This is a genomic window from Gordonia sp. NPDC003585 (assembly GCF_040610755.1).
In the GTDB taxonomy this organism is placed as follows: Bacteria; Actinomycetota; Actinomycetes; order Mycobacteriales; family Mycobacteriaceae; genus Gordonia.
In genome coordinates this window covers 1-54,583 of sequence record NZ_JBEXMX010000036.1, presented here as the reverse complement: position 1 = coordinate 54,583, position 54,583 = coordinate 1, and the positions used below count along the sequence as shown (strand labels likewise).

At 65.8% G+C, this 54,583-nt stretch carries 51 protein-coding genes, 2 pseudogenes and 1 riboswitch; of the genes and pseudogenes, 29 read left to right on the top strand and 24 right to left on the bottom strand.

The features are described 5' to 3' along the window. A partial coding sequence (locus ABZW74_RS12140) for a hypothetical protein (RefSeq protein WP_355276443.1) occupies positions 1-567 on the top strand: 567 nt, incomplete at its 5' end. 273 nt (positions 568-840) lie between these two features. Continuing rightward, positions 841-1,278, top strand: a complete 438-nt coding sequence (locus tag ABZW74_RS12135) for a TIGR03668 family PPOX class F420-dependent oxidoreductase (protein WP_355276441.1) — start codon at positions 841-843, stop codon at positions 1,276-1,278. A 23-nt stretch (positions 1,279-1,301) separates the two neighbouring features. Here ABZW74_RS12135 and ABZW74_RS12130 read toward each other — a convergent pair whose 3' ends face one another. The 3 genes from ABZW74_RS12130 to ABZW74_RS12120 form a co-directional block, all read right to left on the bottom strand. Next, positions 1,302-1,589: an antibiotic biosynthesis monooxygenase family protein gene (locus tag ABZW74_RS12130; protein WP_240860684.1), complete on the bottom strand. Its 288-nt coding sequence runs from the start codon at positions 1,587-1,589 to the stop codon at positions 1,302-1,304. A gap of 111 nt (positions 1,590-1,700) precedes the next feature. Continuing rightward, complete coding sequence (locus ABZW74_RS12125; protein ID WP_355276439.1) at positions 1,701-2,270, bottom strand: pyridoxamine 5'-phosphate oxidase family protein; 570 nt, start codon at positions 2,268-2,270, stop codon at positions 1,701-1,703. Between the two features lie 60 nt (positions 2,271-2,330). Next, the gene (locus tag ABZW74_RS12120; RefSeq protein WP_240860681.1) at positions 2,331-3,515 is read right to left on the bottom strand and encodes a DUF418 domain-containing protein; all 1,185 of its coding nucleotides are present in this window, start codon (positions 3,513-3,515) and stop codon (positions 2,331-2,333) included. Positions 3,516-3,594: 79 nt separating this feature from the next. Between ABZW74_RS12120 and ABZW74_RS12115 the strand changes: the two genes are divergently transcribed. After that, positions 3,595-4,200: a TetR family transcriptional regulator C-terminal domain-containing protein gene (locus tag ABZW74_RS12115; RefSeq protein ID WP_240860678.1), complete on the top strand. Its 606-nt coding sequence runs from the start codon at positions 3,595-3,597 to the stop codon at positions 4,198-4,200. Here ABZW74_RS12115 and ABZW74_RS12110 read toward each other — a convergent pair. Then, positions 4,183-4,425, bottom strand: a pseudogene (locus ABZW74_RS12110) (dihydrofolate reductase family protein); the annotation flags it as partial. The gene ABZW74_RS12115 and the pseudogene ABZW74_RS12110 overlap by 18 nt on opposite strands. A 26-nt stretch (positions 4,426-4,451) precedes the next feature. Between ABZW74_RS12110 and ABZW74_RS12105 the strand changes: the two are divergent. Next, positions 4,452-4,961: an SDR family NAD(P)-dependent oxidoreductase gene (locus ABZW74_RS12105; protein ID WP_355276436.1), complete on the top strand. Its 510-nt coding sequence runs from the start codon at positions 4,452-4,454 to the stop codon at positions 4,959-4,961. Between the two features lie 16 nt (positions 4,962-4,977). Here the strand turns inward: ABZW74_RS12105 and ABZW74_RS12100 are convergent, their stop codons facing one another. From ABZW74_RS12100 to ABZW74_RS12075, 6 genes and pseudogenes are all read right to left on the bottom strand, one after another. Then, positions 4,978-5,805: an alpha/beta hydrolase gene (locus ABZW74_RS12100; protein WP_355276434.1), complete on the bottom strand. Its 828-nt coding sequence runs from the start codon at positions 5,803-5,805 to the stop codon at positions 4,978-4,980. Between the two features lie 104 nt (positions 5,806-5,909). Then, positions 5,910-6,896, bottom strand: coding sequence for a DJ-1/PfpI family protein (locus ABZW74_RS12095; RefSeq protein WP_355276432.1), 987 nt, complete (start codon positions 6,894-6,896; stop codon positions 5,910-5,912). Positions 6,897-6,912: 16 nt separating this feature from the next. Next, a pseudogene (locus ABZW74_RS12090) lies at positions 6,913-8,400 on the bottom strand (NAD(P)/FAD-dependent oxidoreductase). A gap of 85 nt (positions 8,401-8,485) precedes the next feature. Next, positions 8,486-9,028, bottom strand: a complete 543-nt coding sequence (locus tag ABZW74_RS12085) for a flavodoxin domain-containing protein (RefSeq protein ID WP_355276430.1) — start codon at positions 9,026-9,028, stop codon at positions 8,486-8,488. Positions 9,029-9,183: 155 nt separating this feature from the next. Further along, positions 9,184-10,428, bottom strand: coding sequence for an arginine deiminase (locus ABZW74_RS12080; protein ID WP_355276428.1), 1,245 nt, complete (start codon positions 10,426-10,428; stop codon positions 9,184-9,186). 174 nt (positions 10,429-10,602) lie between these two features. Beyond that, positions 10,603-11,247: a TetR family transcriptional regulator gene (locus ABZW74_RS12075; protein ID WP_355276426.1), complete on the bottom strand. Its 645-nt coding sequence runs from the start codon at positions 11,245-11,247 to the stop codon at positions 10,603-10,605. Positions 11,248-11,373: 126 nt separating this feature from the next. Between ABZW74_RS12075 and ABZW74_RS12070 the strand changes: the two genes are divergently transcribed. The 12 genes from ABZW74_RS12070 (at position 11,374) to ABZW74_RS12015 (ending at position 23,830) form a co-directional block, all read left to right on the top strand. Further along, on the top strand, positions 11,374-12,891 hold the full coding sequence (locus ABZW74_RS12070) for an MFS transporter (RefSeq protein WP_240860667.1): 1,518 nt from the start codon (positions 11,374-11,376) through the stop codon (positions 12,889-12,891). An 85-nt stretch (positions 12,892-12,976) separates the two neighbouring features. Beyond that, on the top strand, positions 12,977-13,375 hold the full coding sequence (locus ABZW74_RS12065; RefSeq protein ID WP_240860665.1) for a DUF427 domain-containing protein: 399 nt from the start codon (positions 12,977-12,979) through the stop codon (positions 13,373-13,375). A gap of 13 nt (positions 13,376-13,388) precedes the next feature. Next, a complete protein-coding gene (locus tag ABZW74_RS12060; RefSeq protein WP_240860663.1) occupies positions 13,389-14,303 on the top strand; it encodes an LLM class flavin-dependent oxidoreductase in 915 nt (304 codons plus the stop codon). A 27-nt stretch (positions 14,304-14,330) separates the two neighbouring features. Continuing rightward, on the top strand, positions 14,331-15,215 hold the full coding sequence (locus ABZW74_RS12055; protein WP_355276423.1) for a DUF1295 domain-containing protein: 885 nt from the start codon (positions 14,331-14,333) through the stop codon (positions 15,213-15,215). Positions 15,216-15,219: 4 nt separating this feature from the next. Further along, positions 15,220-16,356: an FAD-dependent oxidoreductase gene (locus ABZW74_RS12050; protein WP_355276421.1), complete on the top strand. Its 1,137-nt coding sequence runs from the start codon at positions 15,220-15,222 to the stop codon at positions 16,354-16,356. Between the two features lie 231 nt (positions 16,357-16,587). After that, on the top strand, positions 16,588-17,841 hold the full coding sequence (locus ABZW74_RS12045; protein ID WP_240860659.1) for an ABC transporter substrate-binding protein: 1,254 nt from the start codon (positions 16,588-16,590) through the stop codon (positions 17,839-17,841). A 118-nt stretch (positions 17,842-17,959) separates the two neighbouring features. Continuing rightward, complete coding sequence (locus ABZW74_RS12040; protein ID WP_240860658.1) at positions 17,960-19,978, top strand: ABC transporter permease; 2,019 nt, start codon at positions 17,960-17,962, stop codon at positions 19,976-19,978. Beyond that, complete coding sequence (locus tag ABZW74_RS12035) at positions 19,971-20,816, top strand: ABC transporter ATP-binding protein (protein WP_355276419.1); 846 nt, start codon at positions 19,971-19,973, stop codon at positions 20,814-20,816. Before ABZW74_RS12040 ends, ABZW74_RS12035 begins: the two co-directional genes overlap by 8 nt. After that, entirely contained in the window at positions 20,816-21,520 is a 705-nt protein-coding gene (locus tag ABZW74_RS12030) for an ABC transporter ATP-binding protein (protein ID WP_240860656.1), read from the top strand. The genes ABZW74_RS12035 and ABZW74_RS12030 overlap by 1 nt, the downstream gene beginning before the upstream one ends. A gap of 191 nt (positions 21,521-21,711) precedes the next feature. Further along, positions 21,712-22,389 carry a TetR/AcrR family transcriptional regulator gene (locus ABZW74_RS12025; protein ID WP_240860655.1) on the top strand — a complete coding sequence of 226 codons (678 nt, stop codon included), beginning with the start codon at positions 21,712-21,714 and terminating at the stop codon, positions 22,387-22,389. Positions 22,390-22,485: 96 nt separating this feature from the next. Next, on the top strand, positions 22,486-23,118 hold the full coding sequence (locus tag ABZW74_RS12020; RefSeq protein WP_240860652.1) for a TetR/AcrR family transcriptional regulator: 633 nt from the start codon (positions 22,486-22,488) through the stop codon (positions 23,116-23,118). A gap of 115 nt (positions 23,119-23,233) precedes the next feature. Continuing rightward, the gene (locus tag ABZW74_RS12015; protein WP_355276416.1) at positions 23,234-23,830 is read left to right on the top strand and encodes a pyridine nucleotide-disulfide oxidoreductase; all 597 of its coding nucleotides are present in this window, start codon (positions 23,234-23,236) and stop codon (positions 23,828-23,830) included. Between the two features lie 123 nt (positions 23,831-23,953). Here ABZW74_RS12015 and ABZW74_RS12010 read toward each other — a convergent pair whose 3' ends face one another. Further along, positions 23,954-24,085, bottom strand: a complete 132-nt coding sequence (locus tag ABZW74_RS12010) for a hypothetical protein (protein ID WP_355276414.1) — start codon at positions 24,083-24,085, stop codon at positions 23,954-23,956. Between the two features lie 159 nt (positions 24,086-24,244). Beyond that, positions 24,245-25,840 (bottom strand): MFS transporter, encoded by a 1,596-nt coding sequence (locus tag ABZW74_RS12005; RefSeq protein WP_355276412.1) that lies wholly within the window; start codon positions 25,838-25,840, stop codon positions 24,245-24,247. A gap of 107 nt (positions 25,841-25,947) precedes the next feature. Between ABZW74_RS12005 and ABZW74_RS12000 the strand changes: the two genes are divergently transcribed. The 3 genes from ABZW74_RS12000 (at position 25,948) to ABZW74_RS11990 (ending at position 30,581) form a co-directional block, all read left to right on the top strand. Beyond that, a complete protein-coding gene (locus ABZW74_RS12000) occupies positions 25,948-26,937 on the top strand; it encodes a TIGR00341 family protein (RefSeq protein ID WP_355276410.1) in 990 nt (329 codons plus the stop codon). Between the two features lie 69 nt (positions 26,938-27,006). Further along, entirely contained in the window at positions 27,007-28,902 is a 1,896-nt protein-coding gene (locus ABZW74_RS11995) for an alkyl sulfatase dimerization domain-containing protein (protein WP_355276408.1), read from the top strand. 5 nt (positions 28,903-28,907) lie between these two features. Beyond that, on the top strand, positions 28,908-30,581 hold the full coding sequence (locus ABZW74_RS11990) for a SulP family inorganic anion transporter (protein WP_355276406.1): 1,674 nt from the start codon (positions 28,908-28,910) through the stop codon (positions 30,579-30,581). 7 nt (positions 30,582-30,588) lie between these two features. Here the strand turns inward: ABZW74_RS11990 and ABZW74_RS11985 are convergent, their stop codons facing one another. Continuing rightward, positions 30,589-30,774 carry a hypothetical protein gene (locus ABZW74_RS11985; protein WP_355276404.1) on the bottom strand — a complete coding sequence of 62 codons (186 nt, stop codon included), beginning with the start codon at positions 30,772-30,774 and terminating at the stop codon, positions 30,589-30,591. 76 nt (positions 30,775-30,850) lie between these two features. Here ABZW74_RS11985 and ABZW74_RS11980 point away from each other — a divergent pair, with 76 nt between their 5' ends. After that, positions 30,851-32,281 (top strand): amidohydrolase family protein, encoded by a 1,431-nt coding sequence (locus ABZW74_RS11980; protein ID WP_355276402.1) that lies wholly within the window; start codon positions 30,851-30,853, stop codon positions 32,279-32,281. Here the strand turns inward: ABZW74_RS11980 and ABZW74_RS11975 are convergent. Next, the gene (locus ABZW74_RS11975; protein ID WP_240860640.1) at positions 32,244-33,431 is read right to left on the bottom strand and encodes an ATP-grasp domain-containing protein; all 1,188 of its coding nucleotides are present in this window, start codon (positions 33,429-33,431) and stop codon (positions 32,244-32,246) included. The genes ABZW74_RS11980 and ABZW74_RS11975 overlap by 38 nt on opposite strands. A gap of 192 nt (positions 33,432-33,623) precedes the next feature. On the opposite strand from ABZW74_RS11975, the gene ABZW74_RS11970 reads away from it, so the two are divergent. From ABZW74_RS11970 to ABZW74_RS11955, 4 genes are read left to right on the top strand one after another with little or no spacing between them, the layout of a single operon-like run. Then, positions 33,624-34,685 carry an EamA/RhaT family transporter gene (locus ABZW74_RS11970; protein WP_355276399.1) on the top strand — a complete coding sequence of 354 codons (1,062 nt, stop codon included), beginning with the start codon at positions 33,624-33,626 and terminating at the stop codon, positions 34,683-34,685. Between the two features lie 37 nt (positions 34,686-34,722). Then, positions 34,723-35,598: a hypothetical protein gene (locus ABZW74_RS11965; RefSeq protein ID WP_355276445.1), complete on the top strand. Its 876-nt coding sequence runs from the start codon at positions 34,723-34,725 to the stop codon at positions 35,596-35,598. 40 nt (positions 35,599-35,638) lie between these two features. Continuing rightward, the gene (locus tag ABZW74_RS11960; protein WP_240860637.1) at positions 35,639-36,100 is read left to right on the top strand and encodes a nuclear transport factor 2 family protein; all 462 of its coding nucleotides are present in this window, start codon (positions 35,639-35,641) and stop codon (positions 36,098-36,100) included. Positions 36,101-36,113: 13 nt separating this feature from the next. Beyond that, the gene (locus ABZW74_RS11955; protein WP_355276397.1) at positions 36,114-36,794 is read left to right on the top strand and encodes a phosphoribosyltransferase family protein; all 681 of its coding nucleotides are present in this window, start codon (positions 36,114-36,116) and stop codon (positions 36,792-36,794) included. Here the strand turns inward: ABZW74_RS11955 and ABZW74_RS11950 are convergent. The 6 genes from ABZW74_RS11950 to thiO form a co-directional block, all read right to left on the bottom strand. After that, complete coding sequence (locus tag ABZW74_RS11950; protein WP_240860634.1) at positions 36,781-39,378, bottom strand: LuxR family transcriptional regulator; 2,598 nt, start codon at positions 39,376-39,378, stop codon at positions 36,781-36,783. The genes ABZW74_RS11955 and ABZW74_RS11950 overlap by 14 nt on opposite strands. Before the next feature lie 70 nt (positions 39,379-39,448). Next, entirely contained in the window at positions 39,449-40,186 is a 738-nt protein-coding gene (locus tag ABZW74_RS11945) for an ABC transporter permease (protein WP_355276395.1), read from the bottom strand. After that, a complete protein-coding gene (locus ABZW74_RS11940; RefSeq protein ID WP_355276393.1) occupies positions 40,183-41,112 on the bottom strand; it encodes an ABC transporter ATP-binding protein in 930 nt (309 codons plus the stop codon). Before ABZW74_RS11940 ends, ABZW74_RS11945 begins: the two co-directional genes overlap by 4 nt. Positions 41,113-41,135: 23 nt before the next feature. After that, positions 41,136-41,912, bottom strand: coding sequence for a thiazole synthase (locus tag ABZW74_RS11935; protein ID WP_308221072.1), 777 nt, complete (start codon positions 41,910-41,912; stop codon positions 41,136-41,138). Continuing rightward, the gene (gene thiS / locus ABZW74_RS11930; protein ID WP_240860630.1) at positions 41,905-42,102 is read right to left on the bottom strand and encodes a sulfur carrier protein ThiS; all 198 of its coding nucleotides are present in this window, start codon (positions 42,100-42,102) and stop codon (positions 41,905-41,907) included. Before thiS ends, ABZW74_RS11935 begins: the two co-directional genes overlap by 8 nt. Then, entirely contained in the window at positions 42,099-43,166 is a 1,068-nt protein-coding gene (gene thiO, locus ABZW74_RS11925; protein ID WP_240860629.1) for a glycine oxidase ThiO, read from the bottom strand. Before thiO ends, thiS begins: the two co-directional genes overlap by 4 nt. Next, positions 43,161-43,264: riboswitch (TPP riboswitch) on the bottom strand. (Overlaps the previous gene by 6 nt.) Before the next feature lie 100 nt (positions 43,265-43,364). Here thiO and thiE point away from each other — a divergent pair. Next, a complete protein-coding gene (thiE, locus tag ABZW74_RS11920) occupies positions 43,365-44,027 on the top strand; it encodes a thiamine phosphate synthase (RefSeq protein WP_355276390.1) in 663 nt (220 codons plus the stop codon). A gap of 403 nt (positions 44,028-44,430) precedes the next feature. Further along, a complete protein-coding gene (locus tag ABZW74_RS11915) occupies positions 44,431-44,805 on the top strand; it encodes a hypothetical protein (RefSeq protein ID WP_355276388.1) in 375 nt (124 codons plus the stop codon). Positions 44,806-45,021: 216 nt separating this feature from the next. Here the strand turns inward: ABZW74_RS11915 and ABZW74_RS11910 are convergent, their stop codons facing one another. Then, the gene (locus ABZW74_RS11910; RefSeq protein WP_240860625.1) at positions 45,022-45,504 is read right to left on the bottom strand and encodes an NUDIX hydrolase; all 483 of its coding nucleotides are present in this window, start codon (positions 45,502-45,504) and stop codon (positions 45,022-45,024) included. 188 nt (positions 45,505-45,692) lie between these two features. On the opposite strand from ABZW74_RS11910, the gene ABZW74_RS11905 reads away from it, so the two are divergent. The 3 genes from ABZW74_RS11905 to ABZW74_RS11895 are packed head-to-tail and all read left to right on the top strand — an operon-like array spanning position 45,693 to position 50,705. Continuing rightward, positions 45,693-47,141, top strand: a complete 1,449-nt coding sequence (locus ABZW74_RS11905) for a hypothetical protein (RefSeq protein WP_240860623.1) — start codon at positions 45,693-45,695, stop codon at positions 47,139-47,141. Further along, on the top strand, positions 47,138-48,139 hold the full coding sequence (locus ABZW74_RS11900) for a glutamate ABC transporter substrate-binding protein (protein ID WP_240860621.1): 1,002 nt from the start codon (positions 47,138-47,140) through the stop codon (positions 48,137-48,139). The genes ABZW74_RS11905 and ABZW74_RS11900 overlap by 4 nt, the downstream gene beginning before the upstream one ends. Positions 48,140-48,143: 4 nt before the next feature. After that, positions 48,144-50,705 (top strand): tetratricopeptide repeat protein, encoded by a 2,562-nt coding sequence (locus ABZW74_RS11895; protein ID WP_355276385.1) that lies wholly within the window; start codon positions 48,144-48,146, stop codon positions 50,703-50,705. 12 nt (positions 50,706-50,717) lie between these two features. Here the strand turns inward: ABZW74_RS11895 and ABZW74_RS11890 are convergent, their stop codons facing one another. From ABZW74_RS11890 to ABZW74_RS11880, 3 genes are all read right to left on the bottom strand, one after another. Continuing rightward, entirely contained in the window at positions 50,718-51,953 is a 1,236-nt protein-coding gene (locus tag ABZW74_RS11890; protein WP_355276383.1) for an acetate kinase, read from the bottom strand. Beyond that, a complete protein-coding gene (gene pta, locus ABZW74_RS11885) occupies positions 51,950-54,049 on the bottom strand; it encodes a phosphate acetyltransferase (RefSeq protein WP_240860615.1) in 2,100 nt (699 codons plus the stop codon). Before pta ends, ABZW74_RS11890 begins: the two co-directional genes overlap by 4 nt. Before the next feature lie 36 nt (positions 54,050-54,085). Beyond that, a partial coding sequence (locus ABZW74_RS11880) for an FAD-linked oxidase C-terminal domain-containing protein (RefSeq protein ID WP_355276381.1) occupies positions 54,086-54,583 on the bottom strand: 498 nt, incomplete at its 5' end.

The following is a 54,583-nucleotide window of genomic DNA, read 5'->3' as shown; positions in this document are numbered from 1 at the left end:
ACCACGCTGAGCAACTCCACTACGCTCACATGCGCACCCTCAATCCGGAGGAGGCACTCACAACCTGAGCTCTCCGGAAATGCCGGGATGGATCAGGGCCTTGCGGTAGCCGTGGCAGTGTTGGTCGCGCTCATCGTCGCCGTGAACGCAAGCTCAGGGGGCGACGCCCGAGAGACTTCGAAGACCACGACGACGACCACCTCCTACCAAGAAGTCCCGCTATCAGGCCTGCAGACATACGAAACCCCCGACCAGTTGTACGCCGATTTCAGCCGCCGCTACATCTGCACAGACTACTTTCGCGACCGTGGCGGTTGGAACTCCGCGAGTTCCGGCGAATGCAATTTCTTACTGGGGGACAACACCACGCGCCAGCTCATCTTCCTGCTGTTCAGTTCGGAGACAAACAAGCAAAGTCAGATAGCCCTGTATCGCTCCCTCGGACCGAGAACTGGAGGCTACGGCTTCGTCGAGGGTGGCAACTGGCTCGTCAACTGTGGTGATGAGTACGTCTGCGAATATGTGGCAGGCGTTCTCGGCGGCAGAACGGAAGCGCGATCGTACTAGATCCCAAGCGACCATTCGGGGCCGCGCAGGGGCCGCAGGTTGAAGCGAATCGGGGCCGTCCCGAGCCGTCCGCGAGCCGACTCAGGACGTACCCGAAGCGGACCAAACATGTGTTCTGAGCTGCGGTGATGTGTGGGAAGCCGAGGCGTCTGCCTGCGGCAACGTGAATGGGTGTTCGACAAGCGAAAGCGCTTCCCAAGCTGAATACGCGGGTTCGATTCCCGTCATCGGCTCCACCAACACCGCGGGTCGAGCGATGTACATTCTTCAGACATGGCAGGCTCGCTCGACCACGAGATGCGTCAGCGTTTCGTGGAGGCGCGAGTCGCCCGATTGACCTCGGTGACACCCGATGCGAGACCACACATCGTGCCGATCGTCTTTGCCGTGAACGACGACACCATCGTCACCTGTGTCGATCACAAACCCAAGCGCACCAGTCGACTTCGTCGGCTCGCCAACATCGGGGAGAATCCCTACGTGGCGGTACTCGTCGACCACTACGCCGAGAATTGGGACGAGCTGTGGTGGGTTCGGGTGGACGGGCGCGCCGAGGTGGTGGATGCGTCGGAACCTCGTGGTAGGCACGGAATCGATGTGCTCGCCGACAAATACCAACACTATCGCCGACGACGACCCGACGGCCCGGTCATCATCGTCGGTGATCTCCACTGGCACTCGTGGTCGGGACGGCCGTCGTCGGCCGACTGAGCACGATCACTTGTTGATCCGACTCAGCCGAGTTGCCGGACCTCGGTGACCTCGTACTCGGCCACCGACGCCGACACGATCATCGCGGCCTGCCCATCGTCTGTACCCGATCCTCGGAACGCCTCCACGGCCTGGACCGAGTCCCAACGCTCGTAGATGGTGATGCGTGCGGGATCGACGAGATCTGCCCCGATCGCGAAGTCGAGGCAACCCGGCGCCCGCCGTGCCGCGTCCACCACTGCGTCACAAGTCTGGAGATAGGTGTCACGGTCGGCAGGAGCGACGGTGATGTGTCCGGCGACGATCAACACTGGTGCTCTCCTCGGGTCAGGAAACGTTTGCCACGGATACAGACTCGACGACCCACACAGATTCATCGCCGGACACACGCCGGTGCGCTTACCTACCGTGCGAGCGAGAGGTCAGTCGAAGCTGAATCTGGTGCAGTCAGTGGGGAACGATGACCAGGCGAACGCGCGTTTCGGAGTGATCGCCCGAAGCCCGCCACCGTCGACCGTCGACTGCCATGACTCCGGGCCGGGGCTGTAGCCCTGCTCGGAGTATTTGCCAAAGGCCGCAGCAAGTTTCGCGCCCAGTCCGTCGGGGGACGCGCACACCGCCACCGACTCACCTTCGATGATGACCACATCCGTCCCACTCTCGAGGCTGAGTGTGCACGCCGGATTGGCCTCGACATTGCGGGTGTGCCGGGTGGTCGGAGCGCCGTCGTAGAAAAACCGGCCCTCGACCCACACGCCCCAGCGAGGCACCGTGTGCGGAGTGACGTCGGGACGGACCGAGGTCAGCCAATAGTGTTTCGACCCGACGAGTCGATCCTCGACCGACGCCCACGATCGCGTTCCATCGAGGTCTACACCGACGCCGTAGCCGTCCGGGAAATGCGGACGGTCGACGCGTGGTTCTGTGACTGGCGGCAGGGCGTCGGCACTGGCCAACGCAGGTTCCGGCGAGGTGTTTGGCGAATCCGTCATTGGCTCAATCTACGAGCCTGCGTCGCTGCGCTGCCCGACCGTTCTTGCTCAGATGCCACGTCAGCGTGTGAGGGTGGTGTCGCGATTGGCCGCGGTCCGTGGCCGTCCTTCCCCGGCCAGCCGCTGGTAGCTGCTGTGCCATAGCCACTCCAGCGGTCCGCGGTTGAACCTGCGCAGCCAGAGGGTGGCGAGCACGATCATCGTCGCGCTTATGGCCAGATAGAGAGCGATGGTCACCGGCACGACCGTCGTCGCATCAAGGTGTGCCGCAAGCCCGAGTCCCCAGCCGTAGCAGATGGCACCGGCGATGGCGTTCTGCAGAACGTAGCAACTCAACGCGGTGCGGCCGACGGGAGACATAAGTCGTCCCACTCGCCCAGCTGCGCGTCCGTCGGCGTAGAAGCCCGCGACCCACGCCAGAATTGCCAGCGACACCACCGGCGCCAGAACGTAGCGCCCCAGGATCAGCCCGGCCGTGCCGCCGAAGATGCCCGCCACAAAGTCGAGCGGCGCCGCCACACCCAGACCGGCAATCATCAAGCGCCGCCGAAGCATTGCGCCACGGGGTTCGAGCACCCCGGCGCGCAGCAACGCAGCACCGATCAGGAACAGCGCGATCGACATGGGCAAGATGAGCACGACCTCCGCCCGGAACACCGCGATGTTCTGGATGCGGAAGACAACGAGGTCGACGAATGATCCGTCGGCATAGGGATTGGGCGACAACGGTTCCGATCTGTCACCCGCACTTCCCGGCGCAGCGGCGAGCGCCCAGACGATGAGTCCGACGAGCATCAGATGGACGGTGGCGGCAACCCCGATCGCCACACGCTGGCGTCGAATGCCCATCGACAGCAGATACGCGACGATGAGTCCGGTGACCGCGTATCCCATCAGCACGTCGAACTCCGTGAACAGCAAGTAGTTCAGAGTCCCGTCGATGAAGAGAAGTATTGCGCGCCAGTAGTATCGACCCGGCCACGACCTGCCACGACGTGTTGCGGAGGCTTGCTGGATGGCGAGTCCGATGCCGAACATGATCGTGAGAAGTCCGAGGAACTTGCCCTGGGTGAGCTGTTCGAGCAGAACCTGGGCGACGCGCCACGCGCCGTCGGCCTGCGTGGGGTCGGAGAGATATCCGACAAAGCCGTCGACGTTGGTGAAGATCCAGATGTTAGTGCCCAGCGTGCCGAGGATGGCTATTCCACGCAGCACGTCGAGCGAGACGAAGCGTTGGTCGGCCATGACTCTCCTGAGATTTTGTTAGCACGATGGTGTTACCAAACTCTGAGCCAAGGTAGCACAGTTGGGCTAGTATCGGTCAATGCCCAAACTGATCGACCACGCGCAGCGACGAGCCGACATTGCCGTCGCACTCTGGCGAATCATCATGCGTGAGGGCATATCCGGTGTGTCGATCCGCGAGGTCGCGGCCGAGGCGGGAATCTCCACCGGGTCACTTCGTCACGTTTTCGCGACCAAAGAAGAGCTTCTGGAGTTCTCGATGAGACTCATCTACGAACAGGCTTCCGCCCGCATCGAGCGCCACCGGCGCATGCGGAGCCCACGTCGTCGCGCCGAGGCGATGATTGCCGAATTGCTGCCCCTCGATGCCGAGCGGGCGGCCGAGATGCGCGTGCACATGGCGATGAACGCCGAGTCGGTGGCACATCCCGTACTCGTCGACGCAGCACGCGAAGCGCATGAGGGACTACGAACGCTCTGTCACGTCGTGCTTGACGACCTACGATGCCACGGACTCATCGACTCTGCCGCCGACCTCGACGTCGAAGCAATGCGGCTGCACGCGGTGATCGATGGTCTCGCTATGCACCTGCTGGTGTCGGGCACCGACACCCCAGACCAGGTACGCGCGCTGGTGCGTGCGCACCTGGCATCGCTGGCAACGGTGTCAGTCGCCGACGGCTGAGCTCGCGGCGTACGACACCAACGCCACCCCATTGCTGAATGACCGTGCCGTCAGCAATCGCAGCGTAGGCGCCTCGAAGCCGTCGGGAAACAATCGCCGACCTCGCCCCTGAACCGTCGGGTACTGGAACAGGCGGTACTCGTCGACGAGTCCGGCTCCGATCAGCGCGTGGGTGAGCGTGATGCTGCCGGTGACGACGATGTCCTTGCCGTCACGCTGTTTGAGTTCGCGGCAACAACGCCGGGATCGCGATGCACGCCGACCTCGCCGACACCGACCGCGACCGCGTCCGCGATCAGGTGCCACTCAACGTCGCGGTGCTGACCGACCTCACGACCGTCTATCTCCAGAGAATGGCGGAGCGTGGGTCGGGCGCCATCATCAACGTCGCGAGTGTCGCTGCGTTTCAACCGGTTCCGCACCTGGCGGTGTATGCAGCGTCCAAGGCGTACGTGCTCTCACTCAGCGAGGCACTGTGGTGGGAGGCCAAACGACGCGGGGTGAAGGTTCTGGCCGTATGCCCGGGTGCCACGGAGACCGGTTTCTTCGAGGCGGCCGGCGCCGACGGAGATTCCGTCGGCCCGACCCGCTCCCCGAGCCAGGTCGTCGACACTGCCTTACGAGCACTCGAGAACGGCAAACCGAGCGTCGTCGACGGTGTACTGAATCTGGTCGCCACCACGGTGAGTAAACTCGTGCCACAACGGATTTCGATTGCCGTGGCCGAGTTCGCCGTCCGGCACAGCGGCCCTCAGTCCTGAGCCCACCCCGTCGGCGTCAGGGCGCGCGGAAGAATTCCAGCAGGTCGGCGTTGATGGTGGCGGCCTCTGTGGTCGGCATGCCGTGCGGGAATCCCGGGTAGGTCTTCAGGGTGCTGTTGGGCAGCAGCTCAGCCGACTTCACGCCGGTGTCTTCGTAGGGCACCACCTGATCATCCTCGCCGTGAAGCACCAGGAACGGGATCGTCACCTTCTTGAGGTCGTCGGTGAAATCCGTCTGCGAGAACGCGACCACCCCGTCGAAGTGCGCCTTTGCACCGCCCATCATGCCCTGGCGCCACCAGTTTGCGATGACGCCCTCCGACGGTTCTGCGCCCTCCCGGTTATAGCCGTAGAACGGTCCTTCGGCGAAGGTGCGGAAGAAGTCGGAACGACGCGTGGCCACCTGCGTCTGGATGTCGTCGAACACCTCTTTGGGGATTCCGTCGGGGTTGGTGTCGGTCTTGACCATGATCGGTGGCACCGCGGAGATCAACACCGCCTTGGCCGCACGATCCTGTCCGTGACGTGCGAGGTAGTGCACCACCTCGCCGCCGCCCGTCGAATGGCCGACGTGGATGGCATCGGTCAGGTCGAGGTGCTCGACAACGGCTTTCAGGTCGTCTGCGTAGTGGTCCATATCATGGCCGTCGGCTACCTGGGTCGACCGCCCATGACCACGCCGGTCGTGAGCGACCACCCGAAACCCGTTCTGTAAGAAGAACATCATCTGGGCGTCCCAGTCATCGGACGACAGCGGCCAGCCATGACTGAAGACGATTGGCTGACCCGAACCCCAGTCCTTGTAGAAGATGTCGACGCCGTCGGAGGTGGTGAGGGTGGGCATTGGATACTCCTATGTGTATTGGACCAGCCGATCCAGTGTGCATCCACCGTCAAGGTCACCGTCCCACTCACCCGGCCAGAAAAGCCCCCATTTGCGACACCACGTCAGCCGGCGAGAGCACCCGTCGACGAGAAGCGTTGCTGGTAGCGGCGAGGCGATATGCCGATCCGCGCAACGAATGCCCTGCGCATCACCTCCGCACTGCCGTATCCCGCCGCTTGGGCCGCTGCGCCCACGGTCAATCCGGCGTGCAGTTTGTCGCGGGCGATCTCGAAGCGGGTGTCGGCGACGTAGCCGGCCGGGGTTGCGCCCAGTTCGTCACGAAAGAGCCGAGTCAGCTGACGGACGCTCACGTTGACATGCGCGGCGATACTCGAAACAGTGTGCGAAACTTGAGGGTTCCCACGGATATGATCAGTTGCCTTGCGCACCAGAGACGTTCGCGGAGCGGGCCCGGTGAGCGACGACGAGAACTGTGACTGCCCACCGCCGCGCTGCATGTAGACCAGCAGCCCTTGCGCGGTGCGACGTGCCACCTCGGCGCCGTGATCCTCCTCGACGAGCGCCAGGCTCAAGTCGATCCCGGCAACCACCCCCGCCGAACTGTAGATGTTTCCGTCGCTGACGTAGATGGCATCCGAGTCGACCTGCACCTCGGGAAATCGGTGAGCAAGGTCGGCAGTGAACTTCCAGTGCGTCGTGGCCGACCGCCCGTCGAGAAGCCCGGCCTCGGCAAGGACGAATGACCCCGTGCACACCGACGACATCCGCCTGGTTCGTGTCGCCAGGTCGCGTGTCGCCTCGATGAGCTCCGGCGTGACGAACAGCGGCGGCGCGATCTCGCTGCCTGCAACGATCACCGTGTCGAAGCCGCCGGAGTCATGCACCGGCGTGGTGCTCACCCGCACGCCCACCGACGTCGCGACGTCACCGCCGGTCGGCGACATGACTACCACCTCGTAGTTGCCGCCGAACTGGTTGGCCTCGACAAAGACTTCAGCGGGGCCCGTGAAGTCGAGCATCTTGACACCGTCGAACACGACGATGCCAACTCGCCTACGTGCAGTTTCCGACGAGCGAACGATCTCCATGGTGAGAAGTATGCCGTCAGGCGGTGAACTCGTAGTCGTCGAGCGGGTAGACGCGACTGTGCACGGCGGCCTCGACGGTGGTGGTCGGACGGAGTGGGGCGTCGCCGTTATGGTCGAAGTAGTAGCTGTTGGCCTTGCTGCAGGACTCCTGCCAGAAGATCTGTCGATAGCGACGCTTCAGCACCGACGCGAAGTAGCGGTCGTTGGCCTCCTGCCGAACCTCCACCTTCTTCGCCTCTCGACCGATCGCCGCACGAATGCAGCGGATGATGTGCCGAGTCTGGTTCTCGATCAACGCGAAGTACGACGAACCGGTGTAGCCGTACGGCCCGAAGACGAAGAAGAAGTTCGGGAAACCCGGCACCGACACCCCCTCGTAGGCCTGCGATCGGTTCTCATTCCAGAAATCCGCCATCGTCCCCTTGGGCCCGGCCAGCCTGAAGGACGGCATGGCGTCGGGATCGGTCACCTTGAAACCGGTTGCCAGGATGAGGATGTCGATCTCGTGTTCGGTACCGTCCGAGCAGTGCACACCATGCGCGGTGACCTTCTCGATCGGCGTCGTCTGCAGAGTCACGTTGTCGCGGTTGTAGGTGGCCAGGTACTCGTTGTGAATCCCGGGCCGCTTACAACCCAGACCGTAAGCGGGCGTGAGCTTTGCGCGCGTCTCCGGGTCGTGGACCTGACTGTCGAGGTACTGCCGGCACGAGCGCTCGGCGAGCCGGCCGGCCGCAGGTATCCACTTGTAGAAGTGCGCGAAGATCGTGAACGACAGCTCGATGAAGGCCTGACTCGCCGCCCGCGGGATCAGTCGGAGCAGCGGTGTGCGGGAGAGCACGCGAACCGGTTGAGGCAGAACGAAATCCATCTTGGGCATGCACCAGATCGGGGTTCGCTGGAACACGGTCAACGTCTCGACGTCTGGCGCGATGGACGGAATCACCTGGACCGCAGTGGCTCCCGTACCGACGGTCCCCACCCGCTTTCCACGGAGATCGACCGAGTGGTCCCACCGCGCGGTGTGCATGGTGGTCCCGGCGAACTCGTCGATCCCCGGGATGTCGGGCAGGCTCGGCACATTCAGTGGACCCGCAGCACTGATCAGGAAGCGGGCGGTCAGTGTCTCGCCGCCCGGCAGGGTCAGCCGCCAGAGATTCGACGCACTGTCGAACTCGGCGTTCTGGACCTCGGTATTGAACCGAATGCGACCGGCCAGACAGTATTGCTCCACGAGTTCGTCTGCGTACTGCTTGAGTTCGGCACCGGGAGCGTAGCTGCGCGACCATTTCCCTGGCGCGAAGGAGAACTGATAGCTGAACGACGGGATGTCGACCGCCACGCCGGGATAGGTGTTCCAGAACCAGGTTCCACCCGCACCGCTACCGGCTTCGATGATCTGCCAGTCGCGAATTCAGGCTCGGTCCAACCGAATTCCGGTACCGATACCGGAGAAACCGGCTCCGACGACGGCAACGGTGAGATCCGGCTCGGCATCGTCGTCCATGGCCCCGACTCCCTTGTCCCGACGGCACTTGTGCGGCTTCACGGTACTCCGCGGACGTTGCGCTGGGAAGGAGTCGAACGACCGACTAGTGCTGCGACGGGGCGGCGGTGGTACCACTACTCGCGGCAAGGGCCGCGGCAACGTCGTCGGCCCAACGACGGATCGCGTCCCAGTCTCGGGCGTCGCGTAACTCCTCGGGAGTGCGCTTCACCATGGACTTCTCGATGAAACCGTGCGGATCTGTGGGCATCCGGCCGGCGAACACCGTGTGCCCGCGCAGCCCGATGGATTCGGCGAGGTCGAGCACCTTGTGGGGTTCCAGCCAATTCGAGTTCTCGGCGAGGTCCTCCTCGACGTTCTCGCCCACCGGCCCGGAACTGAAGATCCAGAACGGAATACGCACGAGATCGTCGCGATGGTGTTTCAGGAAGCGGTGCGCATCCTTGAGCCAGCGGCCGGCGTAGACGGCACTGCCGAGAATCACCGCGTCGTATCCGGTCACGGTGTCCGCGCTGACGTCGGTGCAATCGGCGTCGAGCCCCTGTATCCGCAACTCGGCGGCGATGGCCTCGGCTATCTCCGCGGTCGAATGATGCTTGCTCGCATATGCGACGAGTACCTTGCCCATACTTTGATGGTCCTCCTGCGCGGACATGTGATCCAGGGCACAACGTCCCGATTGCGAGGTCGTCTCACCAGGCCTTCGAGGCGCCTCGCTAGCGCTCGTCGCACCTCAGGCAGCGGATGGGGTGGCGTCGTGGAGGCGGGAGGACTCGGCAGCGGTTACTCGAGCGGGTCGCGGATGAGTGGGCAGGTCATGCAGTGTCCGCCACCGCGGCCGCGGCCGAGTTCGGCGCCGACAATCGTGATCACCTCGACACCCTGCTTGCGGAGCAGCGCATTCGTGTAGGTGTTGCGGTCGTAGGCGAACACCACACCGGGTTCGACGGCGACGAGGTTGTTGCCGCTGTCCCACTGCTGACGCTCCGACGCGTAGGCGGTGCCCCCGGCCTCCACGACGCGCAGGCCGTCGAGGTCGAGGGCGCGCTGCACGACCTTGAGGAAGTGGTCGGCCTCGGCGATCACCTCGACACCGGGGTCCTTGTCGGAGGGGACCAGCGTGAACGGCCGGACCGAGTCGATGATGCCCGGGTACACCGAGACGAGGTCGCGATCGGCAAAGGTGAAGACCGTGTCGAGATGCATGGCAGATCGCAGCTTGGGCATACCCGCGACAACAACCTTCTCGGCCGCGCCCTTCGCGAACAGTTCGCGGGCCACCTGCGTGATCGCCTGACGCGATGTTCGTTCACTCATCCCGATGAGAACCACACCATTCCCCGGCACGAGCACATCGCCGCCCTCGATCGAGGCTGCACCCCAATGCTTTTCGGGATCTCCCCACCACACTGTGGAGCCCACGAAGTCGGGGTGATACTCGTAGATCGCCTTCATCAGCAGGGTCTCGTGATGCCGGGCCGGCCAGAATAACGGGTTGAGAGTCACCCCGCCATACACCCAGCACGTGGTGTCCCGGGTGTAGAGCGTGTTGGGCAGCGGCGGCATGAGGTACTCGCCGAGCCCGGTGGCCTCGTCGACGATGGACATGTAGTTCGGCCGGAGTTCGGCGGGCAGATCCACCGTGGACAGGCCGCCGATCAGGAATGTGACCAGATCTCGGGAGTCGAGTTCGTCGAGGAACTCGCGCGTCGCAGCGACGAGACCCAAACCGGTTTCGTTGGCGACGATCTTGCGATCGAGCAACCACGACCGCGCTTCGGGGTTGTCCATCGTCTCGGTGAGCACGTTGTGCAGTTCCACCACGTCGACGCCCCGGTCGCGCATCTTGGTGACGAAGTCGAAGTGGTCCCGCTTGGCGTTCTGCACCCACAGCACGTCGTCGAAGAGCAGGTCGTCGGCGTTGGTGGGCGTCAGCCGTTCGTGCGCGAGACCTGGGGCGCACACCAGCACCTTGCGCAGTCTCCCGACTTCGGAGTGGACGCCGTAGCCAGCCGATGGTGTGGTCATGTCGCCGATTTCTCCAGGTCTGTTGCCGGTGCGTCGGGCGGGAGTCCGAGGTGAGGACGCTTCATGCCCACGTCATGCGATTGTCGCCTGTTCACATGCGATTTGTTGAGCGTCGGCCGAATTCGTGACCACTTGATGCGAGTCCGCCGAGCGCTTCGCACGACCGGCCGTCACCTAGTGACTGCCGGGCACCGTTTCCCGAAATGTCGCATACGTTGCCTTGATCGACTTGGCGCAGCCGAGCATCACCACACCGCTGTCGGCGTCACCGCTCATATCCCACTGGTCCATCGCGAGTTGCATCAGCGCGCCGTAGGTGGACATGACGACGCGGACACGCATGTCGTCGTCGGCGAGACCCATGCGCTGGGCCACCTTGCTGCGGATGGCCTGCGTCTTCCACTCCCCCATCTCCACGCTGCGCGCACGGACGGCGGGAGAGGCAGCGACAATTCGGTTCATCACCATGAACTGTTCGAACAGCGGAGACGGCGGGTCCTGGCTCGCCGCCTCTTCGAACACCTGCACATGGGCCGCGCACAGTGCGTCGAGCTCGTTGCCCGTCTTCGGCTGTGCGTCGAGGGCAGCAACGACGGCGGTCACGAGTTCCTCGATCGGTCCGAGAACCACGTCCTCCTTGGTGGCGAAGTAGCGGTTGAACGTCCGCGGCGAGATGTCGACGGAATCCGCGATCTGCTCGACGGTCGTCGCGTCGAATCCTTGCTGGTCACACAGCTCGAGCGCGGCGGAGATCAACGCCGAGCGGGTCTGCATCTTCTTGCGTTCCCGCAGGCCGGGTTGACCCTTCGCGCACATCATGGTCCGGATTGTAGCACCTGATGCCAATTGTCTTTCTCTGCGATTTGTCTCTTGACGACTTCTGTCTGACTCTGCCATTATTTGGAAGGTACGCAGCACGATCCCCTCACGACCTCAGGTGTCACCATGACGGAAACTCAAGTCCTGCAAGCATCCCCACCCGAACCACGGATCGATGACGACGTCGTCATCGACCACTCCAATCGCCGATGGTGGGCGCTGGGCGTCATCGCCCTCGCCCAGCTGATGGTGGTGCTCGACGCCACGATCGTCACCATCGCCCTCCCGTTCGCCCAGGTCGACCTCGAGATCTCCGACGCCAACCGTCAGTGGGCGATGACGGCATACACCCTGATCTTCGGCGGAATGCTGCTGCTCGGTGGCCGCCTCGCCGACTACCTGGGCCGACGACGCATGTTCCTCATCGGCCTGGTCGGCTTCGCGGCATCGTCCGCCTTGGCCGGACTGGCCTGGGACAGCGTGTCGTTCTTCGGCGGCCGCGCCCTGCAGGGGGCGTTCGCCGCGATCCTCGCTCCGGCAGCACTGTCACTGATCACCGTCACCTTCGTCGAACAGAAGGAACGTGCACGGGCATTCGCCGTGTATGCCGCGGTGTCCGGCGGCGGCGCGGCCATCGGCCTGATCGCCGGCGGCGCCCTCACGGAGTACCTCTCGTGGCGGTGGACGTTGCTGGTGAACGCTCCGATCGCGGTGATCGCGGCGGTCGGCGCGGTGGTCCTCGTTGCCCGCGACCTGCCCGCTACTCGCGGGCGCGGTTACGACCTCCCCGGCGCATTCACCGCCACCCTCGGCCTGATCAGCCTGGTGTACGGCTTCACCCGGGCGGCGGAAGCCGGCTGGTCGTCGGCGTCGACGATCACTTTGTTCGTGCTCTCCGCAACCCTGTTGTCGGCCTTTGTCTTCATCGAGAGCCGATCAGCCAATCCACTTCTGCCGCTGCGGATTCCGGGTGAGATCAATCGTGGAGGCGCCTATCTGCTGTCGCTGATCATCCCGATCCCGATGTTCGCGGTGTTCATGTTCTTGAGCTACTACATGCAGAACACGTTGGGCTACAAGCCACTCGACGCGGGGATCGCCTTTCTCCCGTTCCCGGCCGCGATCATCGTCGCCGCCGGTATCGCGAGTTCGCTTCTGCCACGGATCGGGCCGCGCATCCCGACCATCACCGGCACCGTGCTCGGCATCGTCGGACTGCTCTACCTCGCGCAACTCGACTCCGACAGCACATGGCTCGTGAATGTCCTGCCCGCCGAGGTGCTGATCGCCGGCGGCATGGGACTGATCTTTGTCTCGATGCAGTCGGTGGCCCTGCATCGCATCGAGGAGCGCGACGCCGGCGTGGCCAGTGCGCTGCTCAACACCGGCCAGCAGATCGGCGGCTCGGTGGGTCTCGCACTCCTGTCCACCATCGTCGCGCAGGTTCTGGCCCGCCACCCCGGAAGCCAGGCCCCGATCGGTTCGGCCGCCTTCAAGGAAGCGAGCATCTACAGCTACGACGTCGCATTCTATTGGGGCGCAGGCTTCTTCGTCCTGGCACTGATCGTCGCAGTGTTCATGATGCGCCTGAAGGCATCCGACATGGGTGACGAAACCCAGAACGCGGTCCACGTGGCTGCGTGATCCCTCTGTGTGAATCCCTCCGCAACAGCCACCCGCTCGGGCGTACGCTCGGGCGGGTGGCCGCTGTATGCCGAAGGGACCCGCCATGACCGACCGTCAAGTACTCATTCCGGATGCGCGCCATCCGATCACCATCTCGCCCGCACCGGGAACCGTCCGCGTGACGGCCGGGGACACTGTCGTCGCGGTCACCGACGCCGCCCTGGTGTTGCAGGAGTCGTCCTATCCCCCGGTGTACTACATCCCCCGGGACGCGGTCGGCGCGGATCTACTCACAGCAAGCGCGCACACCACCTACTGCCCGTACAAGGGTGTGGCGCACTACCACGGACTGCGCACCGACGCTGACACCTTGCGGGACAACAAGGTTTGGTATTACGACGAGCCACATGCAGCCGTGTCGGAGATCGCCGGGCACGTGGCGTTCTATCCGGATGTGGTCGACATCGAACTCGTGGCCGGCGCGCCGAATCGACAGCGCTGACCGACTCGCACACATGCAGATCGGGATGACAATGCCGGTGATGGAACCCGGCCTCGACGCGACACTCCTGCGCACGTGGGCCGAGACCATCGACGCGGGTCCGTTCTCGTCACTGTGCTGGGGAGAGCGCATAGCCTTCGACAATCCCGATGCGCTCACCCTCTTGGGGGCGTTGGCCGCCTGGACGCATCGCGTTCGGCTCGTCACCACGGTTGTGGTGCCACAACTCCACGACCCCGTGATGCTCGCCAAAGCACTGGCGACCGGCGACATGCTGTGCGACGGAAGACTGACGGTGGGTCTCGGCGTGGGCGGACGGCACGAGGACTACCGAGCCGTCGGCGCGGACGTTGCCACCCAGACCATGCGCGGAATGGCCGACGCCGTCGAGATCATGCGCCGGGTGTGGGCAGGCGAACACGTCACCGACTCGGTCCGCCCGGTCGGCCCACCGACGACGCGACCCGGCGGCCCCGAACTGCATGTCGGAACCACGGGACCCCGAACGATTCGCAGCGCATCGCACTGGGCGTCGGGGGTCGCCGGGGTCACCCTGGACCTCGATGTCGGCCAGCAGCGCCAACTCTTCGACGTCGCACTGCGATCCTGGTCCGAACTCGACAAGCCGCACCCGCACCTGGCCACCTCGTTCTGGTTCGCCCTCGGCGACGAGGATCGGGCCCGCGCCCAGATACCCCGCACACAGATACACCGACACCTGCGCCACTACATGAACTGGATTCCGGCCGACTTCGTCGACGCGATGGCACCGACCACCGGCTTCGCCGGAACGCCCGCGCAGCTTGCCCAGACCCTGCAGGCGTTCGCCGAGATCGGCACCGACGAGGTCGTTCTCATCCCGACCGACGCAGACCCGGGCCAGCTGCGCGACGTTGCTTCAGTTGCGCGCGAATTCGCCGACGCGTGACCACGGAGTGGCTATAGGGTTCCAGTGGTGTCGAGATCGTCAGCATTTCTAAGGATCAGCCTCGCCTATGTGGTCGCCGTTGCCGTCGGGCTCGCGTGGTTGCTGTGGGGACCAGAGACCGGACAACTCTGGCTGGACACGCTGATCGCCGACCTGTTGGCCACCATTCTGATCTTCGGATTCAGTCGAGTGCACCACAATTCGAGCTTCTACGACGCCTATTGGAGCGTCATCCCGCCGCTGCTGCTGGTGTTCTGGTGGGCACGCGGCGATGCCGGCCTCGACGCGGTGCATTGCTGGCTGGTCGCGATCATCGTCTTCGTCTGGGCGATACGCCTGACCGCCAATTGGGTGCGCACGTTCCCCGGCCTGCATCACGAGGACTGGCGCTATCCGATGCTGCGCGCCCGCGCCGGACGAGGCGAGTTCGTCGTGGATCTCGTTGCCATCCATGTGATTCCGACGCTGCAAGTGTTTCTCGGCATGCTGCCCGTCTATGTGGCCGTGACGCATTCCGCCGACGAGATCGGGTGGTTGACCTGGGTGGCGTTTGCCGTCGGCGGTGCGGCGATCACGCTCGAAACTGTCGCCGACCGGCAGTTGCAGAGCTTCACCCGCTCGGCGACCGAGGGAGCCGTGATGGACCGCGGACTCTGGAGCTGGTCTCGGCATCCGAATTACTTCGGCGAGTTCTCCTTCTGGGTTGCGTTGGCGTTGTTCGGAATCGCGGTTGCGCCGACCAGTTGGTGGTGGATGTTCGCGGGCGCGGCCGCCATGCTCGCCATGTTCCTGGGCGCGAGCATCCCGATGATGGAACAGCGCAGCCTCGACCGCCGGCCCGCCTACGCCGATGTCGTCGCCCGGGTGTCGGTGTTTCTGCCCCGACCGCCACGCAATCGGGTCGAGGCCTGAACACGTGACCGCACGCGTGGTGATCGTCGGGCTCGGCGACACCGGAACCCTGTGCGCCATACACCTTTCGCCGCATGTCGAGGTGGTCGGGATCTCCACCAAGGAGGGCCTCGTGAGTGGGCAGGAACTCGGGATGCGGTTGGCCCGGCCCCAGGAGTGGTCGCGTGAGTACGACGTCGACTACGGCCGCTACCGCCGGCTCGACAAGGCGACCATCATCCGCGCATCGGTCGTCGGAATCGATCTGGGCTCTCGCACAATCGAACTCGTCGGGCCCGACGACGAACACCGCGTCGAGCGATTCGACGTCGCGATCATTGCCACGGGCGCCCGAAACGGATTCTGGCGCAACCCGGATCTCCAGACGGCACAAGCCGTGAAAGACCAACTGAGCGAGAACCATCGGCGTATTCGAGACGCCGCGTCGGTTGCGGTGGTGGGCGGTGGGGCGTCGGCCGTGAGCGCGGCAGCCAACATCGCCCTCGGCTGGCCGGAGAAGACCGTCGACCTGTACTTCCCGCATGACACCGCACTCACCGGCCATCACCGGCGAACGTGGTCGCGGGTCCGCCGGCGTCTGGCCGCTGCTGGGGTTCGGATGCATCCGGGGCATCGCGCGGTGATCCCCACCGGCGGGCCACTCGATCACATCGACTCCGGAACCATCGAGTGGACCACCGGCCAGTCGCCAGCAACCGCGGAGGCGATCATCTGGGCGATCGGCCGGACACAACCCAACGCCGGATGGCTGCCCGCCGATCTTCTCGACGACGACGGCTTCGTCAGGGTCGACGCGGACCTTCGAGTTCCCGGTCATCCCAACGTGTTCGCGGTCGGTGACGTCGCCGCGACCGACCCGCTGCGGTCGTCCGCGCGCAATCGTGCCGACCGCCTTGTCGCCCACAATGTGCGCGCACATCTGGCCGGACGGCGGCTGCGCGAGTACCGGCCGCCTCGGCGCCGGTGGGGATCTGTCCTCGGACCGCAGCCCGACGGGCTGGAGGTGTTCGCACCCAACGGCCGCGCGTTTCGCTTCCCCGGTTGGTCGATCAAGACAGTGCTCTGGCCGTGGATTGTTCACCGTGGGATTTACGGCGGCATCCGGCCGGAAATCGATGAGCAACCGCGAGCGGACAATTGACCCAGAAAAAGCCCTGAAGGGGCCCGAAACCACCCGCCATCGAATTCGGACAAACAGCTTGACACGCGCGTAAGGGCGGGATATTTTTCGAGTGGCCCACATCACATCCGGTCTGGGCTCACCGACCGCCAGCGTCGTCTAGCTGGGCGGACGGCGAAATCCAACCCAATTTCTTGTAGCCCCGCCGGGCTGATTCGTCGTGCCCGGAATCAGAGTGGAAAGGCACCATTCATGCGTTGGAGAGCCCGTCGAGTTGCCGCGATGGCCGTGGCCGCGGCCTGCGTCTTGTCGTTCGCAGCCTGTAGTCAGGACGATGACAGCGGTGGTTCCGCAGCCGAGAACGGCACCAAGGCGTCCGGTGATGCCATCAAGATCGGCCTTTTCAATCCCAGTCTGGGAGCGGTTCCGCAGCCCGGTGTGACCGTGGGCAAGAACGCGGCCGTCGACTACATCAACAACCAGATCGGCGGCATCAACGGCCGACCGATCGAGATCGTCGACTGTGGCATCGACCAGGCCAGCCCCGAATCGACCAGCGCCTGCGCCACCCAGTTCCAGGAGCAGGGCGTGGTAGCCGCCATCGACGCGTACAACACGCAGTCGGCCGCGGCGCTGAAAACACTGACGGCCGCGGGTATCCCCCTCGTCGGGCAGATCCCGTTCAACCTGACCACCGGCGCCCAGACGGCGAACCGCGTGTACTTCGGACCGCCGCCGGCGGCATTCCTCGTCGGATTCATGCAGCAGCTGAAGGCGGCAGGCAAGACCTCGCTGAAGCTCGCGAATGCCGATCTGCCGGAAGCTCACGTGGTGTTCGACCAGCTACTCAAGCCGATGGGTGCGCTCCTCGGCATCAAGGTCGACGCCATCTACTACCCGGCAACCGGCCCCAACTTCACTCAGCTGGCATCGACGCTGGCCGACGGCAATCCGGCTGCGACCGGTCTGATGACCTCCCCGATGGACTCCACCTGCACCAAGCTGGCCGAATCGCTGCGTTCGATCAACTACAAGGGCACCATCTTCCTGGCCGCATGTACCGACTTCATCAGTGAACTCGGCGACCAAGCCGTTGGCGCACAGACGTATTCGCCGATCTGGCAGCCGCCGTCAGCTGATTCGGCGCCGGAGCCGGCCAAGACCAACCTGGCGACCGCGCAGAAGTTCATCGACAACCAGGAAGGCAATGCCGGCTTCTACGGATACGGCACCTTCTCGATCCTGGCCGACTTCGCGAACATCCTGAACGCCGCCAAGGTCACCGACATCACCGGGCCCGTCGTGCTCACCGCCCTGAAGGCCGTCAAGGACTACCAGAGTTTCCTGGGACCCAAGCTGGCCAACTGCGGTAAGGCCACCTCGCCGAACTGCACCACCGAGATGCTGCTGTTCGACGTGGTCGCCAACAACAAGACCCAACCGGTCACCGGCGGCTTCATCACCCCGTTGCCCGCCGCGCTGGCCAAGATCCCCGGCGCAGCGTAGTCAGATCGGTTCCGACCGATTTCTCATCGCGGCCGGGTGGGGCGACCCTCGCCCTGCCCGGCCGCGATCATCGTCAAGTCCCGCCACCCTCTGTGGCAAGAACGAATGAGTGACAAGCATGGGTCAGCTGCTGCAATTCGCCGTCCTCGGCTTCGCCTTGGGCGCCATTTACGCGGTACTCGCAACATCTTTGGTCGGCGTGTACGCCGCCACCGGGATCATCAACTTCGCCCAGGGCGCGATCGGACTGTACTCGGTGTACGTCGTTGCCGCACTCCGCACCGACGGTAGCCTCGTCCTACCCATCGGCACGCTGTACCTGGGCACCGCAAAGCACCCCACGCCAATGGGATTGGCGATCGCCATCGGCATTCTGAGCGCCATCATCTGGGCGCTGCTCGCGCACTTCCTGGTGTTCCGACCGCTGCGGCGCGCCCCCGTGCTGGCTCAGGTGGTCGCATCGGTCGGCCTGATGCTCTTCCTGCAAGCACTCGTTCAGCTGCGCTTCGACATCGAGGATCTCGAAGCCGACGACATCCTGCCCAAGAACACCATTCACCTGGGCGACACCGTGATCAATGTGTCGGACCTCATCTTGGCGGGCGTCGCCATCGTGATCGCGGCACTCTTCTGGGCCTACTTCCGGCTGACGACGTGGGGGGTCGCAACGCGGGCCGGTTCCGAGGACGAACTCGCCACCCGGCTCACCGGTTTCTCGCCAGACCGACTGGCCGGCATCGTCTGGGGAATCACCGGCGCCGCAACCGGTCTCATCGCCATTCTGTCCGCTCCGACCATCGGGCTGACCGTCACCACCTACACGTTCTTCGTCATCCCGGCACTGGCCGTCGCGCTGCTGGGCCGACTCACCTCGTTCGGTGTCGCCTGCGCCACCGGACTCGTACTCGGGTCGTTCCAATCGGTCATCGCCTGGCTGACCACCAAGGACTGGTGGCCGGACTGGGCGCAATCCGGGATCGGGGATGCCGTCCCGTTCGTCGTCATCATCGTCGCCCTGTTCGCGATGGGCGGTCGGATCCCGTCGCGCGGTTCGCTGGGCGAAGTACGGTTGCCCGCCGTGCGCATTCCGCGGATCCGTCCCATCCACACGATCGTGATTCTCGCGATCGCTGTCGTCGCGATCGTGATGACCGACGGGTCGTGGCGGATCGGTGTCACCACGTCGATCATCCTGTCGCTGATCGCGCTCTCGCTGGTGCTGCTCACCGGCTATCTCGGCCAGATCTCGCTGGCGAGTATGGCATTCGCCGGTGCCGCCGGATTCGCGCTCTCGAAGATCACCACCAACTGGAATGTGCCGTTCCCCTTCGACATGATTCTCGCCGCGCTCATCGCGACATTCCTGGGCATCCTCGTCGGCATCCCCGCGCTCCGAATCCGCGGTGCGCAACTCGCCGTCGTCACTCTTGCTGCCGCACTGGCGATCCAGAGTTTCATCTTCAACAACCCGGCTCTCACCGACTCGTTCAAGGGCAATCTCATCGAGGACCCAGCACTGTTCGGTCTCGATCTCGGCGCACGCGACGGCACCACGATTCTGACCCTGCGGTTCTCCTTCCTGGTGCTCATCATCGTCACGATCGCCACGCTCGTCGTGCTGCGGTTCATGGGTGGCTCGACGGGCCGCGCATTCCTCGCGGTGCGGTCCAACGAACGAGCGGCCGCCTCGGTCGGAATCAACGTCGCCGCAACCAAACTCCTCGGTTTCGCCTTGTCGGCATTCCTCGCCGGCATCGGCGGATGCCTCATCGGTTACCGGGAAGGGCAGATCTCCGGCGGATCGTTCACCGTCATCATCGGGCTCACCCTGCTGGCGATGACCTATGTCGGCGGCATCACCTCGTTTGCCGGCGCCGTGATCGCCGGCATCATCGGCCCCCTCGGCATCGGCTGGGTCTTCATGCACCAGACCCTCGAACTCGGTCAGTACTACGAGGTGTTCGCGGCCGGAAGCCTGCTGCTGATGGCCGTCCTGAATCCCGAAGGTGTGGCCGGCGCGGTCCACAAGGTCGTCGAACACTTCCGCCACCATCCCGAGCAACCACCGCAGCAAGCCCCACCGCCGCCGGATGCCTCGGGAACGCCCACCACTTCCGAGGCAGGTGCCCATGTCTGACGCAGCACTTCTCGACACCACCGCGCTCACCGTGAAATACGGTGGTGTGGTTGCCAACTCCGATGTGTCCATCACCGTCGGTGCAGGCGAGATCGTCGGGCTGATAGGACCCAACGGCGCAGGCAAAACGACCTTCGTCGACGCCGTCACCGGATTCACCAAGGCGTCCGGGACGGTCACCCTCGACGGAACCCAACTGGAGAAGGCCGGCCCCCACCGCCGTCGTCGAGCCGGCATGGCCCGCACCTGGCAGGCCGGCGAACTGTTCACCGACCTCACCGTCGAACAGAATCTGGCGGTAGCGATCCAGCCAGTCGGATTGCGTGCCATGCTTTCCGACGTCATCAACGGCTCCAGGCCGCCCGCCGACACCATCAGCAAAGCACTCGATCTCGTCGGCTTGCACGGCGTCGCCGGACGCAAACCCGGCGAGCTCACCCTCGGTCAGCAGAAACTGGTCGGCGTCGCCCGAGCGCTGGTCGGCGGATCGCGCCTGCTGCTCCTCGACGAACCGGCCGCCGGACTCGACACCCACGAAAGTGTGGAATTCGGAGCGGAATTGCGCCGTATCGCCGCCACCGGCATCGGCATCTTGCTGATCGACCACGACATGTCGCTGGTGCTCGACGTCTGCCACCGGCTCTACGTCCTCGACTTCGGACGCGTCATCGCCAGCGGCACACCGTCGGAGATCCAAGCCGATCAAGCGGTGGTCGCGGCGTATCTCGGCAGTCCGGAAGTCGATGCGAGCACCGGCACCGTCGTGCCCGGCGCCGGGAGCGAAGCGAGCGGGCCGAGTATCACCGGCGCCGAAAGCGAAGCAGAGGCAGGCAAATAATGAGTGAGGCAACAGGACTCGAGTTGTCCGACATCACCGTCGGATACGGTGGCGTCCCAGCGGTGCGCGGTCTCAGCGCCTCGGTCCGGCGCGGCGAGATTCTCGCTCTGCTGGGTCCCAATGGGTCGGGAAAGACCACCACGCTGCTGGCTGCGGTCGGGGCACTGCCGTTGATGGCCGGCGATGTGCGTGCGCTCGGCGAGCCCATCGATCGGCGGATCGAACGCAACGCTCGACGCGGCATCACTCTGGTCCCCGACACCCGCGGCGTCTTCCACCGCCTCTCGGTCTCCGACAACCTGCGACTCGCCAAGCGCAAGGGCGGCATGGAGATCGACGCCGTGTTCGACTATTTTCCCAAGCTGAAGACGATGCGGTCACGACGCTGCGGCAACCTGTCGGGCGGTGAGCAGCAGATGCTTGCACTCGCGAAGGCACTACTCACCGGACCGCAGGTCCTGCTCATCGACGAGATGAGTCTCGGCCTGTCGCCCATCGCGGTGCAGGATCTGTTGCCACGGCTGCGCGCCATCGCCGATGACCACAACATGGCCGTTGTCCTCGTCGAGCAACACATCGATCTCGCACTCGGCATTGCCGATTCCGCGGTGGTGTTACACCACGGGCGGGTCGCGTTGTCGGCGTCGGCGAGTGAGCTCAAGGCCAACCGCGACCGCGTCGAGGACGCCTACTTCGGCCGCTAGTGGTGTGTCTCGGAAAGTGGTGACCAGTATCCGGTGGAGCGGTCGGCGATCTGGCCAGGCGGAGGAGAGAGTGATAGCGGCGCTATCGTGACCGACGACAACGCAGCCAGGCGTCGATCGAACGCCGGAGACTAGTTACCAATTTCTGAGACACACCACCAGGACCGAGTCGACCAACCGCAGGAGGCAGCGTGGCCAGAGCGGAGAGCGGCCGGGGCGAGCGAAGCGACGGGGGAAGTCACCGAAGTACGCGGAACAGGCCTACTGATGACGAGTTGCTCACGGCTGCAGCAGAAGTCATCGGTGAGGTCGGTGCCGAACGCACCACGATGGACATGATCGCCGATCGGGGTGGCACCACCCGGGTGACCCTGTATGCCCACTTCGGTTCGCGAGATGCGTTGGTCGAGAAAGTGATCGAGCGGGAGTTCGTCGCCTTCGCGGGCTACATGTTCGGCGTGTACGACAACAGCGACGGCATGCAGCACGGCCCACGCGCGCGCTACACGGTGGAGGCACTGTTCGACTACGCCCGCAACAACCCCGTCGGCCTGCGCGTTCTTCTCGGCCACCGCGACGGTCGCGACGACACCCCGGGCCGTCGTATCTATGCGGCGTTGGAACCGAAGATCGCCTCGAGGCTTCGACAGAACTACGCGGAGGTCGGCGCCGACATCGGCGCCGGTGCCAATGCGCTCGCGTCGCTGCTGCTCGGGATGGTGCTCGACGTCGCCCACCGTGCGCTCTTCGTCACCGGCGCCGACATCGACGCGGCGAGCGAACTCGCGGTGACCGCCGTACTCGCCGTCCTGCGGGAGGTCCGTCCCGAACAGTTGCGGGCCCTCGACGAGTCGCTGTCGCGGAGTTGAGCGTGCGATACCGAAGTGGCAGGGTCCTGCGATCGCCTGCATCATGGGCAAATGGCACGCGTCAGCACACCTCGATCCACGGTCTGGAGGTGACCGGTGCCCCATCGCAGCACACGTAACCGCCCGACCGATGACGAACTGCTCGATGCCGCGTGTGGCGTCATCGCCGAAGTCGGGGCCGAACGATCGACGATGGACATGATCGCCGAACGCGGAGACACCACCCGGGTCACCCTGTACGCCCATTTCGGGTCGCGGGACGCGCTGGTCACCCGGGTTATCGAGCGAGAACTCGACAAGTTCACCACCTTCATGTTCGCCGTGTACGACGAGAGCGAAGAGATGCAGTACGGCGCCCGCGCGCGCTACACCGTGGAATCGCTGTTCGAATACGCCCGACGCAACCCCGATGGTCTGCGGCTCCTCATCGGCCACCGGGAGGATCAGGACGACCCGGCCGGGCGCCGCCTCTACGCGGCGCTTGAGCCGCGGATCGCGGCACGGCTGCGCAAGAATTATGCGGAACGCGGCGCGCACATCGCCGCCAGCGCCGATACCCTCGCGTCGTTGCTGCTGGTGATGAGCCTCGACGTCGCCCATCGCGCGCTGTTTGTCGACGGCGCCGACATCGACGCCGCCTGCGATCTCGCCGTCACCGCCACCCTCGCCGTACTCCGCGACGTCCGCGCCGAGCAACTGCAAGCCATCGACGCGTCGATGGGTGACTGAGTAGCGGCGGAAGGGCGTTCCGCGGAACGCTCACGCACGCGCACAAGCAGATCTCAAGTTGTCTCCAAGCGACGCCAGCGATCCTTTCGGCAACACCACACCGAAAGGACCCACCATGAACACCGACACCACATCCGAGGCGATCACCTACATCGACGACGCGCCGCGCTCGCCGCGGCCGATGTGGCGACTCGCCCGTAGCGGCGCCGTCACGCTGGCCTGCATGTCGTTCGCCCTTGTGGCCGCGTGCAGCTTCAGCATCGGCGACGATGACGCCGTCGAGAACTCCGACGACATCTCGATCGGCGAGTGTCTGCAGATCGGCGACAGCCTCGACGGCGGAAAGGTCAAGGCGACCAAGGTCGACTGCGACACCACCGACGGACTGTCGTTCTACGCGGCCGAGATCATCTCCGAGAACGCGCAGTGCGGAAGCAAGAACACGTCAACACTCACCTTTGCCGACGGCGACAAGAAGCTGTGCATGACACCCAATTTCGAGACCACGTCGTGCTACCAGATCCCACTCTCGGGTGGGAGTCTGGTGGACTACCGCAAGGTCGACTGCGGAACCACCGCCAAGGACTCGACGATCGTCGCCCAATCGGTCACCCGCGCAGACGAATCCGTGTCCTGCACGACGGAGCAGACCAAGTGGTCGTTCAAGCAGCCGTCGTCGATCGGCTATTGCCTGCGTCCGGTGACGGCCTAGGGTCGCGTGTCAGGTGTGCGCCGGCGAGTAACCGTCTACAACGGTCCGCCTGAGGTGCCGCCGAGGGCATATTTCCCTCGGCGGCACCTCACGGCGACCGTTGTGGTTGCCGCCCTCGGCGATTCAGTGCGGATCGGCGTCGACCAGGTCGTGAGTGACATCGTAGGCCGACCGCATCCGTGTCATCTCCGCGTCGCGGATGCGGTAGGCGCGCGCAGTCAGTCGCGCGCGACCACCGAAGGCAATGGTGCGCATCGGCTGTACAAGGGACAGAACCGGTCCGACCCGCGCCAGCACCTGGGCGAGCGGATCGTCGGGGACGCCCAGCGCGTCGGCGTCGTGAGTAGCGAGCCTGCGAGCGTATCGAAGGGCGCACCTCAGGGAGCGGAAGAGGTGCCCGAGGGAGGGGAAGGATCAGTCGGCGGCGACTTCTGACAAGCGCTCTGCCGCATACTTTTTCATCGCTTCGCGTTCTTGGTCGTGCTTGGGGTAGCCGAAGAACATCACCAGGGCGCCGGCGAACACGATGAGCACTGCCGCGCCGTAGGCCAGGGTGTCACCGTGCACAAACGCGTCGCGCGCCGCAGTGATGATCTGATCCTGATACTGCGGATATCGTTCCGCCAGTACCTCGGCGCTGGAGAACGACTTGGTCAGCGCGGCCTCGGTCTGGCTGGTCACCTGGTCGGCATTCGGCGAGTCGGAGATCTGTTCGGTCAGTGACTTCGCGTATCCCGCAGTGAGAATCGCACCCAGGATGGACTGCAGGATGGCGCCGCCGAGGTCGCGTTGCAGGTCGGACATGCTCGACGCCATACCCGCGCGCTGAACGGGCACCGAGCCGGTCAACGACCGCGACGCCGGGGTGCCGGCCAGGCCGACCCCGAGTCCGACGAAGAGGTACACCGTGGCGACATGCCAGAACTGGGCGTTCTCGTCCCACGTGAGCATCGCGAACAGCAGACCGATGATGCAGGAGGTATAGCCGCACAGCAGCGTGAATCGGGAACCCTTGGCCTCCACCAGCTTTGCCGACCGCGGCGCGGCGACGATCATCGCCGCGGCGCCGACGAGGATCGTGGCGCCCGACGCCAGCGTCGAATAGCCGAGCACGTTCTGCATGAATTGCTGGCCGATGAACATCGCACCCATCAGGGTGCCGAACACGATGAGGCCACCGACCGCGGCCACCCAGAACGTCCGACGGGACGCAATCCGCAAGTCGAACAGCGGAACCCGCACGTGAAGCTGGCGGAACACGAATGCCACCACGGCGATCAGGGCGACGCCGAACAGGATCAGCACGACGGTCCGCATGTCCGCGTCGGGAGCGAAGTTCAACGCGAGCACCAGCGCCCCGACCATGAGTACCGACATCACGCCACCGAGATTGTCCACGGGCGCGGCGTCGTCGCCACCGTCGGACGGGATCAGCCGCCAGGCCGCGACCAGCGCGACCAACGCCAAGGGCAGCGTCACCAGGAACACCGAACCCCAGTCGAAGACCTCGAGCAGTGCACCCGACAGCAGCGGACCCATCGCCGAGATCGCCCCACCGATCGCGGACCATGCGGCGATCGCCTTGGTACGCCGCGGGCCTGACCAGAGCGCGGTGATCACCGCGAGCGTCGTCGGGAAGGCGAGACCCGCGGCGATACCGCCGACGAACCGCGCCCCGAACAGCACCTCGAAATTGCCCGCAAGACCCGCGACCAGTGACGCCGGAATGGTGAGACTCATACCGATGAGGACCATCATCTTGCGGCCGTAGCGATCGCCGAGCGCACCGAAGTACAGGACCGACGAGGCCAAGCCCAACGAATAGCCGACGGCGATCAGGTTGAGCTGCGTCGAACTCGCGTCGAGCTCCTTGCCGATGTCCGGGAGCGCGACGTTGGCCACGGCGAGGTTGATGTTGGCGACGCCCGCGACGAGTATCAGCGCGGTCAGCACCAGCTTCGCCTTGGGGGGCGCGGTTCCTGCGTCGACGGTGTCGGTTGTCGAGGTCACGTGGAGAGCCTACGACGCGAAGGGCTGGTGAAACACCATACTTTCGGTATGGCGTTGCTAAGGTCGGTCGGGCCCGTGGGGCTCACTTGTGTGTCGAAAGGTCGGCCATGCTCGCACTCATCCCGCCAACACAGCGTCGAACTCTTGACGAGCTGACCGATCGGCTCGATTTCTCGGTCGGCGACAGTTCCTCGAAGCGGTCCGCGTTCTGGATCATGCTCACGTTGTCCGGGATCATCGCCGTGTCGGGTGTGGTCGCCGACAGCACCGCGACGGTCATCGGAGCGATGATCGTGGCTCCCCTGTCGACCCCGATCCTGGGCATCGGGCTGGGCATCGTGACCGCCCGCGGCAAACTCATCCTGCACAGCGTCGGCTATGTGCTGGCCGGTGTCGTCCTGGTGACCCTGCTGGGCGTCGTGATTGCCCAGTTGCTCCCGAATCCCACCAATGTCCTGTCGAACTCGCAGGTGCTCGGTCGGACCTCGCCGACGATCGTGGATCTGCTTGCCGCCATCGCGACCGGCTTCGCAGGAGCGATCGCCATCACCCGCCGCGACGTCGGCGACGTACTGCCGGGCGTGGCCATCGCCATCTCGCTCGTACCGCCGCTCGGTGTGGTGGGTGTCTGCCTCGGCTCCGGCGCACCGTCGTTGGCGCTCGGCGCTTTTGTCCTGTTCGCGTCGAATGTCGTGGCCATGGTCATCACCGGGGTGCTCGTCCTCACGGTCGCCAGTTACGGTCGCGAGGCGATCGCGGAGGCCGCTGAGGGACAACGACATCCGGCGCGGCGGGCCTACCTCGTGCTGGCGGCAGCGCTGGTGGTGGTTGCAGTTCCGATGGTGATCAACTCGCTGACGTCGTTGTGGGCCAGGCAGGTTGCGACGGCCACCACCTCGTGGCTCGAAGCCGGCGGCGCCACCAACGCCGAGGTCACCGGCGTGAGCTGGAGTGGGCAGACGGTGACCGTGAGTGTGCTTGCGCCAGGAGAACTACCACCGGTGAACACGCTGCAACAAACGGTCGACGATCTGGTGCCGTGGAGTCCGGAAGTGGTGGTCATCCACACCACCGGGCAACGAGAGTCGGCGAGCTGAGCACCTCGGTGCCCAGACTCGTGTAGTACGGATTGAAGAACAACCGCAATCCACATCGAGGTGATCAGCATGGGTAGCCCCGAGGCCGCCACCGCAGCAATTTCCGACGCCAACGCGCAAGCTCGAAGCGATTTGCCGTTCTCCGACACCGCCGATTTCGACGCGACGACCAAGGGATTCATCGCAGCCCTCGACACCGCGGTCATCACCGACGACAACGGAAAGCCGGTGTGGGACTGTGCCGAATTCGACTTCCTCGCCGAGGACTGCCCACCCACCGCGAATCCCAGCCTCTGGCGGCAGTCGGAACTCGTTGCGCGCCACGGGCTCTATGAGGTCACCGATCGCATCTGTCAAATCCGAGGCCTCGATCTCTCGAATATGACACTGATCGAGGGCGACACCGGTGTGATCGTCATCGATCCGCTCATCTCGGCGGAGACCGCTGCAGCCGGGCTGGCCCTCTACCGTGAACACCGTGGTGACAAGCCCGTCACGGCGGTCATCTACACCCATTCCCACATCGACCATTTCGGCGGCGTCAAAGGTGTGACGACCCAGGAGTCCGTCGATGCCGGCGACTGCGTGATCGTCGCCCCGTCGGGCATGGTCGAACATGCGGTTGCCGAGAACGTCTATGCGGGAACGGCTATGGGCCGACGCGCCGCGTACATGTACGGTGCTGCGCTGCCGCGTGGACCGCAGGGTGCGATCGGTGCGGGTCTCGGACAGTCCACCTCGACCGGTACGCCGACGCTCATCCTGCCGACCCTCGACATCACCACAACCGGACAGACCGAGACCATCGACGGCGTGGAGATCGAGTTCCAGCTGACGCCGGGCACCGAGGCGCCGGCGGAGATGAACTTCTACTTCCCACAGATGCGCGCGCTGTGCATGGCCGAGAACGCCACGCACACCCTGCACAACCTGCTGACGCTCCGCGGCGCTCTGGTGCGTGACCCACATGTGTGGTCGAAGTACCTGACCGAATCGATCACCACGTTCGCCGGGCGCAGCGACGTCCTGTTCGCCTCGCACCACTGGCCGACGTGGGGCACCGACGAACTCACCGGATTCCTCGCTCAGCAGCGGGATCTCTACGGCTATCTGCACGATCAGACCCTGCGGATGCTGAACCAGGGCCGCACCGGCATCGAGATCGCCGAGGACATCCAGCTCCCGCCCGCACTGGAGAACGTGTGGCACACCCACGGCTACTACGGGTCGGTCAACCACAACGTGAAGGCGATCTACCAGCGCTACATGGGCTGGTTCGACGGCAATCCCGCACGACTCTGGGAGCACCCGCCTGTCGAGTCGGCCAAGCGCCACGTCGAGTTCATGGGTGGCGCCGACGAGGTGATCCGCAAGGCCCGCGAATACTTCGACAACGGCGACTTCCGCTGGGTCGCACAGGTTCTCAACTATGTGATCTTCGCCGACCCGTCCAATGCCGGCGCCAAGGCACTACAGGCCGACACTCTCGAGCAGCTCGGCTACGGGTCGGAAAACGGCACCTGGCGCAACTTCTTCCTCATGGGCGCGTACGAGCTGCGCAACGGTCCGGTCGGCACTCCGACCACCACGGCGGCCCCCGATATCGTCGGCGCGCTGTCGGTGGAACAACTCTTCGACGCAGCTGCGCTCCGGGTCAACGGACCGGCGGCCTGGGATGCACACATCACGCTGGATTGGATCGTGTCCGACGCGGGTGTCACCCACCGCACCGAACTGCGCAACGGTGTCCTCGTGCACCACGAACTCCCGGACGGGGCCGAACCCGCAGCCACCGTATTCACCTTGCCCAGGACGGCACTCCTCGGCATCGTACTCGGTGCGGTGGGTCTTCAGGACGCGATCGACGGCGGTTCGGTGACGGTGTCCGGGCCGGTCGAGCCGTTCGTCGAACTCGTCGGCTACCTCGACAACCCGGATCCCGATTTCGCCATGGTGACGCCCTGATCGGAATGCGGATCAAGCTGTCCCGGCCCCGGCCCGCAGACGCGGTGTCGGGGCTGGTAACTGCGCTGTTCTCGATCCCGGAGGGCATGGCCTACGCCAGCATCGGCGGCTTCAACCCGGTCACCGGCTTGTACTCCGGCATGCTGCCGACGCTCGTGTCGTCGGTGTTCGCCCGCACCGTACTCATGGTCACCGCACTCACCAGCGCGATCGCCCTGTCGGCGAAGAGTGTTCTGGACTCGGCCGGTCTCGACCCGACCCGCGTGGAGAACATCGCGATGCTCACCATCGCGGTGGGCATCATTATGCTGCTGTTCGGTGTGTTGCGATTCGGTGCCGCAATGGATTTCGTGTCGGGCGCGGTGATGACCGGTTTCACGCTTGGCATCGCGGTGCAGATCGTCGCGGGAGTCATCAAGGATGTCACGGGATACAACCCCAGCGTTCACAACACCGTCGGGAAGTTCGTCAACGCCGTCGCCCACATCGGTGACTGGGAGATCGCCCCGCTCGTGGTGGCCGGCGCGACCGTGGCGGCGTGGGCCGCACTCCGACTCGTCAAACGGATCGAATCCTTCGCGACCCTCCTCTCGCTCGTTGTCGTGACCGTGGTGACCGCCATCCTGCACACCGACGTCGAGACCGTCGGCGACATCGCCGCTGTCCCCAGTCACTTGCCTCCGCTGACCATGCCGGACCTGTCGAAACTGCCCGAACTGCTGCCGGGCGCGCTGGCCATCTCGCTGGTCGCACTGGCGCAGGCCGCGGGCATCTCGGCGGCCGTTCCCAACCCGGACGGCTCACGCCCCAACGCTTCTGGCGATTTCTCCGCGCAGGGTGCGGGTAACCTCGTCGGCGGATTCTTCGGCTCGCTACCGGTCGGCGGTTCACTGTCGCGGACCGGCGTCGCGGTATCAGCGGGAGCGGCCACCCGCTGGGCAGGAATCTTCGCCGGCGCTTGGCTCATCGTGCTCGTGTTGCTGGTCGGCTCGGTCGCCGAGTTCATCCCGATGGCCGTGATCGGCGGATTGCTGATCGTCATCGGCGGCGAGCTGGTCGCCGGACGATGGCCCGACATCATGCTCGTGGTCCGGACGGCACCGCTGAGCGCCGTCGCGATGGTCCTGACCTTCGTCATCACCACACAATTCCCCCTGCAGGACGCAATCCTGATCGGCGCCGCCGTCTCACTGATCCTCTACTGCGTGCAGGCTGCCCGGTCGGCCCGCCTCATCTCACTGGTCCGCGACGACGACGGGTGGACGGTCGCCGACGTCCCCGACACCTTCCCGGCCGAGCGCATCACCGTCCTGCACCATTCCGGTGTCGCGCTGTTCGCGGAGGTGCCCCGCCTCGCCGAATCCTGGCCACGCGTCGGCGACGACAGTTCGAGAAGCGTACTCATCCTGAGCGTTCGCACACTGCCCGACGTGCCGTCCACTACGCTGCAGAAGCTGCTTCGGGCCCAAGCGAAACGGCTACGGGACAAGGGTGGACGATTCATCATCGCGGGCGTGACACCGCCACTCGCTCAACGACTTCAGCGATCTGGCTTCACCGAGGAGATAGGTGAGGAGGCCATCTTCATGGCCACCGGAACGATCTTCGAAGCGCTCGACGATGCCTATGCCGAAGCACAGCAATGGCTGGCCGCACCGCAGGGCTCCGACGACGGCTGATCGTCCGTCAGATGCAGATGGAGATGCTGATCGGTCCGATCGGCACGCCGAAGCAGATCGACAGCGAACCAACGGCCGGTGTCGGGGCAGGCGCCTGACCGGTCGGCGACGCCGAGGCGACGGCGGGAGCGGCGAGGGCCAGCCCGAACGCGGCGGCCACGGTGGCAACACTCAGCGAAATCCTGCGTTTCATGCCGGGGAGTCTACTCCCCTCACCGTGGTTGTCTCCCGTCGAGCCGAACGGCCCAACCTGTGCTTGTGTGGTTCGAGTGAGTACGACGCACCTCGGGCACATCTTCCACATCGCCGGGTCACCGACCGTCGAGCGGGCCGCTGATGCGCTCGTCGAATTGCCCGACGGCGCACTCGTGGTGTCCGACACCGGGACCATCGAGTACTGCGGTCCGCGCGCCGAGCGGCCGACGCTGCCCGGCGAGGTGGTGATCGACCACGGCTCCGCATTTCTGATGCCCGGATTCGTCGACACCCACATCCACTTCCCACAGGTCTACTCGACCGACGCGTATGGCGGCGGCCAGCTTCTGGAGTGGCTCAACAACTGCATCTTCCCGGCAGAGGCACGTCTGGCCGATCCGGAGTTCGCGCAACAGGCGGCACGCGACTTCACCGACCGCCGGATCGCTTCGGGCACCACGGCCGCGATGGTGTTCGGGTCGGCCTTCCCGGCCGCGCAAGATGCGTTGTTCGCCGAGACCCAGCGCGCGGGGTTGCGCATCGTCAGCGGCCGCGGCATCCAGACCGCCGGCCCCGAGACCGCCGCCTCCCTCATCACTTCCGAATCCGACGCGATCGCGTTGACCGCCGAGGAGATTGCCCGCTGGCACTGCGCGGACACCGGGAATCCGCGCACCGCGCATCTCCAAGTCGCGATCGTCCCCCGGTTCTCCCTCTCGGTCACCACGCACACGCTGAGGTCCCTCGGGGAGCTCTACGACGACGTACGGGACCGCGGCGTCTACGTGCACAGCCATCTCAACGAGAACAACCGGCCGGGAACCGGTGAAATCGACACGGTGAAAGCACTTTTCGGGGTCGAGTCGTACCTCGACACCTACGACGGCAAGTTCCTGCCGGGGTCGGCGGTCGGCGGACCCGGGCTGCTCGGGCGTCGGACCATCATGGCGCACGCGGTGCACTGCACCGACACCGAACTCGCGAGGATGGCGCAAACCGGCACGTCGATCGCGCATTGCCCTGTCTCCCAACTGTTCCTGGGTTCGGGAACGATGCCGTGGAAACGGACGATCGCCGCCGGGGTGACCGTGGCCGCAGGCACGGATGTTGGTGCGGGTGACGAGTGGCTGATCTCGCGGGTGCTGTCGGACGCGTTCAAGGTCCACATCACCGAACCGGGCGATGACAGCGTCTCGCTACACCCAGCCGAACTGCTGTTCACCGGCACTCTCGCCGGGGCACGTGCACTCGACATGGAGGACCGGTTCGGCAACTTCGACGTCGGCAAGGACGCCGACTTCTTGGTCATCGAACCCGACCGGTGGCCGCCCCTGGCCGCGACCATCGAGGGTGGTATCCGGTCCGACGATCCGGCCCACGCGCGTGACCAACTGTTGTTCGCGCTGCTCATGGGTCTGCGCGAACCCGCGATCACCGAAGTGCATGTCGCCGGACGCCGCGTCGAGCTCAGATCCGATGACCATCCCACTCGTGGTCGTGCATGAATCCTTCGGCCAGACCGACCTTGTAGCGGAAGCAACTGCGCAGGATGCCCGCATAGGCGATGGGCAACATGATGGCCGGCTTCTCGTCGCCGCGGCAGGTGATCACGTCGTCGGATGACCGGAAGTCTCGCCAGAACTGACGAATCGTGTTGTCCCCCCGTCCTGCTCGACGCCAGCCGTAGAGCAGCATGCCGAGGCCGATCATCCGGTTGACGTCGGCGTCGGGCTCGATGACGGGTGCGTCCGGGTCGTCGTCGAAGAAGGCGCGGTCGACGCGATTGTGTGGCGAGAACATCATGATGCCGCTCGTCGCGCGGGGATTGCACTCGATGCAGAACAGTCCATTCTCGTCTTCGATGAAGTCGAAGCCGATCTGCCCGGTGAAACCGATGTCGGCCACGAAATCGGTGACCCACGAGAAGATTCCCTCGTGCCGCGCCGACGTGAAGTTGAGGCACGAACTGCCGTCGATCGCATAGTCCACCGGATAGGTCGCGTGGGCGCGGACGCGGCCTTCGTGGCAGACCGAGTAGGTGCAGTACTTGTCCCCCGACGCCCATTCCTGTGCGATCCACGGGTTGTCGGCGTCGTGCTCGAGCCAGGTCAGCGGTTCACCGGGAATCACCTTGTGTACCTTCTGAGATCCGCGTGAGTACACCTTCTTCAGCGCGAATGGGGCCGTGAAGTCCAGTCCCGGAACATCTTCCGGGCCGATCACCTGGGCGTACTTGCGGGTCGGGATTCCACGCTCGGTGAGGAATCGCTGGAACTCGTACTTGTGGTGAAGACGGTTCTCGAGCTCGAAATCTGAAAGGAACAACTGACATTCAGGGCCGAAGATGTCGGTCATCATCGCGATGATGTCGGTTTCCTCGTGGATCGGGATCAGCAGGTCGATCTTCTCGGCCTCGACGATCCGGGCCAGCGCGTGACAGTACTCGCGAGGAGCGAACTTCGGTGGCGGCACTCGATGAAACGACGACACCGCATTGGAGAAGCGCCCGACGCCGATCGGAATGCTGTCCACGAGGGTGACGCGATGGCCACCGGCCGCCAGCAACCGCGCCAGCTCCAGGGTGAGGAATGACCGGCCGAAAGTGATCAGGACGCGTCGAGAATCCCGCTCGTGCGCGCGTTGGAAGGAGTGCACCGGGGCGAGTGTAGACCGAGGGCGTGTAGAGATTATGTAGGGCAGCGGAATATCCAGTACAGCGCTCGCCGTTGTGTTGCTAGGTTGCTCGTCGGTGTCCGATTTGTCGGGGGCACCCGGGAGAATAGGTGGGCGTGGGGACCCAGTAGCCGATGACCTGCGGGTATTCGGGTAACAGCGGAAGGTGGGGTCATGTTCCTGGTCGGTGTCATCTCGGCGTGTCTGGCTGCGGTGGCATATGGGATGTCGACGGTGCTGCGCGCGCTCGGAGCTCGGCGCGTGGCCACCGAGGCACGCGAGGAGGGCGAGGACCACACCAATTCCGCGGGCGGACCCACGCTGCAGTCGACGATGTCGACATTCGTCGACCCGGCGTTCATCCTCGGCACGATGATGGTCGTCATCGGCTTCGCCGGCGGCGCGATCGCGGCCCGATTCCTGCCGTTGTTCCTGTCGCAGACCATCGTGTCCGCCAATCTCGTGGTGACGGCGCTGCTCGGCACGATCATGCTCAACATCGCACTACAGACCCGCGACTGGATTGCTATCTGGTTGGTGGTCCTGTCGCTGTGTCTGCTGGGGGCGTCGTCGTCGCATCAGACCGGCGGCGGCGAGGAACGCGCCTTCCACTGGGGTCTGTTCTTCGACACGCTGGTGCTCTGCGCATTCGCGCTCTTCGGTGTGTATCGCCTCGGCCGACACGGCGCGATCGTCGGCGGCGCGGCCGCGGGGTTCCTGTTCGGCGTCATCGCGATCTGCGTCCGCGTCCTCGACGGCGTGCACCCGTTCGACGGTGTGGCACTCATCACAGATCCAGCTGCATGGACGATCGCGGTGGCCGGCGCCACCGGGTTCTTCGTGCAGACGGTGGCCCTCCAACTCGGAGCGGTGAACGGCGTCACCGCGGTCCTCGTCGTCGGTGAGACCGCCGGCCCCAGCCTGGTGGGAGTGCTGTTCCTGGGTGACACCGCACAACCCGGACTGGGCTGGCTGGCCATCGTCGGCTTTGTGGGCGCGGTCATCGGAGCGGTGCTGGTGGCCTGGTACGGCTCGGGCGATCCCGATCACTTCGGAGAGGCACCGCCGATGAAAGGCGGCTGGCGGCGCGGCCGCGAAGACGCACCCGAACCCGCCGTGTCGGCCCGCGAGGACGACATCGACAGCCTCCCCCTCGACCCGTTCGGAATGCCGATCCGGCTGACGCCGCGCACCGAACCGGGGTCCACCCGCGACGGGGACCACGAGCCGGACTGACCCGACGGTGTTGACACGGTGAGCGGTCTTGACGACTGTGGAAACCGTGTCAGATACCACCGCGTCGCGCAGCGCCTACGAAACCCTTGAACCGTTTCACGTCCTCGCCTACTTCAGCCCGCTGTTGCGGGATGCCCAGCGCGACACCGGACTCGACCCGCACGCCTTCTACGTCGGTGCACGTGGCGCCCCGCTCGGCGCATGTGTCCCGGCCGTCGTGACGTCGACGTTCTACAACTTCGCTCCCGAACTGATCGAGAAGAGCTGGACCGCCGCGCTCGACGTCGGACTCGATCGCGTTGCCGCCCGACGCGACGCCATGCTCGACGCGCAGCTTCGCGCCATCCTCGGCGGCGCCGCAGACGATCCGACCATCACCGAGCTGACCGCCGGTTATCGAGAACTCGCTGTCGGGCTGCCGATCGGTGGTCGGGCGCTGGCTGCCGGGTGGTCGACCGCAACGCCGCCCGAGTCCAGCGTTGTAGCGCTCTGGTATGCGGTCGCGGTGCTCCGAGAGTGGCGCGGGGACAATCACATTGCCGCGCTCGTCCTCAACGGATTGCACGGTATCGACGCCGTCGCCTTCCACGAGTCACAACTCCCCGATCCGACCGTCAAACGCCGCGTCCTGGGCCGCAAACTGGTTCAGCTCACGCGCGGTTGGAGCGACGATGAATGGGAGGCGAGCGTCGACCGGCTCGTGGCCGCCGGCCTCGCCGAACGCACCGACGACGGACATCGCCTCAGCGCCGACGGCGGGGCGCTCTACGACGACATCGAGGCCACCACCGACGCACTCGGGGAATCGCTCTGGTCATCGGACGGTGCCGCAGACCTCGTCGAGCGGACGAGACCGATCGTCAAGGCCGTCATCGACGCGGGCGTGCTCCCGGGGACGAAGAAGAAGGGCTGAATCCGCCACGGATCACGGCTGCGCGCAGTAGATGTTGACTATGACCGACCTCGCCGACGACATCGCCGCGATCAAGAACCTCAAGTACCGGTACCTGCGTGCCCTCGACACCAAGGACTGGGACGCCTTTGCCGACACCCTCACCAAGGATGTGACCGGAAACTACGGGGAGAGCCTGCAGTTCGGGGATCGTGACGAACTGGTCGAATACATGCGCACCAACGTGGGGCCCGCGGTGATCACCGAGCATCGCGTCGACCACCCGGAGATCGACATCGACGGCGACGAGGCGTCGGGCCGCTGGTATCTACAGGATCGGGTCATCGTTCCCGACTTCTCGTTCATGCTGATCGGGGCGGCCTTCTACGCCGACCGCTATCGCCGCACCCCGGACGGCTGGCGCATCAGCGCAACCGGGTACGACCGCACCTACGAGGCGACCGTCGCGCTCGGCGACCTACCGAGCTTCACCGTCCGGACCGGACCTGCCATCCACCTCTGAGGCTCCGAGCGTCATGTCGCAGCCGCCGCCGCTCAGCGCCGACCACGTATTCCGGAATCGGCGGGACGCGGGAGTGGATCTCGGACAACGGGTTAGGGCTGCCGTCGACTCCGACGACCGCGGCCCGATCATCGTGCTGGGTCTGGCCCGCGGCGGCCCGGTGGCGCGCGAGGTTGCCGACGCCGTGGACTGCGAACTCGACACTCTGGTGGTACGCAAGATCGGGGCACCCGGTCAACCCGAGTTCGCGATGGGCGCGATCACTCACGGCAACCACGTGGTGGTCAACGACGACATCCCCCGCAGACTCGGTGTGACCACAGCACAGTTCGACGCCGCGCTCGCTCGGGAGAGCCGCATCCTCGCCGACCGCGAGGCGCGCTATCGTGCAGGGCGCGAGCCGCTTTCGCTTGCGGACCGGGTGGTGATCCTGGTCGACGACGGGCTGGCCACCGGGACGTCGATGTCGGTGGCCATCGACGCGGTGCGTGCGGCCGGGGCGTCGCGGGTGATCGTTGCGGTGCCCACCGGACCCACGGACATCTTCGAACAGATGCGGGCGGCGGGCGCAGACCAGGTGATCGTCTCGGTGACTCCGACGCCGTTCCACGCGGTCGGACAGTCGTACGCCGATTTCACCCAGGTGGGTGACGACGAGGTGGTTACCGCGCTGGAGCGCCCTAACCGTCCTTGAGGAGCAGCGCCGCGATGTCGGCGCGATCGGTGACGTCGAGTTTGGTGCAGGCACGGTAGATGTGGCCTTCGACGGTGCGTACCGACACGGTGAGTCGCTGGGCGATCTCCTTGTTCGACAGTCCGGCCGCCACCAGGTTGGCGATCTCACGTTCGCGCGAGGTCAGCGGCAAGGGCCGGGCAGCCTCGACGAGCGCCGGGGTCCGCAGTCCTCCGCACTCCGACGCGAGGCGGTTGGCCACCGCCGCCGAAGCGACTGTCGCCGAACGATTCTCCTCCTTGTCGTGCATGACGCTGGCCTGGGCGGCGGCGTCTGCCGCGGAGAGCCGAATGCCGAGTTGCTCGAAATCGGCTGCGCACACATCCAGTTCGACGGCGTCGCCCTCAGCGAGCGCGATCGCGTGCCGCGCGTACACGGCGACGACCGGCCCGTCGACCTGCTGCGCCAGCTCACCGAGTCGCTCGCCAACCGACTGGTCGCCGAACCGGGCGGCCGTGTGCAACGCCTCGGCCTCGATGGCGAATTGCCCAGTGGTCCGAGCCTTGTCCGCTGCCTCGTGTGCGAGTTCGACTGCGCGGGTGAGCGTTCCGGCCGCGGCCGACTGCCATGCCTCGGCGATCGCCAGCATCGAACCGAAGATCGCCACGTTCTTCCCGTACTTCGCTCGCGCCTTCACGAGGACGGCCTCGGCCTTCTCGGTCTGCCCGAGAGCGCTGAGCGCCTGCGCGAGGTAGATGCGGGCGGGGTAGTTCCACGACAGTGAGAAGCCCTCGCCGTCGAGGATCGCCAGCGTTTGCTCCATGCGTCGGGTGACCGAGGTGCACGCCCCCTGCGGCATCTCGACGGCAGCCACCAGAATCCCCGACATCGCCCACCCCAGGTACTGCGCGGTGTTGGCGAAATCGACGTAGCGCGCGGCGGCCAGATTGCCGTCGTCGAGCCGACCGGTGAGCGTGAGCGCCAGCATCTCGCCGAAAGCGGTCGGGAAGCGCAGCATTCCGTCGACCTCGAGTCCACGACCGCGGCCGGCCACCTTCTCGACGGCACTGCCCTGACCTCGCAGCGCCCGCGACAGACTGCCCCCGAAGACCGCCCACTCCACCGCCCACGGCAGCGGGTGCTTCTCGGCGAACACCTCGTCGGACAGGCGAACCGCGTCGTCGATCCGGTTCTCGAACAGCGCGCACGCCGACGCGATACCGGTGACGATGGGACGCAGGCCCGGATCCTGGATGCGTTCGAACAGGATCTCCAAGAACTCTTCGGCGCGGTCGGCGTCGCCCATCGCCCAGAACATGTTGCCGACGCGCAGCCCGCCCCAGCGCAGGATCTGCGCCTCGTTGTCGAAGTCGTCGGGGTCGAAGCGGCTGAGGATCTGCTCGGCCTCGTCGGGATGGCCCTGCCACATCAGGGCCCGGGCCAGCATCTCCGCCTCGTCGAGCCCGCCGCCCTCCTCGAGCGCTGCGCGCGCGAACCGCTCGCCCATCGGGATCTGCGCCAGGTTCATCGCGTCCCGAGCAGCCGCACCGAGCAGTTCGAGGTCGATGTCGACGTCACTCTCGATGGCCAGGTCGGCCAGGCGGATGCGTTCGGCGGGCGTCGTCCGCGGTCGTTCACGCAAAGCCTTGACGAGCTTGCCGCGCAGCCGCCGCGACGACACCAGACCCAGACGACGACGGATGACCTCGCCGAACAGCGGGTGATGGAAGCCGACGTTGAGCCGTCGGCCGTCCCGGACGATGCGCACGAGCCCGGCGATCTCCGCCTCTTCCACCGCTTCTTCGCCGGCGAGTTCGGACAGGACGTCGATGTCGAGGGGCTCGCACAGGCTCAGGTACTTCAGTGCGGTGAGCACGGTGTCGTCGAGTTGCTCGATGCGGCCTTCGAGCAGCGACGCGAGTTCGGAGGTGATCGCGGCGCGGCCGCGCAACTGCCAGATCCCCTTGACCTGCCGCAACGTATTGGCCTGCCGTGCACCGTCGACCATGTGCCGGAGGAAGAGCGCGTTACCGCCCGACGCCTCCCACATCAGGTTGGCCGAATGCTCCTCGAGTTGCCCGCCGAGCACCGACTCGATGAGGTCGACGCTCTGCTCCTTGGTGAAGGGTGACAAGGTGATTCGAGTGAGGTGGTTGTCTTTCCACAGCGAGGTGACGGCGTCGGGCACCACCTCGCCGCTGCGCACCGTGGCGACGATGTGGACGGCGCGGTCGATGGCAAGCTGATGCAGCAGCGTCGCCGACAGTTCGTCGAGCAGATGGGCGTCGTCGACGCCGATGACCACGTCACCGTCGGCGAGTAGCGATTCGCGGGCCGCGGCGAGGTAGGTCACGGGATCACTGGACGTGGCCGGACCGACGAGATGCGCGAAGACGCCCAACGGAATCGACCGGGCCGACTCGGTGCCCGCGACCCACCGGACGCCCGACGACAAGCCGGCCGTGACATGACGCGCGAGCGTGGTCTTGCCGACGCCGGAATCGCCGGTGAGGACCACGCCGCACCCGGTGGTCTCCCCGCGCAGGGCAGCCTGAATGGTTCGGAACTCGCGTTCACGCTCCACCAAGGGCCAATTCCCGGACATGCCTGCAGATTTTAGACTCATCGGTAAGTCTCGGCACCAGTCGCGGTCAAGTCTGACCGAACTGTTCACATCAGGCGTCGCGTTTGTTGACCACGGCGATCGCTGCGCCGAGAATCACCAGCGCGACCAGGGCAAAGTAGACCAGTGAACCGTAGATGTTCCAGTGGAAATCGCCGGTGTCGCCGGTGAGGAACCGCCAGCCGTTGGTGAACGGGAGGAACGGCACCACCGGCTCCCCGACCTTCGGCAGCAGAGGTATCACGACCGTCTCCACGAGGAGCGTCCACACCAGCACGATCGTCACCGCACCCGCCGTCTGCCGGATCAGTGCACCCACCGCCACGCCGATCAGCATCGCCAACGCGATGAAGATGGGCGTCCCCCAGAGCTGACGGATGGCATCCGAACTGGTGAGGTCGAAGTCGTCACCGGCAAAGAGCTTGGCGATGACCAGACCCAGCAGGCAGATCACGAAGGTCACCACCAGGCCGACGATCGCGAACACCACCCCCTTGGCGACGAGCACCTGCCAACGGCGGGGCGTTGCCTCGAAGGACAACCGGATGGTTCCGAAGCGGTACTCCGTGGTGATCCCCAGGACCGCCATGATCAACAAGACGGCGAGACCGAACTGGTTCACGCCCAACAGGTAGACGTTCGCCGGGTTGTCGGTGAGCTCGTCGACCGGACCGCCCGACGAGATCAGCGCGGCCAGACCCAGACCCAGGACGGCCACGATCGCCACGCACCAGTAGGGCGAGCGCGTGCTCATGAGCTTGATCCGCTCCGAGTCGATCGTCGCGATCATGCCACGACCCCCGTTCCACCCTGGTATTCGACGTCACCGGCGGTGACCTGCATGAAGACCTCCTCGAGCGATGCGGTCTCCTCGGTCAGTTCGTGCAGGACCACCCCGGCCGCAGCGGCCAGGTCGCCCACCTGGTCGGTGGTCGTGTCGGGCACCACCATCACCGGTCGGCCCTTGGCGTCGGCGGGACCGGGCGCCGGCGCCAGGCCTGCCGCGGCCAGCGCGACGTGCAGATCCTCCAGCTGCGGACCGCGCACCCGAACCGAAGTCTGTGCACGCGAGGTGAATTCGCTGACCGAGCAGTCGGCGATGAGCCGCCCGCGGCCGATGACAATGAGATGGTCGGCGGTGAGCGCCATCTCGGCAAGGAGGTGGCTGGAGACGAAAACGGTGCGCCCCTCCGAAGCGAGCTGTCGCATGAATCCGCGAATCCAGACGATGCCCTCGGGGTCGAGGCCGTTGACCGGCTCGTCGAACATCAGCGTGTGCGGGTCACCGAGGAGTGCGCCGGCGATGCCGAGCCGCTGCGACATGCCGAGCGAGAAGCCACCCGCGCGCTTGGTGGCCACCGACGTCAGACCGACCATCTCGATGACCTCGTCGACCCGACTCGCCGGAATCCGGTTGGCCGCCGCCAGCCAGCGCAGATGCGACCGCGCACTCCGGTTGGGATGGACCCATTTGGCGTCGAGCAGCGCCCCCACCTGCCGGATCGGATCCTCGAGATCCTGGTAGCGCTGACCGTCGATGGCGACCGAACCCGAGGTGGGACGGTCGAGGTCGAGCATCATGCGCATCGTGGTCGACTTGCCGGCACCGTTGGGGCCGAGGAAGCCCGTCACGTGCCCGGGTGACACCTCGAAACTGAGGTTGTCGACGGCGCGCTTGTCGCCGAAGTCTTTGGTGAGCTTCTGGACTGTGAGCACACCCCGACCATAGCGTGACCCACTCAACTGCTGGTCGCGCGCTCGGGCGACGACGCCTCCGCCCAGAAGCGACGCGGGATCCGTCCCGCCTGCGCCGCGAGCCGGCCCGCGAGAACCGCGTGGCGCATGGCGGCGGCCATCCGTTCCGGGTCGTCGGCCCGGGTGACCGCCGACGCCAGCAACACTCCGTCGCAACCGAGTTCCATCGCGAGGGCCGCGTCGCTTGCGGTGCCGATCCCGGCGTCGAGGATCACCGGCACCTGCACCCGCGCGACGATCATCTCGATGTTGTGCGGGTTGAGGATGCCGAGGCCAGTGCCGATCGGGGAGCCGAGGGGCATCACAGCAGCGACGCCGATGTCTTCGAGCCGGGCAGCGAGGACGGGGTCGTCGTTGGAGTAGGCCAGCACGGTGAACCCGTCCCGGACCAGCGCCGACGCGGCGTCGACCAGTTCGATCGGATCGGGCATGAGGGTGCGTTCGTCGGCGACCACCTCGAGCTTGACCCAGTCGGTCTCCATGGCCTCGCGGGCCAGTTGCGCGGTCAGCACCGCCTCGGCCGTCGTGTGGCAGCCTGCCGTGTTGGGCAGGGGTGCGATGTCGAGGCGCCGGAGCAGGTCGAGCACTCCGGTGCCCGACGCGGCGTCGACCCGCCGGATCGCGACGGTGGTGAGTTCGGTGCCCGACGCGATCAGTGCGCGTTCGAGGACCGCCAGGCTCGTCGCGCCGCCGGTACCGGTGATGAGTCGTGATCCGAACTCGCGGTCCGCGATCCGCAACGGATCTGTGCAGTCAGCCACCCTGCACCGCCGTCACGACCTCGACCACCGAACCATCCGGAATGGATTGCGCCCACGAGCCTTTCGGGACGACCGCGCCGTCGACGGCGACCGCAACCCCGCGGTCGGGCAGGCCCAGATGCGTCAGCAGCGCGGCCACCGACGTTTCCGGGGCCACCGCTGTCGGTTCGCCGTTGACCGTGATCGTCATCTCTCGCCTCCCGAAGTCATTGCCGCCGGTGTGGGTGCCCGCCGCGGATCACCGAGCAGCCCCACCACCTCGTCGGCCGTGAGTGGTGCGAGCACAATTCCGTTGCGGCCGTGGCCGGTTGCGACCACGGTCCGCTCGTCGAGACGCCGAATGATCGGCAGTCCGTCCGCCGTGCATGGACGTAGGCCCGCGCCCGCCTCGACGAGTTCGTACGTACGCAGCCCCGGCATCACCTCGGTGGCGTCGGCGAGCAGGTCGAGCACTCCGCCTGCCTCGGGAAGGATATCGCCGGCATCGACAGGAGCTTCGTATTGCGTTGCGCCGACGACGATTCCATCGGCACGAGGCACCAGGTACACATTGCGGCCGCCGACCGCCGCGCGGATCACGTGGCGCGGCGGTGGCACCGAGGACCGCGTGCGCCGCAACCTGAGCACCTCACCCTTGGCGGCCTGGAGTTGCGCCTGCGGCCATAGTGCGTTGGTGCCCAATCCGGCGGCGAGGACCACCTGGTCGTCGTCGAGCGCGTCTCGCGAACCGATTCGCGTGTCGTCGAACACGACGCCCGACGCGCGGGCCGTGTCCCGCAGCGCTGTCAGGAGCCGCCGATTGTCCAGTGCCCATTCGCCTTCGGCGCGGTAGCCGCCCACGAGCCGGGTACTCAGCGCCGTCTCGAGTGCGCGGATGTCGCGGCCGGTGATCGAGGTGAGCACCGTGCGAGCGTCGGTCTGCTGAGACCACACGAACCGGGCGAGATGGTCGAGACGGTGCAGGTCGGCTGCGGTACCGGCGACGAACAGCGAATCGGTGGCGGTCACGACGTTCGGGTCGCCGAGCCGGTCGATGAGGGCGGGCCAGCGTCGAACCGATTCGACGGACATCGCGAGCAGCGTCTCTTCGCCCGGAATGCCCTCGCCCAACGATCCGAGCATGCCGCCGGCCACATGTGAGGCACGGTCGGCGACTCCCGCGTCGACGACCCGCACACGCCAACCGGCGTCGGACGCCGCAAGCGCAATGGACAGCCCGATGACGCCGCCGCCCACAACGGCAACACTCTGCACGTGCAATCACCTTCCTTCGCCGGCATTACCCGGATCAGGTCAGACGGTCTGCGGCTTCTCCGCACTCTCAGCCCGGCCGGGCTCCCGTGATGTACTCCGATCATGAGCCTACGCGGCCGGTCGGTCTTGGTTGAGTGCAGCCCGGTCCGCCAAAGCGGCGTCGACGAGCCCTGACCGCCGCGAGGTAGCGTCTACCCGATGACCACCTCGCCCCGACAGCGACTCGACACGGCGACGCTCTACCTGTGCACCGACGCACGGCGAGAGCGCGGCGATCTGCTCGATTTCGTCTCGAAGGCCATCGACGGTGGCGTCGACATCGTCCAGTTGCGCGACAAGGGATCGGTCGGCGAGGAGCGATTCGGGACGCTGGAGGCGCGTGAAGAACTCGCGATCCTCGCGGAGCTGCGTCGGGTGGTCCGTGCTCGCGGAGCGCTGCTGGCCGTCAACGATCGCGCCGACATCGCGGCCCTGGCTCAGGCCGACGTCCTGCATGTGGGCCAGGGTGATCTCGCGCCTGCTGCCGCCCGGCAGATCGTCGGGCCCGACGTGGTCATCGGGCTGTCGACGCATGATGTCGACCAGGCCGCAGGCGCCGCGGCCGACGACGACGTCGACTACTTCTGCGTCGGCCCGTGCTGGACGACGCCCACCAAGCCGGGACGGCCGGCGGCCGGGCTGGATCTGGTGACCTCGGTCGCCGCGACGAACTCGGTAAAGCCGTGGTTCGCGATCGGCGGCATCGACCTCGCCCGGCTCCCCGAAGTGCGGGCAGCCGGGGCGGAGCGGATCGTCGTCGTGCGTGCCATCACTGCGGCGGACGATCCGGAATCGGCGGCGCGAGCGCTGGTCCGAGGCTGACCAGCTGCCCTCCGGCCTGGAGGGAATCTGTACGTGGCGGCCCGACCAAGTGCACAGTGCATTTCGTCGCGCCGGCAGGTACAGATTCCCGACGCGGCGAATAGTCATTTGCCGCCCGGCGAACGGCGGGTCTAAGGTGGTCGCCATCATGCTGTACATCGCGAACGCGCTCGTAACCCGCCGCAGCGGGGTCTGAATCTGACCGACCCCCCGCTGCGGGGTCTATGCGTGCGCACGTCGGTCATCTTCACTTCGACCGAAATCGGTACACGCGATGCACAGCCTTCATCTTTCTCAACGATCCTGTTCGTGCGATGAGCACGCCGGTCGGCCCATGGGCGACCCGTTCGCCCGCCGGTACGGCTCACCACTGCCCCGGGGTATGCGCGAGGAGGCATCCGGCATGACCTTTCCAGAATTCATCGATCACTACTCCCCCGGCGGAAGCATCCGACTCGGGTCATGGTCCATGGAGCCCACCCACCACGACCTCGTCGAGTGCCGCGCGACCTTCGCGCTCGAGGACCGGATCATGTCGCTGTCCGCCGTTGCCAGCGGTCCGGTCGGCGCGATGACGTCGATGCTGCACGAGATCGGCGCACCCATCTCCATCGTCAAATCCCACCAGCGCGTCAGCGACGGCCAGATCACGGCATTCCTGCTGTGCGAAAGGGACGACCGGCAGGTGTGGGCGCTCGGTGACGGCACGACGTGCGACGAGGCCAACGTCAACGCGCTTGTCGCGGGTGCGAACCGGCTGCTCGCCGGGAGCGAGTGAGTCTGGGCGGGCCGCCTACCCGCCGAACGCGACGCCAGGCACGTGCGCCCACAAAAGTAGGGGAAGAAGTTTCTTCCCCGGCCCTTGGTGTCTTCCCCGAGAAATTTCTCGCGGACGACTACAAACCCCGGGGAAGAAACTCGTCCCCTAGATTTTGCGGGCACGACGCTGGCTCATTTCCGCAGGTCAACGGGATTGGTCGCCAAATTCTTCGAATCAGGCCTGCAGGTCGAGACGGGCGATGCGCTCGCGGAGGCCGGGCCAAGCCTGACCGAATCCCGGGTGTAGTGGCAGTGTGTCGACGTCATGTTCGCCCACCCAACGCAGTTCCGCCGATTCGCCGTTGGCGACCGTGCGGACCGGTTCGGACGTATCGGCGATGACGGTGGTGTAGGTCCACCCGCTCGGCGATTGGTGGGTGACCAGCGCCGCGACAACCGTGAGCTGGTCGGCGCGGACCCCTGCCTCTTCGTCGGCTTCGCGCACGGCGGTGTCGATGGCGCTCTCGTGGGAGTCCCGCGCACCTCCGGGGAGACCCCAGGTGCCGCCCTGATGAGACCAGACCGCTCGATGTTGCAGCAGTATTCCGGTCGCACCGCCGTCGAGTGGCGCCCGGAGCAGGAGTCCCGCCGCGCCGTGGACACCCCAATACCGTGAGCCGTCCGGATCGATCACCCAACCGTCGCCGTCCCCGCGCACTCCGCCTCCTCGCATACCGGTTGTCGTGATGCAACCGGGCATCTCCACCGTATGTGAGTCAGACAACCCTCGCCAGGGTCATTCGGTCCGACATATCGGACCTCGATCTCGGGCAGTGTCGAACCCGGTCGGGTACCCCCGACATGGCCTAGGCTGAAACACATACAGGACTGAGAAGGGATCTTGAGGTGACCGGCGACGCGTCCCCGATGCGGACCGTACTCACCCGCGCCGGAAGGACGGTGCGGCCCGGACAGTCGTCGCCCCCGATCCGGCAGGTACTCGCCGACCGCCGCGAACTCGTCGCCGCAGCTCGCGAGCGCGCCCAATCCCCCTTCGCCACCCTGCGCCACTATGCGGTGACGACACCCGGCAAGCTCGTCACCATCCTGATCGTGCTCGCCGCGGCGTCGGTCAGCACCGGGTTGTACGCATCGACCGTGCTGGAGAACCGCACCCAAACCCTGCAGCGCATGATCGACCGGGCCGAGCCCCTGGCCGAAGCGAGTCAAGTGTTGTACTCATCGCTGTCGGTCGCCGATGCGTCGGCCAACGCCGCGTTCATCTCCGGCGGGCTGGAGACCCCCGAACTCCGTACTCGCTACGCCAATGCGCTCGCCACGGCTTCGTCGTCGCTGATCCTCGCGACCGGCAGCTCAGGTGAGCCCGGCGCGGACGGCACACCCGATCGAGACGACAAAGCGGTCGCCGCCGATCTCAACACCCTCGCGGTCTCCATCCCGGTGTACAGCGGACTGGTCGAGACGGCGCGGACCAACAACCGGCAGGGCAACCCGGTCGGCTCCGATTACCTCGGCCAGGCGTCGTCGATGATGCAGGACCAGATCCTGCCGGCCGCGCAGCGCCTCTACGAACAGCGATCGCTGGCGATCGCCGACCCCCAGCGAAGCCTGAGTCGTCCGCCCTGGACCGTCTACGCGGCGCTGTTGGCCGTGCTCCTGGCCCTGATCCTCACCTCCCGCTACCTGGCCAGACGTACCCGGCGCCGCTTCAATCTCGGCGTGGTCGCGGCGATCTTGGCGATCACCACCGGCACGGTGTGGCTCTTGGCGTCGGGGCTCATGTCGGTGGCCGCGACCAGCGACGCCCGCACCGGCGGGGCCGACCCCCTCCGCGAACTCACCGCCGCGCGCATCCTGACCCAGCAGGCGCGGTCGGCGGAAACCCTGGCACTGGTGCGGCGCGGTGATCAGGGTGGGCTCGAACGCTCCTTCGCCCAGTCGACCGAAGGCATCTCCGCCACCGTCGCACGCCTGCGCGACAACGAGGACGTGCGACGTTCGGTGAGTACCGAGCAACTCGACGCTGTCGCGTCCGCGGTGGAGCGCTGGAAGGCCACCGACGCCGTAGTGCGCGGGTACATCGAATCCGGCGCCTTCGGACGCGCACGCACGATGACCGTCGGCGACGACGAGAACAGTTCGGCGACCAGCTACAGCGCGGTCGACAAGGCCTTGGTCGACGCCATCACATCGGCGCGAACCTCCTTCCGTGACGACATCAACACCGCCCAGCGGGTCCTCGGTTTCACCGGCACCGGCATCTTGATGCTCACCATCTTCGCGGCCGCCGCAGTCATTCTCGGCCTGATACCGCGCATCAGGGAGTACCGATGAACACGAATACGATTCGGCGCCGCAGCACGGTCTTCGGCATCCTCACCGCCGCCGCGCTGATCCTCACCGGGTGCGTCACCTTCCCCGCACCCGACGCCCCACCCCCGACCGCCACCGCGATCACCCCCATGCCCGCGGGAGTGCAGACCAACGTCCCCCTCGAACCGCCGCCGAATGCCGAATCCTGCAACGCCACCGAGAGTCTGCGGCCACCGGCCCGGATGCCGGCGCCCGGCCGGATGCCGCCGAGATCGTCGATGGGCGAGATCGTCGCGCATGGACGGCTCATCGTCGGGCTCGACATCGGGTCCAACCTGTTCAGCTTCCGAGATCCGATGTCGGGTGACATCAAGGGATTCGACGTCGACCTCGCCCGCGAGATCACGCGCGCGATCTTCAACGATCCGGGGCGCGTGGAGTTCCGGGTGCTCAGTTCGGCCGAACGCATCGAGGCCCTCAAGACCGGGGCGGTCGACGTCGTGGTCAAGACGATGAGCATCACCTGCGAGCGCCTTCGTGAGGTCAGCTTCTCCTCGCCGTACTATGTTGCCTCGCAACGCATTCTGGCACTGAAAGAATCCGGCATCACCGGTCCGGAGAAACTGGCGGGCAAGCGGGTGTGTTCGGCACGCGGTGCGACGTCGATCGGACGAATCCAGTCGATCCAGCCGCGCGCACATCTGATCAGCACCACGACCTGGGCGGATTGCCTGGTGTTGCTGCAGCAGGGCCAGGTGGACGCGGTGACCACCGACGATGCGATCCTGGCCGGCCTTGCCGCGCAGGACCCGTGGGTTCAGGTCGTCGGCCCCAGTCTCGGCGAGGAATACTACGGAGTCGGAATCCCGCACGGCAAGGACGATCTGGTGCGCTTCGTCAACGGTGTCCTCGAGCGCATTCGCGCGGACGGAACGTGGTGGCGCATGTACAACCAGTGGCTCACGGTCCTCGGGGACAGCGGCGGTTATGGTCCCCCACTCGTGACCTATCGGGACTGATGCGATGACGACCGATCCTGAACCGCACGGGGATTCGCCGACGCAGGCAAGTGACGCCGACGAGTCCGAGCACATCGGCACCCAACGTGTGTCGCTCGACGCGCTGCTCGACGACGAGACGCCAGAAGACGAACACGTCGGCACACAGCAGGTCAGTCTCGCCGACCTGATGGGCGACGACGATGACGATGACGGTGGTCCTGCCGATGGCGACGACTACCAGACGATCGGAAACGAGGACGCCGACACCGATCCACAGGGCGATGCACCAACGCAGGCAACCGAATTGCCGGGTGTCGACGCCCAGACCGATCGGGTCTTCGCGACTCGGCCGCCGGTGGCCCACGACGCGCCGGTCGGATCGGGGCGCCAGACCCGACGCCTCGTACCCAGCCGTCGCGCAGCGGTCCACGAACGGCGGCTCGGCAGCGGGCTGGTCGAGATGCCGAAAATCGTCGACATCGAGCCTGAGGACGCCGTCCTCGACCATCCGGTCATCGTCGAATCCAAACGCGTGTGCTGGCGTTGCGGAAAACCGGTGGGGCGCACCTCCGGTCCGGGGAAGGGCGAGGTCTCGGGCACATGCCCGCATTGCGGTGCGCGCTACTCGTTTGTCCCCGGGCTCGCACCGGGCACCGTGGTCGCCGGCCAGTACGAGATCACCGGCGCCATCGCGCACGGCGGACTGGGATGGATCTACCTCGCGATCGACCGAAACGTGTCGGATCGGCCGGTGGTCCTCAAAGGCCTGCTGAATTCCTCGGATTCGGAGGCACAGCGGGTCGCCGTCGCCGAGCGCCAGTTCCTGGCGTCGGTGAATCATCCCGGCATCGTGAAGATCTACAACTTCGTCGAGCACATCGGCGAACAGGGCGAGCGCTACGGCTACATCGTCATGGAGTACATCGGCGGACGGACGCTCAAGCAGATCACCTCGGATCATGAAGGTGCCGAACTACTCTCGGTGGAACAAGCACTCGCCTACATTTTGGAAGTGCTGCTCGCCGTCGGATACCTGCACTCGGTGGGCCTGGTGTACAACGACGTCAAGCCCGAGAACATCATGGTCGGCAGCGACGAGGTGAAGCTGATCGATCTGGGCGCGGTGTCGGCGATCAACGGTTACGGACATCTCTACGGCACACCCGGTTTCCAGGCACCGGAGATCGTGAAGACCGGACCACAGGTGGCCACCGACATCTACAGCGTCGGACGGACCCTCGCCGTGCTGACCGTGCCGATCGAGATGCGCAAGGGCCGCTACGTCGACGGCCTCCCCGACCCGTCGACCACCCCGGTGTTCGAGGAGAACCCGTCGTACTATCTTCTGCTGCAACGAGCTACGGCCACCGATCCCGGTGATCGATTCGCGTCGGCCGAAGAGATGACCACCCAGGTACTCAACGTGCTGCGCGAAACTGTCGCGGTGCACACGGGTGTTCCCCGGCCCGCGTTGTCGACGGTGTTCACGCCGCAGCGCTCGACATTCGGGACCGATCTGATGCTCGCGCCGGTCGACGGCTTCTTCGATCCCGACCAGGCCGCCTTCTACGATCCGGTCGACATCGCCCGGGCGCTGCCGGTTCCGCTGGTCAATCCGATGGATCCGGCTGCGGGCCTGCTGACCTCGGCCGCGCTGTCGGACCCGCGGCAAACCCTCGACTCGATCAATGCCGCGCGCGCTGAGGGTTTCGTGTCGCTGCTCGGCCGTCGTGCCCAGGAGGGCCACCCGTCACTGGAGATCGATCTGGCCGAGGCAAGAGCACACCTCGAACTCGACGACGTCGACACCGCCTTGGCGCTGCTCCGCGAAGTATCTGTACACCACGGCAATTCGTGGCGCGTGCAGTGGTACATGGGTATCTGCGCGTTGATGAACGACGAACCCGAACTCGCCTACGAGCGATTCGACGAGGTGCTCAGCGCGATGCCCGGCGAGATCGGACCCAAACTCGCGGTCGCCGGCACCGCCGAATTGATCGGCCGGTGGCTGTCCGACGAGCAGGGCGAGTCACCGGCGTCGGAACGGCGAATCTCGGAACTCTTCGATGTGGCGCAACATCACTACCACGACCTGTGGCTCACCGACCATGGAATCGTCACCGCTGCTTTCGGTCTCGCACGGCTGTCGGTGGCTGTCGGAGACTACGACGAAGCGATCCGCCCACTCGATGAGGTTCCCGCAACCAGCCGGCATTTCAACACCGCCCGCGCCACGGCGGTCATCGCGCTGGTGCACGGTCGGCCACCATCGGAGGTCACCCGCGAGCAGATCGTCGAAGCTGCCCGGCGGCTCGAGCAGATTCCCGACACCGAACCGCGCAAATCCCGGATGCTGCTCATCGTCCTCGGTACCGCGCTCGGCTGGATGCATGAGAACCCCGACGCCGCAAAAGATTCCAGCGAGCCGTCGACCCTGCTCGGCTTCCCGTTCACCGAGTCGGGTATCCGCGCAGGGACGGAACGCTCACTGCGTCATCTCGCCCGGCAGACCCGAACCAACCGCGACCACCGCTTCATGCTCGTCGACCTCGCGAACTACGTCAGGCCGGACACGCTGTTCTGATCCGGCGGACTCTCAGGCCACCACGGCGGCGGACTGCCGGGCGATGGCGAGTTCTTCGTTGGTCGGGACCACCAGCACGTCGATCTCCGAGTCGTCCGCCGATATGCGCCGTGGCTCCTTGCTGCGCACAGCGTTTCGCTCCGCGTCGATGATGATGCCGTAATGCTCGAGGCCCGCGAGGGCATCGGCGCGAACCGGGGTCGAGTTCTCCCCGACACCAGCGGTGAAGGTGATCGCATCCACCCGGCCGAGCTCGATCATGTAGGCACCGATGTAGCGGCGGAGGCGATGAATGTAGACATCGTAAGCCCGGCGGGCATTCTCGTCACCGGCCTCGATCAGCGCCGAGATCGCGCGAAAGTCGTTCTCGCCGCACAACCCTTTCAACCCCGACTGCTTGTTGAGCAGGGTATCGATCTGATCGACGGACAGCTTGGCGACGCGGTGCAGATGCAACACGAGGCCCGGATCGAGATCGCCACTGCGGGTACCCATCACCAGCCCTTCCAACGGTGTCATCCCCATCGAGGTGTCGATGGGATGGCCACCGGCAATAGCCGACGCCGACGCACCATTGCCGAGGTGGAGAACGATCTGGTTCAGCTCGTCGTAGTCGCGGCCCAGGAAATCCGCGACGCGATGCGACACGTAGTCGTGGCTGGTGCCGTGAAAGCCGTAGCGGCGGATGGCATGGAGGTCCGCAACCCCCCGGTCGATGGCATACGTGGCGGCGGCGTCGGGCAAACCGTGGAAGAAGGCGGTGTCGAAGACCGCGACCGACGGGACGTCGGGCAGAAAGGTCCGGGCGGCCTCGATACCGATCAGATTCGCCGGATTGTGCAGCGGCGCAAGGGGTGAGATCCGGGTGATCTCGCTGATCACCTCGCGAGTGATGATGGTCGGTTCGTAGAACGTCCGACCACCGTGCACCACCCGATGGCCGACGGCCACCAGACCCGCCGCCGCGAGATCGGTGCCGTTGTCGGCGAAACATCGGATGGCCCACTCGATCGCGGCGAGGTGGTCGGCGATCGCCGCGGTCTCGCGGATCTCGACATCCCCCTGCTCATGGGTGATCGACGAGTCGTTCTCACCGATCCGTTCGACGATGCCGTCGGCCCACACCTCACCGGTATCGGGGTGTAGGAGTTGATATTTCAGCGACGACGAGCCGGCGTTGAGGACGAGAACGGCACCGGTCGGCGCCGGGAGCGAAGAGAGCGGGCCGTATTCCGTCAAGCCGCTCACTGCTCGCCTCCTGCGGGCTGCTGGGCCTGGATCGCAGTGATTGCCACGGTGTTGACGATGTCGGACACGAGTGCGCCACGGGAGAGATCGTTGATGGGCTTGTTCAGCCCCTGGAGCACCGGTCCGATCGCGATGGCGTTCGCGCTGCGCTGCACCGCCTTGTAGGTGTTGTTGCCGGTGTTGAGGTCCGGGAAGATCAGCACGGTCGCCCGACCGGCCACCGCCGAATCGGGCATCTTGGTGACCGCGACGCTGGGCTCGACCGCCGCGTCGTACTGGATCGGCCCCTCGACGAGTACCTCCGGGGCACGCTCACGCACCAAATCCGTTGCCACCCTGACCTTGTCGACATCTGCGCCCGATCCGGACTTGCCCGTCGAGTAGGAGAGCATGGCAACGCGCGGCTCGATGTCGAACTGCGAAGCGGTTTGCGCCGAGCTGATCGCGATGTCGGCGAGTTGTTCGGCGGTGGGATCGGGCACGATGGCGCAGTCGCCGTAGGCGAGAACCTTGTCGGCCAGACACATGAAGAACACACTCGAGACGGTCGACACACCCGGCTTCGTCTTGATGATCTCGAAGGCCGGCCGGATGGTGTGCGCGGTGGTGTGCGCCGCCCCCGACACCATCCCGTCGGCGCGGCCGGTGTGCACCATCATGGTGCCGAAGTAGGAGACGTCGCGCATCATCTCTTGTGCGCGTTCGAATTCCATACCCTTGTGCTTGCGCATCTCGGTGTAGGCCGCGGCGAACTCGTTCAGGTGATCCGACGACGCGGGATCGATGATGTCGACGCCGGTGAGGTCGACGCCGAGATCCGCGGCACGGGTGTGCACGGCGTCGCTGTCGCCGAGGAGCGTCAGATCCGCGACGTTGCGTCGAAGCAAACGCCCTGCGGCGCGCAGGATCCGGTCGTCGTCGCCCTCGGGGAGCACGATGTGTCGGCGCTGCGCGCGGGCCCGCGCGATCAGCCCGTACTCGAACATCTGCGGGGTCACCACGGTCGGGGTGCCGACGTTCAACTTCTGCAGCACCTCTTCGGGATCGACGTGCTCTTCGACGAGCGAGAGCACCGCCTCGATCTTGCGAGCCGAACCCTTTGCCAGCCGACCGCGCGTATGCGCCGCCGTGCGGGCGGTCTCGTAGGTGCCCTGTTGGCAGACCAGAATCGGCAGGTTCGGCCGGAGTCCTTGGACCAAAGCCTCGATCATCGGATGCGGTCGCAGTCCACCGTTCAGAATGATCCCCGCCAGCCGCGGAAACCCTTTGGCCGCATTGGCATTCACCAGCGCCAGCAGGACGTCGGACCTGTCGGCCGGGGTGATGACCACGGTGCCCTCGGTGAGACGCTCGAGGATGTGCTCGACGGTCATACCGCCCACCATCACCATGAGCGCTTCCCGATCGAGGAGTTCGGTGTCGCCGCTGTACATCTCGGCGCCCAGTTCCTCTTTCAGCTCGGCCATCGTCGGCGCGACGAGGATCGGCTCCTCGGGCAGACACAGTGTCGGGATACCGGTCTTCTCGAGTTCCTTCTCGATCACCACCAGTTGGTCGGGCGGACAACGATTGGCCACGAGCGCCACCGTCGTCGCATGTGACGCCGCGATCTCCGCCATCAACAGTTCCGCCAGACCGTGCACCTCCTGAGGAGTCCGGTCGGCGGCCTTGAGCGCCAAGATGATCGGTGCCGATAGGTTGGCGGCGATCCGCGCGTTGTAGCTCAACTCCGACGGGCTGCCCACGTCGGTGTAGTCGGAGCCGACGATCACCACACGATCGCACCGCGCCTCGACCGCGTGGAAACGAGCGACGATCTCGGCGATGGCCGCTTCCGGGTCCTCGTGCACCTGGTCGTAGGTGACCCCGATGCAGTCCTCGTAGTCGATGTCGACCGAGTCGTACTCGATGAGAAGGTCGAGGATGTAGTCGCGTTCACCCGCAGCGCCACGCGAGATGGGGCGGAACACCCCGACCCGGCCACCTGTTGCGGTGAGCAAGGCCAGCAGGCCCAGCGCGACCGTCGATTTTCCGGTGTCACCCTCCGCGGATGCGATGTAGATGCTGTGCGAGGTCGGAGTTGCGTCGTCGCCCATGCGTGCCAGCCTAGCCGTTGGGGGTGGGTACGGTCGTCAGAGCAGGATGCCGGGATTGCAGATCCCGGCCGGGTCCACAACGCGTTTCGCGGCGTTCAGCAACTCGACACCCAGGGCACCGATTTCGTCGTGATAGGCGGCGCGATGATCGCGGCCCACCGCGTGGTGGTGGGTGATGCTGGCGCCGGCGGCGCGGATCGCGGCGTTCGCGGCGGACTTGGCGGCCGCCCAATCGGCCAGCGGGTCCTCGCCGAACGGCGCGACGACGGTGAAGTACAGCGACGCACCCGAGTGGTACACGTGACTGATGTGGCACATGACCAGCGGTGGTGTGCCCGACGCGGTCAAGGCATCGGTGAGCGCTCCGGTCACCGACGCCTTCAGGTCGGCCAGCCCCGACCAGAACGTGACCGTCTCCAAGGTCTCCACCAACACACCGGCGTCGAGTAACGGGTCCCGGAGGTACGGCGCCCGGAACCGTCCGGTACGCCACGACTCCCCCGGTTCGGTACCGAGCGGGGTGGCGCCGCAGTC

Coding starts and splice junctions, on each gene's coding strand:
- ABZW74_RS12135 (WP_355276441.1), top strand. CDS start 841: ATGGCAGGCTCGCTCGACCACGAGATGCGTCAGCGTTTCGTGGAGGCG.
- ABZW74_RS12125 (WP_355276439.1), bottom strand. CDS start 2,270: ATGACGGATTCGCCAAACACCTCGCCGGAACCTGCGTTGGCCAGTGCC.
- ABZW74_RS12120 (WP_240860681.1), bottom strand. CDS start 3,515: ATGGCCGACCAACGCTTCGTCTCGCTCGACGTGCTGCGTGGAATAGCC.
- ABZW74_RS12115 (WP_240860678.1), top strand. CDS start 3,595: ATGCCCAAACTGATCGACCACGCGCAGCGACGAGCCGACATTGCCGTC.
- ABZW74_RS12105 (WP_355276436.1), top strand. CDS start 4,452: ATGCACGCCGACCTCGCCGACACCGACCGCGACCGCGTCCGCGATCAG.
- ABZW74_RS12100 (WP_355276434.1), bottom strand. CDS start 5,805: ATGCCCACCCTCACCACCTCCGACGGCGTCGACATCTTCTACAAGGAC.
- ABZW74_RS12095 (WP_355276432.1), bottom strand. CDS start 6,896: ATGGAGATCGTTCGCTCGTCGGAAACTGCACGTAGGCGAGTTGGCATC.
- ABZW74_RS12085 (WP_355276430.1), bottom strand. CDS start 9,028: ATGGGCAAGGTACTCGTCGCATATGCGAGCAAGCATCATTCGACCGCG.
- ABZW74_RS12080 (WP_355276428.1), bottom strand. CDS start 10,428: ATGACCACACCATCGGCTGGCTACGGCGTCCACTCCGAAGTCGGGAGA.
- ABZW74_RS12075 (WP_355276426.1), bottom strand. CDS start 11,247: ATGATGTGCGCGAAGGGTCAACCCGGCCTGCGGGAACGCAAGAAGATG.
- ABZW74_RS12070 (WP_240860667.1), top strand. CDS start 11,374: ATGACGGAAACTCAAGTCCTGCAAGCATCCCCACCCGAACCACGGATC.
- ABZW74_RS12065 (WP_240860665.1), top strand. CDS start 12,977: ATGACCGACCGTCAAGTACTCATTCCGGATGCGCGCCATCCGATCACC.
- ABZW74_RS12060 (WP_240860663.1), top strand. CDS start 13,389: ATGCAGATCGGGATGACAATGCCGGTGATGGAACCCGGCCTCGACGCG.
- ABZW74_RS12045 (WP_240860659.1), top strand. CDS start 16,588: ATGCGTTGGAGAGCCCGTCGAGTTGCCGCGATGGCCGTGGCCGCGGCC.
- ABZW74_RS12040 (WP_240860658.1), top strand. CDS start 17,960: ATGGGTCAGCTGCTGCAATTCGCCGTCCTCGGCTTCGCCTTGGGCGCC.
- ABZW74_RS12035 (WP_355276419.1), top strand. CDS start 19,971: ATGTCTGACGCAGCACTTCTCGACACCACCGCGCTCACCGTGAAATAC.
- ABZW74_RS12030 (WP_240860656.1), top strand. CDS start 20,816: ATGAGTGAGGCAACAGGACTCGAGTTGTCCGACATCACCGTCGGATAC.
- ABZW74_RS12015 (WP_355276416.1), top strand. CDS start 23,234: ATGAACACCGACACCACATCCGAGGCGATCACCTACATCGACGACGCG.
- ABZW74_RS12010 (WP_355276414.1), bottom strand. CDS start 24,085: ATGCGCACCATTGCCTTCGGTGGTCGCGCGCGACTGACTGCGCGCGCC.
- ABZW74_RS12000 (WP_355276410.1), top strand. CDS start 25,948: ATGCTCGCACTCATCCCGCCAACACAGCGTCGAACTCTTGACGAGCTG.
- ABZW74_RS11995 (WP_355276408.1), top strand. CDS start 27,007: ATGGGTAGCCCCGAGGCCGCCACCGCAGCAATTTCCGACGCCAACGCG.
- ABZW74_RS11990 (WP_355276406.1), top strand. CDS start 28,908: ATGCGGATCAAGCTGTCCCGGCCCCGGCCCGCAGACGCGGTGTCGGGG.
- ABZW74_RS11985 (WP_355276404.1), bottom strand. CDS start 30,774: ATGAAACGCAGGATTTCGCTGAGTGTTGCCACCGTGGCCGCCGCGTTC.
- ABZW74_RS11970 (WP_355276399.1), top strand. CDS start 33,624: ATGTTCCTGGTCGGTGTCATCTCGGCGTGTCTGGCTGCGGTGGCATAT.
- ABZW74_RS11960 (WP_240860637.1), top strand. CDS start 35,639: ATGACCGACCTCGCCGACGACATCGCCGCGATCAAGAACCTCAAGTAC.
- ABZW74_RS11955 (WP_355276397.1), top strand. CDS start 36,114: ATGTCGCAGCCGCCGCCGCTCAGCGCCGACCACGTATTCCGGAATCGG.
- ABZW74_RS11950 (WP_240860634.1), bottom strand. CDS start 39,378: ATGTCCGGGAATTGGCCCTTGGTGGAGCGTGAACGCGAGTTCCGAACC.
- ABZW74_RS11945 (WP_355276395.1), bottom strand. CDS start 40,186: ATGATCGCGACGATCGACTCGGAGCGGATCAAGCTCATGAGCACGCGC.
- thiS (WP_240860630.1), bottom strand. CDS start 42,102: ATGACGATCACGGTCAACGGCGAACCGACAGCGGTGGCCCCGGAAACG.
- thiE (WP_355276390.1), top strand. CDS start 43,365: ATGACCACCTCGCCCCGACAGCGACTCGACACGGCGACGCTCTACCTG.
- ABZW74_RS11915 (WP_355276388.1), top strand. CDS start 44,431: ATGACCTTTCCAGAATTCATCGATCACTACTCCCCCGGCGGAAGCATC.
- ABZW74_RS11900 (WP_240860621.1), top strand. CDS start 47,138: ATGAACACGAATACGATTCGGCGCCGCAGCACGGTCTTCGGCATCCTC.
- ABZW74_RS11895 (WP_355276385.1), top strand. CDS start 48,144: ATGACGACCGATCCTGAACCGCACGGGGATTCGCCGACGCAGGCAAGT.
- pta (WP_240860615.1), bottom strand. CDS start 54,049: ATGGGCGACGACGCAACTCCGACCTCGCACAGCATCTACATCGCATCC.